At 73.6% G+C, this 55860-nt stretch carries 53 protein-coding genes, 2 tRNA genes and 1 other RNA gene (1 of these 56 only partly in view); 39 read left to right on the top strand and 17 right to left on the bottom strand.

From position 1 onward, the window contains the following. Together MNZ27_RS09845 and MNZ27_RS09840 are read right to left on the bottom strand one after the other, a co-directional pair. Positions 1–488, bottom strand: partial view of a citrate (Si)-synthase gene (locus tag MNZ27_RS09845; protein WP_242393876.1) — the 5' end (the start) only. The gene continues 838 nt to the left of window position 1, outside the view; the window shows 488 of its 1326 coding nt (coding positions 1–488); the start codon lies at positions 486–488; its stop codon lies off the left edge, out of view. A gap of 392 nt (positions 489–880) precedes the next feature. Further along, the gene (locus tag MNZ27_RS09840; RefSeq protein ID WP_242393875.1) at positions 881–1321 is read right to left on the bottom strand and encodes a hypothetical protein; all 441 of its coding nucleotides are present in this window, start codon (positions 1319–1321) and stop codon (positions 881–883) included. 365 nt (positions 1322–1686) lie between these two features. On the opposite strand from MNZ27_RS09840, the gene MNZ27_RS09835 reads away from it, so the two are divergent. Beyond that, on the top strand, positions 1687–2928 hold the full coding sequence (locus MNZ27_RS09835; protein ID WP_242393874.1) for a cation:proton antiporter: 1242 nt from the start codon (positions 1687–1689) through the stop codon (positions 2926–2928). A 207-nt stretch (positions 2929–3135) separates the two neighbouring features. Continuing rightward, positions 3136–5316 carry a hybrid sensor histidine kinase/response regulator gene (locus tag MNZ27_RS09830; protein ID WP_242393873.1) on the top strand — a complete coding sequence of 727 codons (2181 nt, stop codon included), beginning with the start codon at positions 3136–3138 and terminating at the stop codon, positions 5314–5316. Between the two features lie 29 nt (positions 5317–5345). On the opposite strand, the gene MNZ27_RS09825 is transcribed toward MNZ27_RS09830, so the two are convergent. Continuing rightward, complete coding sequence (locus MNZ27_RS09825) at positions 5346–5654, bottom strand: hypothetical protein (protein WP_242393872.1); 309 nt, start codon at positions 5652–5654, stop codon at positions 5346–5348. 72 nt (positions 5655–5726) lie between these two features. Next, a complete protein-coding gene (acnA, locus tag MNZ27_RS09820) occupies positions 5727–8570 on the bottom strand; it encodes an aconitate hydratase (RefSeq protein ID WP_242393871.1) in 2844 nt (947 codons plus the stop codon). A 115-nt stretch (positions 8571–8685) separates the two neighbouring features. On the opposite strand from acnA, the gene MNZ27_RS09815 reads away from it, so the two are divergent. After that, entirely contained in the window at positions 8686–10161 is a 1476-nt protein-coding gene (locus MNZ27_RS09815) for a nicotinate phosphoribosyltransferase (protein WP_242393870.1), read from the top strand. Positions 10162–10168: 7 nt separating this feature from the next. Here the strand turns inward: MNZ27_RS09815 and MNZ27_RS09810 are convergent, their stop codons facing one another. Then, positions 10169–10654, bottom strand: a complete 486-nt coding sequence (locus MNZ27_RS09810) for a GNAT family N-acetyltransferase (protein ID WP_242393869.1) — start codon at positions 10652–10654, stop codon at positions 10169–10171. 183 nt (positions 10655–10837) lie between these two features. Between MNZ27_RS09810 and MNZ27_RS09805 the strand changes: the two genes are divergently transcribed. Both MNZ27_RS09805 and MNZ27_RS09800 read left to right on the top strand, forming a co-directional pair. Then, positions 10838–11473, top strand: a complete 636-nt coding sequence (locus MNZ27_RS09805; protein WP_242393868.1) for a class I SAM-dependent methyltransferase — start codon at positions 10838–10840, stop codon at positions 11471–11473. A 340-nt stretch (positions 11474–11813) separates the two neighbouring features. Next, on the top strand, positions 11814–12143 hold the full coding sequence (locus MNZ27_RS09800; RefSeq protein WP_242393867.1) for a PspC domain-containing protein: 330 nt from the start codon (positions 11814–11816) through the stop codon (positions 12141–12143). A 4-nt stretch (positions 12144–12147) separates the two neighbouring features. Here MNZ27_RS09800 and MNZ27_RS09795 read toward each other — a convergent pair whose 3' ends face one another. The 6 genes from MNZ27_RS09795 to MNZ27_RS09770 are packed head-to-tail and all read right to left on the bottom strand — an operon-like array spanning position 12148 to position 19471. Beyond that, positions 12148–12954 (bottom strand): NADH-quinone oxidoreductase subunit B family protein, encoded by an 807-nt coding sequence (locus MNZ27_RS09795; RefSeq protein WP_242393866.1) that lies wholly within the window; start codon positions 12952–12954, stop codon positions 12148–12150. After that, positions 12951–14471, bottom strand: coding sequence for a hydrogenase large subunit (locus MNZ27_RS23995; RefSeq protein ID WP_242393865.1), 1521 nt, complete (start codon positions 14469–14471; stop codon positions 12951–12953). Before MNZ27_RS23995 ends, MNZ27_RS09795 begins: the two co-directional genes overlap by 4 nt. Next, complete coding sequence (locus tag MNZ27_RS09785; RefSeq protein WP_242393864.1) at positions 14468–15904, bottom strand: complex I subunit 5 family protein; 1437 nt, start codon at positions 15902–15904, stop codon at positions 14468–14470. The genes MNZ27_RS23995 and MNZ27_RS09785 overlap by 4 nt, the downstream gene beginning before the upstream one ends. 3 nt (positions 15905–15907) lie before the next feature. Beyond that, positions 15908–16555: an NADH-quinone oxidoreductase subunit K gene (locus MNZ27_RS09780; protein ID WP_242393863.1), complete on the bottom strand. Its 648-nt coding sequence runs from the start codon at positions 16553–16555 to the stop codon at positions 15908–15910. A 4-nt stretch (positions 16556–16559) separates the two neighbouring features. After that, a complete protein-coding gene (locus MNZ27_RS09775) occupies positions 16560–17468 on the bottom strand; it encodes a respiratory chain complex I subunit 1 family protein (RefSeq protein WP_242393862.1) in 909 nt (302 codons plus the stop codon). Then, entirely contained in the window at positions 17465–19471 is a 2007-nt protein-coding gene (locus tag MNZ27_RS09770) for a proton-conducting transporter transmembrane domain-containing protein (RefSeq protein WP_242393861.1), read from the bottom strand. Before MNZ27_RS09770 ends, MNZ27_RS09775 begins: the two co-directional genes overlap by 4 nt. Before the next feature lie 146 nt (positions 19472–19617). On the opposite strand from MNZ27_RS09770, the gene MNZ27_RS09765 reads away from it, so the two are divergent. From MNZ27_RS09765 to MNZ27_RS09735, 7 genes are all read left to right on the top strand, one after another. After that, positions 19618–21036 (top strand): sigma-54 dependent transcriptional regulator, encoded by a 1419-nt coding sequence (locus tag MNZ27_RS09765; protein ID WP_242393860.1) that lies wholly within the window; start codon positions 19618–19620, stop codon positions 21034–21036. Positions 21037–21323: 287 nt separating this feature from the next. Beyond that, positions 21324–23324 (top strand): proton-conducting transporter transmembrane domain-containing protein, encoded by a 2001-nt coding sequence (locus MNZ27_RS09760; protein WP_242393859.1) that lies wholly within the window; start codon positions 21324–21326, stop codon positions 23322–23324. Beyond that, positions 23321–24250, top strand: coding sequence for a respiratory chain complex I subunit 1 family protein (locus MNZ27_RS09755; RefSeq protein WP_242393858.1), 930 nt, complete (start codon positions 23321–23323; stop codon positions 24248–24250). The genes MNZ27_RS09760 and MNZ27_RS09755 overlap by 4 nt, the downstream gene beginning before the upstream one ends. Beyond that, positions 24247–24870: a hypothetical protein gene (locus MNZ27_RS09750; RefSeq protein WP_242393857.1), complete on the top strand. Its 624-nt coding sequence runs from the start codon at positions 24247–24249 to the stop codon at positions 24868–24870. The genes MNZ27_RS09755 and MNZ27_RS09750 overlap by 4 nt, the downstream gene beginning before the upstream one ends. Further along, positions 24867–26330, top strand: coding sequence for a proton-conducting transporter transmembrane domain-containing protein (locus tag MNZ27_RS09745; RefSeq protein WP_242393856.1), 1464 nt, complete (start codon positions 24867–24869; stop codon positions 26328–26330). The genes MNZ27_RS09750 and MNZ27_RS09745 overlap by 4 nt, the downstream gene beginning before the upstream one ends. Next, positions 26327–27796, top strand: a complete 1470-nt coding sequence (locus MNZ27_RS23990) for a hydrogenase large subunit (protein ID WP_242393855.1) — start codon at positions 26327–26329, stop codon at positions 27794–27796. The genes MNZ27_RS09745 and MNZ27_RS23990 overlap by 4 nt, the downstream gene beginning before the upstream one ends. Before the next feature lie 87 nt (positions 27797–27883). Continuing rightward, on the top strand, positions 27884–28654 hold the full coding sequence (locus MNZ27_RS09735; protein ID WP_242393854.1) for an NADH-quinone oxidoreductase subunit B family protein: 771 nt from the start codon (positions 27884–27886) through the stop codon (positions 28652–28654). A gap of 33 nt (positions 28655–28687) precedes the next feature. Here the strand turns inward: MNZ27_RS09735 and MNZ27_RS09730 are convergent, their stop codons facing one another. After that, positions 28688–28951, bottom strand: coding sequence for a GlsB/YeaQ/YmgE family stress response membrane protein (locus MNZ27_RS09730; protein WP_242393853.1), 264 nt, complete (start codon positions 28949–28951; stop codon positions 28688–28690). A 108-nt stretch (positions 28952–29059) separates the two neighbouring features. On the opposite strand from MNZ27_RS09730, the gene MNZ27_RS09725 reads away from it, so the two are divergent. From MNZ27_RS09725 to MNZ27_RS09715, 3 genes are all read left to right on the top strand, one after another. Next, positions 29060–29443 (top strand): response regulator, encoded by a 384-nt coding sequence (locus MNZ27_RS09725; RefSeq protein ID WP_242393852.1) that lies wholly within the window; start codon positions 29060–29062, stop codon positions 29441–29443. A 172-nt stretch (positions 29444–29615) separates the two neighbouring features. Then, positions 29616–29921, top strand: coding sequence for a DUF4398 domain-containing protein (locus tag MNZ27_RS09720; protein WP_242393851.1), 306 nt, complete (start codon positions 29616–29618; stop codon positions 29919–29921). Further along, positions 29918–31165, top strand: coding sequence for an OmpA family protein (locus MNZ27_RS09715; protein ID WP_242393850.1), 1248 nt, complete (start codon positions 29918–29920; stop codon positions 31163–31165). Before MNZ27_RS09720 ends, MNZ27_RS09715 begins: the two co-directional genes overlap by 4 nt. A gap of 280 nt (positions 31166–31445) precedes the next feature. Here MNZ27_RS09715 and MNZ27_RS09710 read toward each other — a convergent pair whose 3' ends face one another. Next, entirely contained in the window at positions 31446–32879 is a 1434-nt protein-coding gene (locus tag MNZ27_RS09710; RefSeq protein ID WP_242393849.1) for an aminotransferase-like domain-containing protein, read from the bottom strand. Positions 32880–33053: 174 nt separating this feature from the next. On the opposite strand from MNZ27_RS09710, the gene MNZ27_RS09705 reads away from it, so the two are divergent. The 5 genes from MNZ27_RS09705 (at position 33054) to MNZ27_RS23510 (ending at position 35142) form a co-directional block, all read left to right on the top strand. After that, positions 33054–33371 (top strand): DUF2917 domain-containing protein, encoded by a 318-nt coding sequence (locus MNZ27_RS09705; protein ID WP_242393848.1) that lies wholly within the window; start codon positions 33054–33056, stop codon positions 33369–33371. Between the two features lie 36 nt (positions 33372–33407). After that, the gene (locus MNZ27_RS09700) at positions 33408–33602 is read left to right on the top strand and encodes a hypothetical protein (protein ID WP_242393847.1); all 195 of its coding nucleotides are present in this window, start codon (positions 33408–33410) and stop codon (positions 33600–33602) included. Between the two features lie 142 nt (positions 33603–33744). Beyond that, positions 33745–34263, top strand: coding sequence for a superoxide dismutase family protein (locus MNZ27_RS09695; protein WP_242393846.1), 519 nt, complete (start codon positions 33745–33747; stop codon positions 34261–34263). A 217-nt stretch (positions 34264–34480) separates the two neighbouring features. Further along, positions 34481–34807 carry a hypothetical protein gene (locus tag MNZ27_RS09690; RefSeq protein WP_242393845.1) on the top strand — a complete coding sequence of 109 codons (327 nt, stop codon included), beginning with the start codon at positions 34481–34483 and terminating at the stop codon, positions 34805–34807. Positions 34808–35019: 212 nt separating this feature from the next. Further along, complete coding sequence (locus tag MNZ27_RS23510; protein WP_277957778.1) at positions 35020–35142, top strand: hypothetical protein; 123 nt, start codon at positions 35020–35022, stop codon at positions 35140–35142. 147 nt (positions 35143–35289) lie between these two features. On the opposite strand, the gene MNZ27_RS09685 is transcribed toward MNZ27_RS23510, so the two are convergent. After that, positions 35290–36192, bottom strand: coding sequence for a hypothetical protein (locus MNZ27_RS09685; RefSeq protein WP_242393844.1), 903 nt, complete (start codon positions 36190–36192; stop codon positions 35290–35292). A 107-nt stretch (positions 36193–36299) separates the two neighbouring features. Here MNZ27_RS09685 and MNZ27_RS09680 point away from each other — a divergent pair, with 107 nt between their 5' ends. The 7 genes from MNZ27_RS09680 to MNZ27_RS09650 all read left to right on the top strand — a co-directional run bounded on the left by MNZ27_RS09680 (position 36300) and on the right by MNZ27_RS09650 (position 44113). Next, positions 36300–36713, top strand: a complete 414-nt coding sequence (locus MNZ27_RS09680) for a hypothetical protein (RefSeq protein WP_242393843.1) — start codon at positions 36300–36302, stop codon at positions 36711–36713. 89 nt (positions 36714–36802) lie between these two features. Continuing rightward, positions 36803–37243 (top strand): SUKH-3 domain-containing protein, encoded by a 441-nt coding sequence (locus MNZ27_RS09675; RefSeq protein ID WP_242393842.1) that lies wholly within the window; start codon positions 36803–36805, stop codon positions 37241–37243. Positions 37244–37801: 558 nt separating this feature from the next. Then, positions 37802–38518, top strand: coding sequence for a hypothetical protein (locus MNZ27_RS09670; protein ID WP_242393841.1), 717 nt, complete (start codon positions 37802–37804; stop codon positions 38516–38518). 334 nt (positions 38519–38852) lie between these two features. Continuing rightward, positions 38853–40220 carry an NADase-type glycan-binding domain-containing protein gene (locus MNZ27_RS09665; RefSeq protein WP_242393840.1) on the top strand — a complete coding sequence of 456 codons (1368 nt, stop codon included), beginning with the start codon at positions 38853–38855 and terminating at the stop codon, positions 40218–40220. Beyond that, a complete protein-coding gene (locus MNZ27_RS09660; RefSeq protein ID WP_242393839.1) occupies positions 40186–42759 on the top strand; it encodes a CapA family protein in 2574 nt (857 codons plus the stop codon). The genes MNZ27_RS09665 and MNZ27_RS09660 overlap by 35 nt, the downstream gene beginning before the upstream one ends. Before the next feature lie 329 nt (positions 42760–43088). After that, positions 43089–43508, top strand: coding sequence for a hypothetical protein (locus MNZ27_RS09655; protein ID WP_242393838.1), 420 nt, complete (start codon positions 43089–43091; stop codon positions 43506–43508). 68 nt (positions 43509–43576) lie between these two features. Next, a complete protein-coding gene (locus MNZ27_RS09650; RefSeq protein ID WP_242393837.1) occupies positions 43577–44113 on the top strand; it encodes a flavin reductase family protein in 537 nt (178 codons plus the stop codon). 1 nt (position 44114) lies between these two features. Here MNZ27_RS09650 and truD read toward each other — a convergent pair whose 3' ends face one another. The 3 genes from truD to MNZ27_RS09635 are packed head-to-tail and all read right to left on the bottom strand — an operon-like array spanning position 44115 to position 47383. Next, positions 44115–45167, bottom strand: a complete 1053-nt coding sequence (gene truD / locus MNZ27_RS09645; RefSeq protein ID WP_242393836.1) for a tRNA pseudouridine(13) synthase TruD — start codon at positions 45165–45167, stop codon at positions 44115–44117. Then, a complete protein-coding gene (locus MNZ27_RS09640) occupies positions 45164–46444 on the bottom strand; it encodes a DUF4388 domain-containing protein (protein ID WP_242393835.1) in 1281 nt (426 codons plus the stop codon). Before MNZ27_RS09640 ends, truD begins: the two co-directional genes overlap by 4 nt. Before the next feature lie 3 nt (positions 46445–46447). Continuing rightward, on the bottom strand, positions 46448–47383 hold the full coding sequence (locus MNZ27_RS09635; RefSeq protein ID WP_242393834.1) for a DsbA family protein: 936 nt from the start codon (positions 47381–47383) through the stop codon (positions 46448–46450). A gap of 115 nt (positions 47384–47498) precedes the next feature. Here MNZ27_RS09635 and MNZ27_RS09630 point away from each other — a divergent pair, with 115 nt between their 5' ends. The 12 genes from MNZ27_RS09630 to MNZ27_RS09575 all read left to right on the top strand — a co-directional run. After that, positions 47499–49253, top strand: coding sequence for a radical SAM protein (locus MNZ27_RS09630; RefSeq protein WP_242393833.1), 1755 nt, complete (start codon positions 47499–47501; stop codon positions 49251–49253). Positions 49254–49267: 14 nt separating this feature from the next. Beyond that, positions 49268–49756, top strand: coding sequence for a tRNA adenosine(34) deaminase TadA (tadA, locus tag MNZ27_RS09625; RefSeq protein ID WP_242393879.1), 489 nt, complete (start codon positions 49268–49270; stop codon positions 49754–49756). A gap of 66 nt (positions 49757–49822) precedes the next feature. Continuing rightward, a tRNA-Ser gene (locus MNZ27_RS09620) sits at positions 49823–49913 on the top strand. A 127-nt stretch (positions 49914–50040) separates the two neighbouring features. After that, a tRNA-Ser gene (locus MNZ27_RS09615) sits at positions 50041–50130 on the top strand. 65 nt (positions 50131–50195) lie between these two features. Next, positions 50196–50289: signal recognition particle sRNA small type (gene ffs, locus MNZ27_RS09610), an RNA gene on the top strand. A gap of 61 nt (positions 50290–50350) precedes the next feature. Next, positions 50351–52180: a DNA polymerase III subunit gamma/tau gene (dnaX, locus tag MNZ27_RS09605; RefSeq protein WP_242393832.1), complete on the top strand. Its 1830-nt coding sequence runs from the start codon at positions 50351–50353 to the stop codon at positions 52178–52180. A 230-nt stretch (positions 52181–52410) separates the two neighbouring features. Beyond that, positions 52411–52722, top strand: a complete 312-nt coding sequence (locus MNZ27_RS09600) for a YbaB/EbfC family nucleoid-associated protein (RefSeq protein ID WP_242393831.1) — start codon at positions 52411–52413, stop codon at positions 52720–52722. 5 nt (positions 52723–52727) lie between these two features. Next, the gene (gene recR, locus MNZ27_RS09595) at positions 52728–53324 is read left to right on the top strand and encodes a recombination mediator RecR (RefSeq protein WP_242393830.1); all 597 of its coding nucleotides are present in this window, start codon (positions 52728–52730) and stop codon (positions 53322–53324) included. Beyond that, positions 53321–54367 (top strand): hypothetical protein, encoded by a 1047-nt coding sequence (locus tag MNZ27_RS09590; RefSeq protein ID WP_242393829.1) that lies wholly within the window; start codon positions 53321–53323, stop codon positions 54365–54367. Before recR ends, MNZ27_RS09590 begins: the two co-directional genes overlap by 4 nt. A 94-nt stretch (positions 54368–54461) precedes the next feature. Further along, complete coding sequence (locus MNZ27_RS09585) at positions 54462–54941, top strand: roadblock/LC7 domain-containing protein (RefSeq protein ID WP_242393828.1); 480 nt, start codon at positions 54462–54464, stop codon at positions 54939–54941. Positions 54942–54944: 3 nt separating this feature from the next. Further along, positions 54945–55532: a GTP-binding protein gene (locus MNZ27_RS09580; RefSeq protein WP_242393827.1), complete on the top strand. Its 588-nt coding sequence runs from the start codon at positions 54945–54947 to the stop codon at positions 55530–55532. A 144-nt stretch (positions 55533–55676) separates the two neighbouring features. Continuing rightward, positions 55677–55860 (top strand): hypothetical protein (locus tag MNZ27_RS09575; RefSeq protein ID WP_242393826.1); only part of this gene is annotated, 184 nt, incomplete at its 3' end.

The raw sequence follows: 55860 nt of genomic DNA, 5'->3' as shown, positions 1-55860 counted from the left end.
ATCTGGCCGGTCGAGTACCGCTTCGCGAACTTCGACTCGCGCTGCATCGCGAGGAGGGCGGTGGAGAACATCGCCATCGGGTGCGAGTCACGCGGCATCGCGCGGAGCACGTCGAACACGTACTGCGGGACGGCAGCGCGGGCCTTCCAGTCCGCGACCACCTCCATCGTCTGGTCGATGGTCGGGATCTCGCCGGTGAGCAGGAAGTAGAAGAAGCCCTCGACGAAGGGCTGCTCCTTGCCGGGAACCTTCGGGAGCGCCGCGAACGTCTCCGGGATGGTCTTGCCGCGGAAGCGAATGCCTTCCTGGGGATCGAGGTACGAGATGTCCGTGACCAGGCAGCGCACGTCGCGCGCGCCGCCGATGGCCTGGCCGATGTTGACCTTGTCGATCACCACGTCGCCGAATTCCTTGTTCAGCTTCTGGATCCGGGGACGGAAGGCTTCGATCTTCTGCTTCAGCGTCTGCTTGAGAGTGGACTCAGCCATGTGGTCACTCCAGCCTGAGGAAGGTTGTGCTGCCGTGAGTGCGGATGTCTGCGAGGAGCCTGAATCCTACTCGCGCGGCGGCCCCACGCGCAAACGCTAACCTCCCGTATTCTTTAGTAGAGTCTCGCTGTCGATTTTCGCGTGCCGACCGCTCGTTCCTGCGCTCGCTCGCGCACGCGACCGGCCGCCACGCGACGCGGCGACACGAACGCGCGCGGGGGGCGCGGCGAGGCGCCCTGCGCGAGGCAGCGACGCCGCCAGCGGGAGCGTACCGACCCCGGATCAGACGCTGGAGCACGCGCCGGAGGGCAGCCGTCTCGCGCGCCCGGCGCGCGCGGCCGAACAGGGGCGGGGGCGACGCCCCAGCGTCACGCGTCGGCGGGGAATCGGGTTCAGCGCCGGAGGCCGGCTGCGAGCGCCGCCGCGACCTCCGCAGCCACCGCCCCCGAGGCGCGGCGCGGCTCCGCCGGCGCGGGGGCGCCGGTGGCGGAGGCCTCCGTGGCGGAGGCCTCTGCGGCGGCGGACTCCACGATCTCTGCAGGGTCCTTCGCCCCCGGCTTCTCGCCGGCGCCCGAGCGGCAGCTCCGGCACCAGGGCTGGTTCCGGATCGCGCCGTCCGCCATCTTGCGGAGCCCGAACTGCGAGAGCGGCCGCATCTTGTGGCACTTCAGGCACATGAGGGTGATGAACACCTCGTTGCCGTTCGCGTCGTAGACCGACGACTGCCGCCGGCGCGGCTTCGCCGCCCCCGGCCCCTTCTTGCTCTTCACCGGCGCAGGCTTGGCGATCTCGCCCTTCGCGATCGCAGGCGCCACCATGACCTTCACGGCCATCTCTGGAAACCTCCGCGGAGGGACGGCCCTCCGTCACGGCCTCTTCTCACGGCCTCTCTTCTCACGGCCTCTTCCTCGGCGCCGCGCCGAGGCGCGCCCGAGGAGAGCGCAGGCGAGTTGGAACAACGGCGTTGCGACCCTAGTAACTCCCTCTGACAATGGACCGCGGACCGATGGCCGGCGCGCGTCTCGGCGCGTGGGCGGTCCCGATCTCGGCGGATCGCGGCTTGCAATGAGTGAGCCTCGCGCGGCGCATCTCGGGGTTTCCGAGGGATGTCGGAAGCCGGACCGCCGCGGATCGGTGCAACGGCCGGCCAGCGGTGCCTCTTCTCGAGGCACCGGCGCCGGCGAGAGGGAGACGACGGGTGATCACTCAGCTCCTCGTGGATCTCGTGGTGCTGCTCGCGGCCGCGAAGGTGGGCGGGCTCCTCGCGGAGCGGCTCGGACAGCCGGCGGTGCTCGGGGAGCTCGGCGCCGGCATCGCGCTCGGCGCGTTCGGCCTCGCCGGCGTCCACGGGCCGGCGGCGATCGCCCATGATCCGGTGATCGAGGCCCTCGCCGAGCTCGGCGTCGTCCTGCTCCTCTTCGAGGTCGGCCTCTCCACGCGGCTGGCGGATCTGATGAAGGTCGGGGTGTCCGCGTTCCTCGTCGCGTGCATCGGGGTGGTGGTCCCGATGGCCCTCGGGTTCGGGGTCGGCGCCTGGCTCCTCCCCGGGGCGAGCCCCCTCGCGCACCTCTTCCTCGGCGCGGCGCTCTCGGCGACGAGCGTCGGCATCACCGCCCGCGTGCTGCGCGACATGGACCGGATCGCGTCGAGCGAGGGGCAGATCATCCTCGGCGCGGCGGTGATCGACGACGTCCTCGGTCTCCTCGTGCTCGCCGTGATGGTCGGGCTCGCCGGCGGGGGCGCGGGCGGGACCTCGGTCGCGACGCTCGCCGCCGTCGCCGCGAAGGCGGTCGGCTTCGTCGTCGGCGCCCTCGTCCTCGGGCGCCGCGCGGCCCCGCGGCTCTTCCGGCTCGCGGCGCTGCTCGCGGGGAAGGGCGTCCTCTTCACCCTCGCCCTGATCGTCTGCTTCGGGCTGGCCTGGGCGGCCCACGCCGCCGGCCTCGCGCCCATCGTGGGCGCCTTCGCCGCCGGCCTGATCCTCGAGGGCGTCCCGTTCGCGGAGCTCGCCGGGGAGGAGTACAGGCTGGAGGAGCGCCTCACGCCGCTCGCGGCGGTGCTGGTCCCGCTGTTCTTCGTCCGCATGGGGCTGAACGTGGATCTGCGGTCGATGGCGACCGGCTCCGCGGGCCTGGCGCTCGCGCTGGCCGTCGCCGCGATCGTGGGGAAGCAGGCGTGCGCGCTCGCGGTCGTGACGCCCGGCGCGGACCGGCTCGCGGTCGGGCTCGGGATGATCCCGCGCGGCGAGGTGGGGCTCATCTTCGCGAGCATCGGGCGGACGCTCGTCGTGAACGGGCGGCCGCTCCTCGAGGAGGGCGAGTTCGCCGCGATCGTGGCGATGGTGCTCATCACCACGGTCGTCACGCCCCCGCTCCTCCGCTGGCGGCTCGGCCGGCTCCCTGCGGGCGCGGCGTCGGGGGTGGTCCAGCCGGGCGCGCTCTGACTCGCCTTTCGGTGTTTTTCGAGCATGCACCGGAATGAGCGAAGCTCGAGTCCGATGAAGCGGGGGCAGGCTCCTCCCTGCGCTGCCCGGTGAACCCGACCAGGCCGGCGAGCGCCGTCCGGAGGCCCCCCGAGGTAGGAGGGCGATCGATCGCCCGGGCACATGCGGCCGCGCGGGCCAGATCCTACTTTCTGGGAGAGCCCCCGGATGGACGCGCCGATCCCGACTTCCGCGGCCCGTCGCGACAACGGCGCCCTCGTGCGCATGCGCCACGTGGGGAGGGGAGCCGCGCTCTCGGCGGTGGTGATCGGGGCCGCGGTGCTCGCGCGCTGGGCGCTCGGCGCGGAGGGTGCTCGCGTGGGAGGGCCCGCCTTCCAGGTGCAGCCTGCCGCGGCCGCCGGGCTCGTGGTCGCGGGGGTGGCGGCCCTGCTCGCCGGGCGTACCGGGACGGGGGCGGCGAGCGCGGCGCGTACGCTCGCGCTGCTCGCCGCCGGGCTCGGCGTCCTCGCGCTCGTGCTGCACCACGTGGGGTCCGGCCTCCTCGCGCCGGGCGGCCCGGTCGCGTCGGCCGGACCCGCCGGGCTGGGGCGCGTGGCGCCCGGGGTGGCGCTCTCGCTCCTCCTCGTCGGCGGCGCTGTCCTCGCGTTGACCGGCGGCCGCGGCGGGGCGACGGCGGGCCAGGGGCTCGCGCTCGCGGCGGCGGCCCTGCCGCTCCTCGCGCTCGTCGGCCACGCCTATGACGTCCGGCCGCTCCTCGGCCCCCCGGCGCTCTCCGCGATCCCGCTCCCCAGCGCGCTCGCGCTCTTGCTCCTCGACGTGGGCGTGCTCTTCGCGCGCCCCGGCGCAGGCTTCGTCGCGGATCTGGCGTCGCCGGGCGGCGGGGGCGCCATCGCCCGCCGCATGCTCGTCTACGCGGTGGCGTTGCCCTTCGCCGTGGGCTGGGGCGCCCTCGCCGTGGCGCCCGCCGGCCGGGAGGGCGCCAGCGCGGTGGCGGTCGTCGTCGTCGCCCTCACGGTCGTCCTGGTGCTGCTCGCGCTCCGGGACGCGCGGGCCCTCGACCGGATGGAGGCGGCGCGGGATCGCGCCCGCTCGGACCGGGAGGCCTCGCGCCGGGAGCTCGCGCGGGCCCTCGCGCGCGAGCACGAGGCGCGCGCGCACGCGGAGTCCGCGAGCCACGCCCGCGACGAGCTCCTGAACGCCCTCTCGCACGAGCTGCGGACGCCCCTCAACGCGATCCTCGGCTGGACCCGGCTGCTCGGCGACGGGGCCGGCGACGCGGAGCGGCTCGCCCGCGGCCTCGCCGTGATCGACCGCAACGGGCGGCTCCTCGCCCACCTCGTGTCGGACCTGATCGACATGTCCCGGATCTCGCGCGGCGCGATCCGGATCGAGAAGGTGGAGGTCGAGGCGGCCGCGGCCGTCGAGGCCGCCCTCGAGGTGGTGCGCCCGGCCGCCGTCGCGAAGGGGATCGCCCTCCGCTGGACCGTCGCGGGGCCGATCCCGCCGGTGCTCGGGGACGCCGCCCGCGTGCAGCAGATCGCGTGGAACCTCCTCTCCAACGCGGTGAAGTTCACGCCCGCGGGCGGGCGGGTGGACGCGCTGCTCGCGGCGGCGGGGCAGGAGGTGGCGCTCACGGTGGAGGACACCGGCGCGGGGATCCCGTCGGACTTCCTCCCCCACGTGTTCGAGCGCTTCCGCCAGGCGGACGGGTCGGACGCGCGGCGGCACGGCGGGCTCGGCCTCGGCCTCGCCCTCACGCGCGAGCTCGTGGCGCTGCACGGCGGGACGATCGAGGCGGCGAGCGCCGGGGCTGGGCGCGGCGCCACCTTCCGGGTGGTGCTGCCGCAGGCGCCGCGGCCCGCATCGGCGGCGGCGCCGCCGGCGCGGGTGGAGCGGCCGCGGCTCGGCGCCGCGCGGATCCTGGTCGTGGACGACGAGGCGGACTCGCGGGAGCTCCTCCTGCAGCTCCTGCTCTCGTGGGGCGGGCGCCCGGTGGGCGTCGCGTCCGCGCGCGAGGCGCTGGAGGCGCTCGACCTCGCGGGGCCCGAGCGTCCGGAGCTCCTCGTCTCGGACATCGCCATGCCCGGCGAGGACGGCTGCGCCCTCGTCCAGGAGCTGCGGCGGAGGGAGCGCGCCCGCGGGGACCTCCCGGTACCGGCGGTGGCGCTCACCGCCTTCGGACGTCCGGAGGACCGGCACCGCGTGCTGGCGGCGGGCTTCGACGCGCACGTGCCCAAGCCGGTGGAGCCGGACGCGCTGCGGGCGGTCCTCACCGGGCTCCTCGGGCGCGGACCCGCGGCGGCGCCGACGGTCGAGGGGCCGCCGCCGCGCGCGGAGCCGGCCGTGCGTCCGGGCGGGGGCGGCGCGGACGCGGTCGCGGCGGGCTGACGGCGCGCATCGCCCTGCGCCGGCGCTGGTCAGCGCCGGAAGTGCACGCGCTCGAGCACCTGGAGCGCGCCGACGAGCGTCACGATCGCCGCCGCGGTGATGGCCGGCTTGCCGGAGGCGCGGAACCAGGCGAGGAGCCCGGGGACGGCGAGGAGGAGCCCGAGCACGAGCCCGAGGCTCACGCCCGCGACGTTCACGTGGATCCACCCCATCACCAGGACCACCTCGAGCGCGCTCGCGACGAGGGCGAAGGCGGGGAGGGCACGGCCCTGGGCGGTGAAGAAGAGGAGCGCGGAGGCGGCGAGGGCGGCGACCGCGAGGTACACCTGGATCGTCATGCCGGCGCTTGTATGCCGGGCCGGGCGGCGTCCGCAAGCGAGCGGCCGCCGGGCGGCCCGCCGACGGCGGCCCTACTTGCGCCCCAGGATGGCCCGCAGCACGTACGGCATGATCCCGCCGTGCCGGAAGTACTCGGCCTCGATCGGCGTGTCGATCCGGACCGTCACCGGCACGTCGTCGCGCCGCCCGTCCGCGCGGTGCACGACCAGGGTCGCTCGCTGCCGCGGCCGGAGCGCGCCCGCCACGCCCGCCAGGTCGAACGTCTCGGTGCCGTCGAGGGCGAGCGTCCCGGCCGACACGCCGTCCGGGAGCTGGCAGGGGAGCACGCCCATCCCGATGAGGTTCGAGCGGTGGATCCGCTCGAAGGACCGCGCCACGACGAAGCGGACGCCGAGCAGCATCGTGCCCTTCGCCGCCCAGTCGCGCGAGGAGCCGGTGCCGTACTCCAGGCCCGCGACGACGCAGAGCGGGACCTTCTCGCGCGCGTACTCGAGCGCGGCCTCGTAGATCGAGAGCCGACGCCCCGTCGGCTGGTGCACCGTGACGCCGCCCTCCGTCCCGGGGGCCATGAGGTTCCTGATCCGGACGTTCGCGAAGGTGCCCCGCACCATCACGTGGTGGTTGCCGCGGCGCGACCCGTAGCTGTTGAAGTCGCGGACGGCCACGCCCAGCCCCTGCAGATAGGCGCCGGCGGGGGACGTCGCCTTGATGGCGCCGGCCGGGCTGATGTGGTCGGTGGTGACCGAGTCGCCGAAGATCGCCAGCGGCCGCGCGCCGACGACGTCCCGGACCTCGCCCGGCTGGAGGTCGAAGGGCGTGAAGTAGGGCGGCTCCTGGATGTACGTCGAGGCGGGGTCCCACTCGTAGACCTTCCCGCCGCGCACGGGGAGCGCGTTCCAGCGCTCGTTCAGCGAGAGGTCCGCGTAGTTGTCGCGGTACGCGGCGGGATCCGACGCCGCGGCGCGGAGCGCCTCGACCTCCGCCGCCGTGGGCCAGACGTCGCGCAGGTACACCGGCCGACCGTCCTTGCCGACGCCGAGGGGGTCGTGCTCGAGGTCCACGTCCACCCGGCCGGCGATGGCGAAGGCGACCACGAGCGGCGGGCTCATGAGGAAGTTCGCCTTCACCGACTGGTGGACCCGCGCCTCGAAGTTGCGGTTGCCGGACAGCACCGACGCGCCCACCACGTCGTGCGCGGTGACGACCTCCTCGATGCGCTCGTCGAGCGGCCCCGAGTTGCCGATGCAGGTGGTGCAGCCGTACCCGACGACCTGGAAGCCGAGCGCGTCGAGGTCCGCCTGCAGCCCCGTGCGCTCGAGGTAGCGCGAGACGACGCGCGACCCCGGGGCGAGGGACGTCTTCACGGTCGGCTTCACGGTGAGCCCCCGCGCGACCGCCTTCCGCGCGAGGAGCCCGGCCGCGAGCATCACGCTCGGGTTCGAGGTGTTCGTGCACGAGGTGATCGCCGCGATGAGCACGTCGCCGTGCCCGATCTCGACGTCGGCGTCGGCGAGGCGGCGCGCCGCCGGCTGCGCTACGTCGTCGCCCGTCGGCCGGTTGTTCATCATCTCGAACTCCGTGAGGAGGCTCGTGTCCCGTCGGCCGTCGGGCGCGCTCTCGGAGTCCTGGAGCCCCCCGCTCCGGCCGGAGGCGCCGGCCTTGCCGTCGCCGTAGCGGTAGCGGCGGCCGAGCTCCGCGGCGGGCTTGCCGAACCCGGTCGCGTCCCGGCGGGTGAGCAGGTCCGCGAAGGTGCGGCCGAGGGCCGGCAGCTCGATCCGATCCTGCGGGCGCTTCGGCCCGGCCACGGCCGGCCGGATCGAGCCGAGGTCGAGCTCGATCACCTCGCTGTAGTCCACCTCGCCCGGCCGCGGGATCCGCAACAGCCCCTGCGCCTGGTGGTAGGCGCGGAAGGCGTCCACCACCTCGCGCGCGCGGCCGGTCAGCTCGAGGTAGCGCACCGACTGCTCGTCCGGCGGGAAGAAGCCGAGGGTGGCGCCGTACTCCGGCGCCATGTTGGAGAGCGTCGCGCGCTCCGGCACGGGCAGCGTCTCCGCGCCGGCGCCGAAGTACTCGACGAACTTCCCGACGACCTTCGCCTTGCGGAGGAGCTCGGTGACGCGCAGCACGAGGTCCGTCGCGGTGACCCCCTCGCGCAGCGCGCCGGAGAGGTGGACGCCCACCACGTCCGGCGTGAGGAAGTAGGTCGGCTGCCCCAGCATCGCGGCCTCGGCCTCGATCCCGCCGACGCCCCAGCCGACGACCCCGAGCCCGTTCACCATCGGCGTGTGCGAGTCGGTCCCGACGAGGGTGTCGAAGTACGAGAGGCCGTCCTTCTCGAGGACGCCGCGCGCGAGGAACTCGAGGTTCACCTGGTGGCAGATCCCGATGCCGGGCGGGACGATGCGGAGCCGCTCGAACGCCTGCGTCCCCCACTTCAGGAACTCGTACCGCGGGAGGTTCCTGTCGAGCTCGAGGTCCATGTTCCGCTGGAGCGCGTCCGGCACCGCGAACGCGTCCACCTGGACCGAGTGGTCGATCACGAGGTCCACCGGGACGAGCGGCTCGACCGCGAGCGGGTCCTCGCCGAGCCGGGCGACCGCGGCGCGCATGGCCGCCAGGTCGACGAGGAGCGGCACGCCGGTGAAGTCCTGGAGGAGCACGCGCCCGACCACGAACGGGAGCTCGCGGGTGCGCTCCGCCCCCGGCCGCCACTGCGCGAGGGCCCGGACGTCCTCCTCGGTCACGCGCTCGCCGTCCACGTTGCGGGCGAGGGACTCGAGCACGATCCGCAGCGACACCGGCAGCCGGGAGATGGGCCCGAACCCCTTCTCCTCCAGGGCGGGCAGGGAGACGAGCCGGCCGGTCTTGCCCGGTGACGGCTCGTAGGGGGTGACGACGCCGAGCGGATCGTTCATGGTAGGCCTCCGTCCTCCGTCGGAGTTGTATCGGCGGGAGCGGACGCAGCAAGCGGCGCGACGGGTGATCCGGCGAGGGTGCAGGCCCCGCCCGCGGCACGCCAGGAGGTCGTCTTTGTCGGTCCCATCCGAGCTGTACCGGCCGTCGCTCGCGCTCCTCACGGACTTCTACGAGCTGACGATGGCGTACGCCGCCTGGAAGAGCGGCGTTGCGAGCCGCGAGGCCGCGTTCACGCTCACCTTCCGCAACAACCCCTTCCACGGCGGCTTCACGGTGGCCGCGGGGCTCGAGCACGTGGCGGACTTCGTCGAGCACCTCCGCTTCGACGAGGAGGATCTCGCCTTCCTCGCCGCGCGGCGGGGCGTGGACGGGGCGCTGCTCTTCGAGCCGGCCTTCCTCGAGGCGCTCCGGCGGCTCGAGGTGGACGTGGACGTGGACGCGGTGCCGGAGGGGACGGTCGTCTTCCCGCAGGAGCCGCTGGTCCGCGTGAGCGGCCCGGTGATCCCCTGCATGCTCCTCGAGACGGCGCTCCTCGCCGTGGTGAACTTCCAGACGCTCGTCGCCACGAAGGCCGCGCGGGTCTGCCTCGCCGCGCAGGGCGAGCCGGTCCTCGAGTTCGGCCTGCGGCGCGCGCAGGGGATCGACGGCGGCCTCTCGGCGAGCCGGGCGGCGTACATCGGGGGCTGCGCCTCCACCTCGAACACCCTCGCGGCGCGCCTCTACGGCATCCCTCCGAGCGGCACGCACGCGCACTCCTGGGTGATGCTGCACGACAGCGAGGAGGAGGCCTTCGCGGCGTACGCGCGGGCGATGCCGGCGAACGGCGTCTTCCTCGTGGACACCTACGACTCGCTCGAGGGCGTCCGCCACGCCATCCAGGCGGGCCGGTGGCTCCGCGAGAACGGCCACGAGCTGCTCGGGATCCGGCTCGACTCGGGCGACCTCGCCTGGCTCTCCATCGAGGCGCGGCGGCTGCTCGACGAGGCCGGGTTCCCGAAGGCGGTGATCTTCGCCTCGAACGAGCTGGACGAGACCATCATCCAGAGCCTGAAGGACCAGGGGGCGCGCATCGCGGCGTGGGGCGTCGGGACCCGCCTCGTCACCGGCCAGGGCGACGGCGCCCTCGGCGGCGTCTACAAGCTCGGGGCGGCGCGCGCCTCGCGCGACGCGCCGTGGCAGTACAAGGTGAAGGTCTCGGAGCAGGCGTCGAAGACGACCATCCCCGGGCTCCTCCAGGTCCGCCGCTACGCGGGCCAGCGCGGGTTCCTCGCCGACGTGATCTACGACGAGGCGCTCGGGGTGCCCGCTCCCACGGTGATGGTCGATCCGCTGGACCCGACCCGGCGTCGCGAGCTCGACCCGGGCACGCCCGGGGAGGACCTGCTCGTCCCGGTGTTCCGCCGCGGGCGGCGGGTCTACGACCCACCCCCGCTCCAGTCGATCCGGGCGCGCACGCAGGCGCAGCTCGCCGGCTTCCACCCCGGCGTGAAGCGGTTCGTGAACCCGCACCAGTTCCCCGTCGGCGTCGAGCGCGCGCTGTACGAGGTCCGCACCCGGCTCGTCCTCGAGGCGCGGCGGGCCCCGGGGTAGCGCCCGCTCAGAGCGGGCGCACCATCCGGTGCGCGTCCCAGCGCTCTCCGCTGCGGCGCGGGTAGGCGCGGAGGACGAGGCCGCGATCCTCGAAGCCGTGGGCGAGGTAGAGCGCGCGCGCGGCGACGTTGTGCGGGAAGACGTGCAGCACGACCTCCGGGGCCCCGGCCTCGCGGGCCCAGTCGAGCGCGGCGCGCAGCAACGCCGTGCCGACGCCGCGGCGGCGCTGTCCGGCGGCGACCAGCATCCCGAGCTCCGGGCGGGCCCGGCCGACCAGCGCGACGAGCCCCGCGGGCGGCGCGCCGGGCCCCTCCTCCGCGAGGAGCAGCGTCCCGTCGCCCGTCGCGAGGAGCGCCTCCCAGGTCCGGCGCACCTCCGCGCGTTCGATGGGCGCCTCGCTCGCGAGCCAGCGCCCCTCCGCGCACACGGCCTCGAACAGGTCGAGGCTCGCCTCGAGATCGGCCGTGGTGAGCCGGCGGACGCGCACGGTCACGACGGTAGCACCCGGTCCGGAGCGACCCGCAGCTCCCTGGCGGGCACCACGCCCCGGAGCAGCCGTCCGGGCGACGAGCCCGGCACGCTGTCGGTGGATGTGGCGCAGCGGCGTGCATCGGGATCGCCGGCCTCATGGCATCACGCGGACAGGACCGGGGATCTCGGGTAGGGTAGCCGGGACATGAGCACCCCGAACCCGTGGACCGTCGTCCAGGCCGCCGACTACGAGCGGCACATGGGACCGGACGGCCTCGATCAGCTCGCGCCGCTCTCGCAGCTCTTCCAGCAGGCGTACCTCGCGGCGCAGCCGGATCGACTGCTCGTGGTGGGGTGCGGCACCGGGAACGGGCTCGAGCACGTGGACCCGGCGGTCACGCAGCGCGTGGTCGGCGTGGACGTGAACCTGCAGTACCTCGGGATCGCGCGGCAGCGCTTCTTCCAGCTCGGGCCCCGGCTGGAGCTGTTCTGCAGCGAGGCGGCCGCCTGGCGCGCAGCGCCGGGGAGCTTCGACCTCATCCACGCCGCGCTGGTCTTCGAGTACCTGTACCCCGAGGTGCTCGTCCGGAAGATCGCCGAGTGGCTCGCCGGCGGCGGCGCGTGCTCGGTGGTGCTCCAGCTCCCGGGCGGCCAGGGGCCCGAGGCGCCCTCCAAGGCGCTGCGGATCATCGAGAAGGCCATGAAGCTGGTCCCGCCCGACGAGCTGATGCGGCTCTTCGAGACGTACGGGATCCCGCTCCGGCGGCAGGAGACCATTCCGCTCCGGCACGGGAGGAGCTTCTGGGCCGGGACCTTCGGGCGCGACCCGGCGCAGAAGTAGGGGCGCGGCCGGCGGGCGCGCGGCGAGGGACGGGCCGGCGAAGGGCTCGGGGCCCGGGCGCCAGGCTGTGCGAGCGCGCCCGAGCGTGAGCCCCCCGGGGCGCGGAGCGCCTCGGATCGAGGCGAGCCCGCTGTCCGCGACGTAAGCTCAGGGCCTGTGAGGAAATCTTCGGACCGAGCCAGGCGAGCGAGACGCGAGCAGCGCGAGGCGCGACGACCGAGCATAGCCATAGGCTATGTGAGGGAGGAGCAACGACGCGATGCGACGCGTATCGTTCGCCGCGGCGACGGGAGAGGGTTTCTTCACAGGCTCTCAGGGGAGGTCGAGCGCGAGGTCGCAGATGCTCTGTCCGTACTGCCGCACCGAGAACGCCGACGGCGCGATCCGCTGCGCGGCGTGCACGAGCTGGCTGGTCGATCGACCGCCCGTCCGGGAGTGGACGCGCGCCCGCGAGGGGAAGCTCATCGCGGGGGTGTGCCGGGGGCTCGCGAACCGCTTCGGCCTGCCCATCGCGGCGGTGCGGGTCGTCTTCCTGCTGTCCGCCGCGATCGGGCTCTGGGGGCTCCTCGTGTACGTCGCCCTCTGGATCGCGATGCCCCTCGAGCCGCTCCCGTCGCCGGCCGCGACGCCGCCCGACACCCGGGTGACGCGGCCGCCGGAACGAGTTTGAGGATTCAGAGCACCCCCGTGTCGCCGAGCTGCAGGCGGTCCCCCTCGACCCGCCCGAGCAGCCGCAGCAGGCCGTCGAGCAGCGTCACCGGGTGCGGTGGGCAGCCGGGGATGTACAGATCGACCGGCACCCCGGGGAGCCCGCCGTCCACGCCGTCGTGGCACGCGGGGCTCCCGGCGAACGCGCCGCCGGAGATGGCGCAGGCGCCCACCGCGATGACGAGCTTCGGCGCCGGCGTCGCCTCCCAGGTGGTCCGGAGCGCGGCGCGCATGTTCTCCGTGACCGGCCCGGTCACCACGATGCCGTCGGCGTGCCGCGGCGAGGCGACGAACTGGATCCCGAACCGGCCGAGGTCGAACTGGATGTTGCCGGTGGCGTTGAGCTCCGCCTCGCACCCGTTGCACCCGCCCGCGGAGACCTGCCGCAGCCGCAGCGAGCGGCCGAAGAGCCGCTTCATGCGCTCGTCGAGCGCGCGCGCGAGCAGCGGCGCGTCGCCGCGCACCGCGAGCTCCGGGCGCGTGCGCATCGCGAGCCGGTAGTCGCGGGTGAACCGGATCGCGCCGGCCGGGCAGGCCTCCTCGCAGGCGCCGCAGAACACGCAGGCGCCGAGGTCGAGGGCGAGCTCCGAGGTGCCCGGGCGCAGGACGGCGTCGGTCGGGCAGGCGGCGGCGCACGCGGCGCAACCGCCCGCGCAGCGTGCGGGGTCGAGGGCGGGGCGGCCGCGGAAGCGCGCCGGGAACCGCGCCGGGCCGTCCGGGTAGGCGATGGTCTGGTGACCGAGGCGGAGGCGCTCGCGGAGGATGCCGATCACAGGTCGTGCCCGCAGTAGGAGAGGTTGAAGCTCTTGTTGCAGAGCGGGAAGTCGCTGATCTGCTGCCCGCGCAGCGCGAGCTGCAGCCCCATCCAGTCGTGGAACGAGGGGTCCACCAGCTTGTACCGGGCGATCCGGCCGTCCGGCCCGGTCCGGACCGCGTGGCAGAGCTCGCCGCGCCAGCCCTCGACGAGCGAGACGACCAGCGCGTCCGGCCGCGGCGGCGGCACCGGCGCGCGCAGCGGGCCGTCCGGGAGCGCGGCGAGGGTGGCCTGGACGAAGGCCGCGGAGGCCGCCGCCTCGTCGAGCCGGACGCGCGCCCGGGCGGTGACGTCCCCGGCCTCCTGGACGGAGATCGGGATCGGCCGCGCGGCGTACGGGGCGAACGGGTGCGTCGCCCGGACGTCCACGGGGAGGCCGCTCGCGCGCGCGGCCGGGCCGACCAGGCCGAGCTGCCGCGCGAGGGGCGTGGGGACCACGCCGGTGCCGTCGGTCCGGTTCCGCACCGAGGCGGCGCGGAAGAAGACGCGCGCCGCGGCGGCCACCTGATCCCAGGCCGCGGCGAGCCGCGCGGCGAGGCGCGCCGCGGCGTCGGCGGGCAGGTCGAACCGGACGCCCCCCGGCACCACCAGCCCGCGGCCGAAGCGGTTCCCGCACAGCTCGGCGAGGGCGTTCAGGAACTGGGCCCGGAGCGCGCCGCAGGCGCTCGAGGTCGGCAGGAACCCGATGTCGGTCGCGATCCCGCCGAGGTCGCCCACGTGGTTCGCGAGCCGCTCGAGCTCGAGCGCGACGGCGCGCAGCGCGGCGGCCCGCGGCGGCGCCTCGACGCCCCCGAGCGCCTCGAGCGCCCGCGCGTGGGCGAGGGCGTTCCCGACCGCGGTGTCGCCCGCCACGGACTCGATCCGCGCCACCGTGCGCCGGTCCGGGCCGCCCTCGAGCAGCCGCTCGACGCCGCGGTGCTGGTACCCGAGGACGATCTCGAGGTGGAACACGTTCTCGCCGTGGCACTGGAACCGGAAGTGGCCGGGCTCGATGATCCCGGCGTGCACCGGCCCCACCGCCACCTCGTGCACCTCCTCGCCCTCGACCTCGAAGAACGGGTAGGCGCCGGGGATCGTCTCGAGCGGCCCGGCTCGCCCCCACGGATCCGGCCCCGGGCGGCGCGGGCGCTCGAACCGCACCGGCTTCGGCCAGGGGTGGCCCTCCGGGACGACGCCGTACTGCTCGGCGAGCTCCCGCTCGAAGAGCTGGAGCGCGGGGCACTCCGCGGCGAGCGACGGGATCGCGCGGTCCACGACCGTGGAGAGCAGCCCGACCGCGTGCTCGCCGTCGTCCGCCAGGACGGCGGTGAGGCGCACGGCCCCGTCCGGCCCGGCGTCCCCGAAGTACGCCACCACCCGGCTGCCGGCGGTGAGCGCGTCGGCGACGATCCCCTGGAACCCGTCGAGCGGGAGGAGCGGCACGTCCGCGGTCCGGACCGCCTCGCCGCTCCGCGCGCGGAGGACGCGGCCGCTCACGGGGCACCTCCCACGAGCGACGCGGCGGCCTGGAAGAGGTCGAGGAGCCGGCGCGGGACCCACACCCCGAGCAGCAGGACGAGCAGCATCAGCGCGAGCGGCGGCCCCGCCGTGAGGGCGGCGTCGCGGAACTTCGCCGGGACGGGCGCGTCGCCGGGGTCGCCCTGCACCACCCGGAGCACCGCCGCGCCCATGGCGACGAACACCGCGGCGAGGAGCACGAGGAAGAGCGCGGCCACCACGAAGCGGCGGCCGCCGAGGGCGCCGTCGAGGATGGCGAGCTCGCTGTAGAACGGCGAGAAGGGCGGCGAGCCGGTGATCGCGAGGAACCCCGCGAGGAAGGCGGCGCCCGACACCGGCAGCCGGCGCGCGGCGCCGCGGATCTGGTCCACCCGCTTCGAGCCGAAGGCGCGCTGGATGTTCCCGGCGGTGAGGAACAGCACGCTCTTGGCGAGCCCGTTGTTCACCATGTGGAAGAAGGCGCCGGCGCTCGCGGCGCCGCCGAGGCCGACGCCGAGGGCGAGGATGCCCATGTGCTCCACGCTCGAGTAGGCGAGGAGGCGCTTCACGTCGCGCTGCCCGACGATGAAGGTCACCGCCACCATCATGGAGAGCAGGCCGATGCCCACCATGCTCCTCCGGGCGAAGGGGCCCTCGCCGGCGGCGTTGCACACCTGGAGGACGCGGACGAGGGCGAGGAAGGCGATGTTCGTGACGCCGCCGGAGAGCAGCGCGCCGAGCACGCCCGGGGCCTCCCCGTACGCGTCGGGCTTCCAGGCGTGGAACGGGGCGAGCCCCATCTTCGTGCCGTAGCCGGCGAGCAGGAACACGAAGGCGGCGCGCACCCACGGCCGCGAGAGCGCGGGGCCGCCGGCCACGAGCTCGCCGACGAGCAGCGAGCGCGGCCCGCCCGGCCCCGCCGACGCGAGGGCGAGGAAGAAGGTGCCCAGCAGCGCGAGCGCGATCCCGAGCGAGCAGACCATCAGGTACTTCCAGGTGGCCTCGAGCGAGAGCGCGTCGTGCTTGAAGTAGATGAGCGGCGCGGTGGAGAGGGTGGTGAGCTCGATCACCACCCAGAGCAGGCCGAGGTGCTGGGCGAGCGAGACCGCGGTCATCGCGGCGAGGAGCACGAGGAGGCTGCCGACGAAGACCCGGTTGTCGCGCTCCGGGTGCACCGCGAGGTACCCCTGCACGTACACCGCGCAGACGAGGAACACCACGCTCACCGTGGAGAGCGCGAGCAGGCCGGGGGCGTCCACGGCGAGCCACCCGCCGAGGGTCGGGCCCGGGCGGCGGACCCAGAGGACGGTCACCCCGGCGGCGTGGAGGGCGGCGCCGGCGAGGAGCACCCGCGGGCGCAGGCGCGCCGCGGGGAGCGCGAAGGCGACCGCCGCGAGCAGGAGCGGCGCGAGGACGAGGAGGGGGAGGAGCACCGGTCAGTCCCTCAGGCTCGAGAGCCTCCGCGTGTCGAGCGACGAGAACTCGCGGTTGATCTGGAACATCACGATCCCCATCACGAAGACGGCGGCGAACAGGTCGAGCAGCACGCCCGCCTCGACCATCACCGGCATGAAGTCGCTGAGGAGCAGGCCGAAGACGAAGACCCCGTTCTCGAGGACGACGAACCCGAGCACCTGGGCGACGGCCTTGCGCCGCGTGACGACGAGGAGGAGCCCGGTCCAGACGGTGGCGAGCGCGGTCGGGACGAGCAGCGCGTGCCGCTCCGCGATGGGCAGGGGGAGCGCGCCGGAGAGGGTGAAGGCGGCGACGACGCCGATCGCGCCGGCGACCAGCGAGGGCACGAACCCGACGATGGGCTCGAGCTCGCGCGCGATCGACGCCTCGCGCATCGCCCGCAGCATCATCCCCGGGATGACGAGCCCCTTCACCACGAGCGCGCCGAGGGCGAGCGCGATCACGTGGATCGTCTGGTGCGCGCCGGTGGCGAGCAGGACGGGCAGGGGCGAGAGCAGCGCGCCCTGGAGGGCGACCGTCCGGATCGCGCCGCGCAGCCGGCTCGAGGCGAGGACGAGGAGATCCAGCACCACGACGAGGACGAAGAGGAAGCTGGTCAGGGAGGGCATCGCGTCACCGGAGCAGCAGGACGAGGGCGAACGCCGACAGCACCGTGGCCCCGACGAGGAGCTGCGGGATCCGGACGAGGCGCAGCCGGGCCACGGTGGACTCCACCGTGCCGATCGCGACGCCGAACCCGAGCATCCCGCCGAGGAACGCGAGGAGCGAGAGCGCCGGCGAGGCGATCGGGAAGCCGAGCGTGAGCCGCACCACCAGCGCCCCGAAGAGGAAGAGCTTCAGCGCGGCGCCGTACTGGACGAGCGCGAGGTCCGGGCCGGAGTGGTCGAGGACCATCACCTCGTGGATCATCGTCAGCTCGAGGTGCGTGTTCGGGTCGTCCACCGGGATGCGCGCGTTCTCGGCGAGCGCCACCCCGAGCAGCGCCACCGCGGCGAGGAGCAGCGCCGGCCCCTGCACGTGCCACGCCGCGGCGAGCTCGTCGCCGAGCATGCCGGAGAGCGAGAGGGCCCCGGAGGCGCGCGCCATCACCACGAGGCAGAGGAACAGCGCCGGCTCGGCGAAGGACGAGAAGGTGACCTCCCGCGCGGCGCCCATGCCCTCGAACGACGATCCGGTGTCGAGCGCGGCGAGCGCGGTGAAGAAGCGGGCGAGCCCGAGCAGGTAGGCGAAGAGGACGAAGTCGCCCGGGAAGGCGACGAGCGCGGGCGCGCCGCCGAAGGACATGACGAGGCCGGCCGCGATCACCGCCGCGAGCCCGATCACCGGGCCGGCGCGGAAGACCCACGTCGTGGCGACGCCGTAGACCGCCCCCTTCCCGAGGAGGCGGTGGAGGTCGAAGTAGAGCTGGAGCAGCGGCGGGCCGGTGCGGCCCGCGAACAGCGCCTTCACGCGGTTCACCACCCCGAGGAGGAGCGGCGAGAGCGCCAGGAACGCGACGAAGGAGATCGCGGCGCGGATCACGTGGGCGAGCCCCCGAGGGCGAGCCAGAGCAGGAGCGCGACCAGCCCGGAGACGAGGAGGAGCGCCTGGAGCTGGACGGAGCCGAGGAGCGGGCTCCGCGCGCGGGCGGCGAGGCGCGCCAGGAACGACGCCGCCGGGGCGACGCCGACGTCGAGCACGGTGTCGGGCACCGAGGCCTCGAAGGAGGCGCGCCGCGGGAAGATGCCCTGCGGGGGCACCACGCGCGCCCGGGGGAAGAAGGCCCAGCCGAAGCGCACCACCAGCATCTCGGCGAACGAGGACGCCGTGTACTGCATCCGCGCGGTGGGCCGCGCGTAGGCGCACCCCCAGGTCTCGGCGCGCGGCTGGGGCGCGGGGAGGCGGCGGCGCCGGAACGCCGCGAGGGCGACCACGAGCCCGACGAGCGCGGCGGCGACCCCGCTCACCCGCGTCGCGGACGCGCCCGCCTCGGCGGCGGGGCCGGCGAGGGCCTCCGCCGGCAGCCCGGACCAGTGGGCCGCCGCCCGCGCGAGCCAGGGGAGCACCGCCCCCGGCGCGAGGCCGATCACGACGCAGATCGCGGCGAGGACGAGCATGGGCGCGAGCATGGCCCCCGGGGCCTCGTGCGCGTTCGCCGCGAGGGGCGACCGCCCCTGCCCGAGGAAGATCGCGCCGAACACCTTCGCGAAGCAGGCCGCAGCGAGGCCCCCCACGAAGGCCAGCACCGGCGCGCCGAGGACGGCGAAGTGCGGGTGCGGCGCGGCGCCGACGTCGAGGGCCGTGCGCAGGGAGCCGAGGTAGACGAGCCACTCCGACGCGAACCCGTTCAGGGGCGGGAGCCCGCAGATCGCCGCGGCGCCGACCAGGAACAGCGCGGCGGTGCGGGGCATCGCCCGCGCGACGCCGCCCAGGCGATCGATCTCCCGCGTCCCCGTCGCGTGGACGACCGCGCCCGCGCCGAGGAAGAGGAGCGCCTTGAAGGTGGCGTGGTTCACGACGTGGAGGACGGCGCCGCCGATCCCGAGGAGGACCAGGGCGGGATCGCCCCGGGCGCGCCCGAGGAGGGCGAGGCCGATCCCCATCGCGATGATCCCGATGTTCTCCACCGAGTGGTACGCGAGGAGCCGCTTCACGTCGTGCTGCGCGAGCGCGAAGGCGACGCCCAGCACCGCGGACACCGCGCCGCCCGCCAGCATCACCGTCCCCCAGGCGGCGGGCGGGGCCTCGAAGAACCCGGTGACGCGTAGCAGGCCGTAGATGCCGGTCTTGAGAAGCACCCCGGACATGAGCGCGGAGACGTGCGTCGGGGCGGCGGCGTGCGCGCCGGGGAGCCAGAAGTGGAGCGGGAGCATGCCCGCCTTCAGCCCGAAGCCGCCGAGCGCGAGCAGGAAGATCGCCGCCGCCACCCCGCCGTGCGCCGGGAGGCCCGCCATCGCCCCGAAGTCGAGGGAGCCGGCGACCTGGCCGAGGAGCAGGAAGAGGGCGAAGAGGGCGAGGTTCCCGGCGTGGGCGGAGGCGAGGTAGACGAACCCGGCGCGCCGGACCTCCGCGTCCTCGTGCTCCGTCACGACGAGGAAGTAGCCGGAGAGCGCCATGACCTCCCATGCGGCGAGGAACAGGATCGCGTTCGCCGCGGTGACCACGAGCGCCATCGCCCCGGTGACGAGCCCATAGAAGATCTGCAGGCGGATCGCCCGCGCCCCGTGCCGCGCCTGCGGGTAGTAGGCGAGGCCGTAGATCGACCCGAGCGACGGGACGACGAGGACCGGCAGGAGGAAGAGCGCCGAGAGGCCGTCGAGCCGGAGCGAGAAGGTGCCGCCCGGCGCCGCCCAGGGGAGCGCGAGCGCGGGCGGGGTCGGCGCGCGGAGGGCGAGGACCGCGCCGGTCACGCCGACGAGCGCGCCGAGGCAGAGCGCGGCGGAGGAGAGCCGCTGGGCCCGGGCCGGCCACCTCCGCAGCGGCAGCCCGAGCAGGCCGCTCGAGGCGGTGAGGACGACGGCGGCGATGACCAGGGCCGGGATCATGGAGGGGGACCGCTGGACCGGTGAGCGGAACGGGTCGCCCGCGCAGGGTATCCCACCTGACCGTCCGCGTGCACGCCTCCGGCCGCGGCCCCGTTTGAGCAAGTGCCGAAACGGCAGTAAGGTGCCGGCCGGGAGGGCGCATGCCGATGAGGAGCCGAAGCCGCGAGCCGGGGAGGAGGTGCCTGCTGCTCAGGCCTGCGGGCGGCCCGCCGGGCTCGCGCTGGCTCTCCGGCGCCTTCGGGCTCGCGCCGTTGGTGGTGGACGGCGAGGCCGAGGCGCTCGCGGCGATCGATCGGGAGCCGCTCGCGGCGATCCTCGTCGCCCACTCGGCGGGCCCGGCCGCCGTCGCGAGCCTGGTCGCCTGGGCGGGGAAGCAGCAGCCGGACGTGCCCGTGGTCGTGCTCGGCGCCGCCGGGACGGTCCAGGAGGCCGTGGACGCCCTGCACCAGGGGGCGGACGACTACCTGGCGCCGCCCTTCGACGCGGCCACCCTGCTCGCGCGCCTCCGCCGGCTCGCCGCGCGCCCCGCGACCTCGCCGGGCGGTCCGCCCGACGGCACCGCGTTCACGGCGCTCGTCGGCTCCTCCCCGGCGATCCGCCGCGTGCTCACGGCCATCGACAAGATCTCGCGCTACAAGACCAACGTCCTCGTCCTCGGCGAGAGCGGCACCGGCAAGGAGCTCATCGCCCGGGCGCTGCACGCGCGCGGCCTCCGGCGGCAGCAGCTCTTCGTGCCGATCAACTGCGCCACGCTCGGACGCGAGCTCCTCGAGAACGAGCTCTTCGGCCACGAGAAGGGGGCCTTCACCGGCGCGAACGAGCGCAAGAAGGGGCTCTTCGAGCACGCCGACGGCGGGACGCTCTTCCTCGACGAGATCGCCGAGATGGACCCCTCCACGCAGGCGCGGCTCCTGCGCGTGCTCGAGCGGAACCAGTTCCGGCGGGTGGGCGGGACCGTGAAGGTGAAGGTGGACCTGAGCGTGATCGCGGCGACGAACCGCGATCTCGAGGAGGCGATCGCGGCGGGGAAGTTCCGCGAGGACCTGTACTACCGGCTCAAGGTCGTGACGCTCCACGTGCCGCCGCTGCGCGAGCGCAAGGAGGACATCCCGGCGCTCATCGACGCGTTCATCGCGGACTTCAACCAGCGCAACGACGGGAAGATCCGCGGGATCTCGCCGCCGGCCATGAAGCTCGTCATGGAGTACGACTGGCCCGGCAACGTCCGCGAGCTCAAGAACGCGGTGGAGAGCGCCGCGATCCTCGCCTCCGCGGAGACCATCGAGGCCGAGGGGTTCTCCGATCTCGGCCGCCGGCGCGCGGCGGCGGGCGAGGCGGTGCGGGCGGCGCCCCCGCGGCCGCTCGCGGCGGGCGGGCTGGTGTCCGTCCCCGTGGGCACCTCCCTCGCCGACGCGGAGCGCGAGCTCATCGCGGCGACGCTGGAGCGCTACCGGAACCGGCGCGACGCGGCGCGCGTCCTCGGGCTCGGCCTGCGCACGCTCTACACGAAGCTCCGGCTGTACCGGCGCGGGGGGACGGGCGGCGGGAGTGCCGGAACGGCATAGCCGTCGGGCTGAGTGCCGGATCGGCAGTCGAGCCGGACGGCGGCGCATCCTTATTAAAACGCTCGCCGAGCGCCCCGTCCCTCCTGGCCCGTTTCATGCTCAGGCCGCGCCCCCTGACCCGAATCACGCCGTGCCACGCCTCGCTCCACGCCATCCCCCGCGCCCGCGCCGGATCCCGCGCCATGCGCGAGCGGGTCGGGCGTGACCGGGCGCCGTAGACCCGGACCGAGGAGCAGATCGATGACGCAGATCGACATGGACGCCGCGCGCGGCGGCGAGGGGACGCGATGATCCTGCTCGTCGCCGCGGCCGTGGTGCTGCTGGCCGGCGCCGGGCTCGCGCTCGTGCTCCGGGACAACGTCCACCGCGGGTGGTCCTCGATCGCCGCCCAGGCGGTGGCGAGCGTCCTCGTCCTCGCGGCGGTGGTGCCGACGCTGGTCCGCGGCGGCGACCTGCGGTACCGGATCGCCTGGTCCTACCCGGTCGAGAGCATCGCGCTGCACCTCGACCCGCTCGGCGCGTTCTTCCTCGCCTGGTCGCTGCCGATGACGCTGCTCGGCACGGTCTACGCGCTCGGCTACCTGCGCCCGTACTTCCGGACCCGGAACTCCGGGGTGCAGTTCGCGCTCCTCGACGTGATCGCGCTGTCGTTCTTGATGGTCTACACGGTCGAGAGCGCGTTCGCGTTCCTCCTCGGCTGGGAGATCGCGGCGGTCTCGGCGTGGCTCCTCGTCGTCTGGGACTACCGGAACCAGAAGATCCGCTTCGCGGGCTTCAACTACCTCGTCTCGACCCACATCGGGCTCTTCTTCCTGCTCGCGGCGTTCACGCTGCTGTACAGCCAGACGGGGTCGATGGACTTCCAGTCCTTCGCGGCGTTCCTGCAGCGGCCGAGCCGGCTCCGGAGCATCGCCTACGTCCTCCTCGTCACCTCGTTCGGCCTGAAGTCCGCCTTCTTCCCCTTCCACACCTGGCTGCCGCGGGCGCACTCGGCCGCGCCCGCCCACGTCTCGGCGCTCATGTCCGGCGTGATCCACAAGGCGGGGCTCTTCGGGCTGCTCCGCTTCACGCTCCTCCTCGGCGAGCCCGAGGCGTGGATGGGGTGGGCCCTCATCGGCTTCTCCGCGCTCTCCGCGGTCGTGGGCGTGCTCTACACGACGGCGCAGCGCGACCTGAAGCGGCTCCTCGGCTACTCCTCCACCGAGAACGTGGGGATCGCGGGGATGGGGTTCGGGATCGGCACCCTCGGCCTCGCCTGGCACCAGCCGGCGCTGGTCGCGCTCGGGTTCACCGGCGGCATCCTCCACGTCCTGAACCACGCGCTCTTCAAGTGCCTCCTCTTCTACGCGGCCGGCGCCGTGTACCGCTCGACGCACTGCGTGGACCTGGAGCGGCTCGGCGGGCTCGCGCGGCGGCTGCCCTGGACCGCCGGCTTCTTCCTCCTCGGGGCCCTCGCCATCTCGGCGCTGCCGCCGTTCAACGGCTTCGTGAGCGAGCTCCTCGTCTACGCCGGCCTCTTCGACCCGTCGGTGCCGGCGGGGATCCCGCGGGCGGTGCTCGTCGCGGTCGCGGCGGTCCTCGCGTTCGTGGGCGGCGTCTCCGCGCTCGCCATGACGCGGGCCTTCGGCGTGACCTTCCTCGGCTCGCCGCGCGACGCGCGGATCCACTGCGAGGGCGAGGTCTCGCCCCTCCTGCGGATCCCCATGGCGGTGCACGCGGCGGGCGTCGTGCTCCTCGGGCTCGTGCCCGCCGTCGGGCTCGCGATCGTGGACGGCCCGGCGCGCCTCTTCCGGGCGCGCGTCCCCGCCGCCGCGCCGGACGCGGTGCTCGAGCCGGCGCGGGCCCTCGCGCCGATCGGCGGGATCGCGCTCCTCCTGCTCGCGGTCGTGGGCGCGCTCCTCCTCGTGCGCCGCCGGCTCGCCGCCGGCGCGCCGGCCCGGCGCCACGTCACCTGGGGCTGCGGGTACACGGCGCCGACCGCGCGCATCCAGTACACGGGCGCCTCGTTCTCGGCGCAGTTCGCCGACCTCTTCTACGCGGTGCTCACCGCGGACCGGCGCGAGCGGCTGCCCGAGGGGCCCTTCCCCGAGAAGGTCGGTCAACTGAGCGTCCACCACGTGGACGCGGTGGAGAAGCGGATGTTCGAGGTGATGGGGGAGGGCGAGGCGCTGGTGAATCAGCTCGCGGCGCGCCTCCCGAGGGCGCCGGGCGTGTCCATCGGCGCCGGGCTCGTGGCGCTCTCCGTGATGGTGGCGCTGCTCCTCGCCGGGGCGGGAGGGGCGCGGTGACGGCGCTCCTCGTCGCGCTGCACCTCGCGGCGCTCCTCGGCCTGCCCTTCCTGCTCGTCGGGATCGTCAACCGCACCAAGGCCCTGTGGGCGGGGCGGAAGGGGCCGCGGCTGCTGCAGGCCTTCTCCGACTTCCGGCGGCTCCTGCGCAAGCGGCCGGTCTACAGCGAGGTCACCACCGCGATCTTCCGGGTGGGGCCGCTCGTGGTGCTGGCGAGCACGATCGTCTCGGCGCTGCTGGCGCCGGTGCTCGGCCGGTTCGCCCCGATCTCGTTCCACTACGACTTCGTGGCGGTCGCCTACCTCTGGGGGCTCGGACGCATGGCGATGATGCTGGGGGCGCTCGACACCGGCAGCTCCTTCGAGGGGATGGGCGCCAGCCGGGAGGCGACGTACTCCGCGCTCGTCGAGCCGGCGCTGTTCCTCGCGCTCGGCACCCTCGCGGCCGCGACCGGCCACGCGACGTTCGCCGAGCTCGTCGGCGCCGGGGCGCGGGGCGCGGCGCCGGCGATCGTCCCGCTGGCGTGCGCCGTGGCCCTGTTCGTCGTCCTCCAGGTCGAGGCGGCGCGGGTCCCGGTGGACGACCCGACCACCCACCTCGAGCTCACCATGATCCACGAGGTGATGATCCTCGATCACAGCGGCCCGGAGCTCGCCGCGCTCCAGTACGCGAGCGCGCTCAAGATGACGATCTGCGCGGGGATCGTCGCCGCGGTCCTGAACCCGCTGAGCGCCGCCGACGGCCCGCTCCTCGTCGCGGCCGTGAACGTCGCCCTCGTCCTGGGCGTCGCCGTCGCGGTCGGCTTCGTCGAGTCGCTCGTCGCGCGCCTGCGGCTCGCGGCCGTGCCGACCTACGTCTTCGTCGCGGTCGTGTCGGGGCTCGTCGCGCTCCTCGCGACCGCCGGGTGGCAGGGGGGCGCGCGATGACCTACCTGCTCATCGCGTTCCTCGCAGCGGCGGTCGCCCCGCTGCTCATCGCCACCTGGCGGACGAGCCTCCTCGGGCTCGCGGTCCAGGGGCTCGTCATGACCGCGATCCTCGCCGGCCGGGGCCGGCCGGACACGGCGGCCGGCGCGGTGCTCCTCGCCGATCTCCTCCTCGTCCGCACCCTCTTCGTGCCGCGCTTCCTGTACGGGATCCTGCTCCGGCAGAACGCGCCGCGGCGGAGCGACGTCATCCCGGCGAACCTCCTCTCGTGGACCGTCGCGGGCGCGCTGGTGCTCGCCGCGTTCCGGTTCGCGGATCGGGCCTGCCCGGAGGGCGGCGAGCTCGAGATGCACGTCGCGGTCGCCGCCGCGGCGCTGCTGCTCTCGTTCCTGGTGCTCGCGACGCAGCGCCGCGCCTTCGGCCTGGCGGTGGGCGCGCTGCGGCTCGAGAACGCCGTGGCGCTGTTCGAGCTCGCCGGCGGCCACGAGCTGCCGCTCCCCGTGCAGCTCGGGGTGACCGGCGTGCTGATCCTCACCGTCCTCACCTTCGGCGCCTTCGTCCGCCGGCTGGGGGCGGCGCCCGTGGACGGGAGCGCGCCGGCTCCGGGGAGGGCGCCATGACGACGCCCCTCGCCGCGCCCGCCCCGGCCCCGACGCCGGCCCCCGCCCCCGGCGCGCCCGCCGCCGCGGCGAAGACCGCCCGGCCGCGGAGCGTGAAGCTGCTCCTCGCGGTCGCCGGGCTCGACGCGGTCCTCGCCTTCGTCGCGGCGTTCGCCACCCCGGCGAGCGCCGTCTTCCGGGCCGCCGGCGGGTACCTCGTCCTCGACGCCACCTCGCGCCTGTTCCTGCTCGTGGTGGGGCTCGTCTTCCTCGGCGTCGCGACCTACCTCTGGACGCGGGTCGGCCAGACGCCCGAGCTCAGCGAGCGCGTGGACCGGCTCGTCGGCTACTCCCTCGCCTTCGTCGTCGCGGCGAACCTCGCCCTCCTCTCGAACCACCTCGTCGCGACCTGGGCGCTCGTCGAGCTCACCACGCTCGCCGCGGTGCCGCTCATCCAGCACCGCGGGACGCGCGTCCGGCTCCGCGCCTCGTGGACGTACTTCCTCTTCTCCTCGATCGGCCTCGCCCTGACGCTCCTCGGGTTCGCGTGCCTGGCGCGCGGCATGGAGGCGTCCGGCGCCCCCGAGGTGACGTTCTTCCTCGACGGGCTCGCGCGCGCCGCGCGGCAGCCGAGCGAGCTGTGGCGCCGGCTGGGGCTCGTCCTGATCTTCCTCGGGCTCGGGACGAAGCTCGGGCTCGCGCCCATGTACGCCTGGCTCCCGGAGACGTACCACCGGGCGCCGCCGGCGGTGACCGCGCTCCTCGCCGCGATCCAGTTCAACGTCGCGCTCGCGCTGGTCTTCCGCGTGGTGCAGATCTACCGGGCGAGCGACCAGGGCGTGATCGGCCCCGAGCTCGTCGCGCTCGGCCTCGCCACGATGGCGGTGTCGGCGGTGGGCATCATCTCGACCCGCAACTACACGCGCCTCATCGCGTTCGCCTCGCTGAACCACGGCGGCGTGATCGCGATCGGGCTCGGCATCGGGCGGATCGCCGCGTACGGCGTGGTGCTGTACGCGGTGAGCAACGCCTTCATCAAGGCGATCCTGTTCCTCACCGCGGGCAAGATCGAGGCGCACTACGGGACCGAGGACGTCCGCGAGGTCTCGGGCCTCCTCGAGGACATGCCCTACAGCGGCCTGTTCTTCATGGTCGGGACGTTCGCGCTCCTCGGCTTCCCGCCGTTCGGGAGCTTCCTCGGCGAGCTCATCGTCATGAGCGGGCTCCTCCGCGGCGGTCACCACGGCGTGTTCGCCGCCTTCTGCGCCATCCTCACCGCGACCTTCATCGCCACCGGCCGAGCGATCTTCCCGATGATCTGGGGCGAGCCGCGCAAGCCGGTCCGGTGGGCGAGCCAGCCGCTCGCCACGATCGCCCCGAAGCTCTTCCTCCTCGCGTGCCTCGTCGCCATGGGCCTCTACCTCCCCGCCCCCGTGAACGCGCTCTTCCGGCAGGTCGCCGCCGGGCTGGGGGCCGAGTGACCACCGCCTCCACGCTCCTCGCCCCGGTGCGGGACCTCGCCGCCGGGCCGCGCGAGTTCTTCGATCGGGCCGCCGCGCGCCTCGCCGCCGGCGCCCGGCCGGTCACCTTCTACGGCCAGCCCGCGGACGATCCCGCCTCCCTCACGCTCACCCTCGTGCTCGAGGAGGAGGGGCGGCTCTCCGCCACGCGCACCGCGGTGTCGCGTGAGAAGGGCTTCCACGCCCTGACCCGGAAGTTCCCGGCGCTGCACGCCTTCGAGCGGGAGATCTTCGAGGCGCACGGGGTGAAGCCGCACGATCACCCCTGGCTCAAGCCGGTGCGGTTCTCCGGCCCGGAGCCCCGGCAGATGGACCGGTACCCCTTCTACGTCGTGGAGGGGGCGCAGGTGCACGAGGTCGCGGTCGGCCCGATCCACGCCGGCGTGATCGAGCCGGGCCACTTCCGGTTCATGTGCCTCGGCGAGGTCGTCCACCACCTCGAGATCCAGCTCGGGTACCAGCACCGCGGCGTCGAGCGCCTCCTCCTCCAGCGCGAGCCGCGGGCGCTCGCGCCGCTCGTCGAGACCATCGCCGGCGACTCGAGCGTCGCCCACGCGTGGGCGTACTGCGACGCCCTCGAGGCGCTCGCCGGGCTCCAGGCGGGCCCGGACGTCGAGGCCTCCCGGGCGCTCGGCCTCGAGCTCGAGCGGATCGCGATGCACCTCGGCGGCCTGTCCGGGATCGCGGGCGACCTCGCGTTCCTCCAGGGCGCCGCGACCTACGGCCGGCTGCGGACGACCGCCATCAACACCTCGATGCTCGTGTGCGGCAGCCGCTTCGGGCGCGGCTGGGCGCGGCCGGGCGCGCTCCGGCCGGGCGTGGACGCGGAGAAGGCCGCCGCGATCCGGGCGGCCCTCGCGCTGCTCGCGCGGGACGTCGCCATCGTGAACGAGCACCTCCTCTCGGCGCGCTCCGTCCAGCACCGCCTCCACGGCGTCGGCGTCGTGAGGCGGGAGCAGGCGCTCGAGATCGGGCTCGTGGGGCTGGCGGCGCGGGCGAGCGGCGTCGCGTGCGACGCGCGCGCGAGCCTGCCCGGGGACCTGCACGCCGCCCACCCCGTCCGCGCGCTCACGGAGCGGAGCGGCGACTGCTGGGCGCGGACGGTGCTCCGCATCCGCGAGATCGACGCGTCGATCCGGTGGCTCGGCGGGCTGCTCGACGCGCACCCCGCGCTGGCGCCGTCGGCGGCGCCGCTCGGCGCGCTCGCCCCCGACACGCTCGCGGTGGCGCTCCGCGAGGGCTGGCGCGGCGAGGTGGTCCACTGCCTGGAGACGGACGGGCAGGGCCGGCTCCGCCACTACGCGGTCCAGGATCCGTCGCTGCGGAACTGGCTGGGGCTCGCCCTCGCGGTGCGCGGCAACGAGATCTCCGACTTCCCGATCTGCAACAAGAGCTTCGACCTGTCGTACTGCGGCAACGATCTGTGATGTCGATGGCGACCCCACGCGCGCCTCGAGCTGCCGCGGCGCACGCTCGACGCGAGCGGGTGGCGCCATGAGAGGACACGGCTCCGAATGTTCGGCGCGCTGAAGGTGAGGATCTCGCAGGGCCGGCAGTACATCCCGGACCTGCGCCGCGTGACGCTGAAGGGCTTCCGGGGGCTGCCGGCGTTCCAGCCGGTCCCCTGCCCGGAGGCGTGCCACGCCTGCGTGGACGCGTGCCCGGCCGCCGCGATCTCCGTCGCGGAGCCGCCGGTCCGGCTCGACCTCGGCCGGTGCATGCTGTGCGGCGAGTGCGCGGTGGCCTGCCCCGAGGCGAAGCTCTCGTTCTCGACCGGGCACCGGCTCGCCTCGAGCCGTCGCGACGGGCTCGTCGTCGGCCCAGGGGTCGCCGCCCCGCCCGCGGTGGAAGTTTCGGCGGCGCTCGCCCGCGCCTTCGGCCGCTCGCTCCGGCTCCGCCAGGTCTCGGCGGGCGGCTGCGCCGGCTGCGAGCTCGAGCTGAACGCCACGTCGAACGTGAACTTCGACGTGGGGCGGTACGGCATCGAGTTCGTGGCCTCGCCGCGCCACGCCGACGCCCTCGTGCTGACCGGGCCGCTCACCCGCAACATGGCCGCCGCCGTCGAGCTCGCCTACGAGGCGATGCCCGAGCCGAAGTTCGTGATCGCCTGCGGCGCCTGCGCGATCTCGGGCGGGCCGTACGCCGCGTCGTCCACCCTCGACCGGACGTTCCTCCGGCGGTTCGCGCCGAGCCTCTACGTCCCGGGCTGTCCCCCGCACCCGCTCACGATCGTGAACGGGATCCTGGACCTGCTCGGGATCGACCTCCGCGGCCCAGCCCGGTAGCCTCGCGCGGGGCGGGCCCGCTAGACCGTCCCGCTAGACCGTCCGGCGGCGCGGGGTCGCGAACCCGGCGATGACGAGGAGCGCGACGGCGCCGAGGAGGCTGCCGATGAAGCCCGCCCCGTGGAAGCCGCCGGGCGGGGCGCCGGTCACCGCGCCCGCGACGAGGCCGCCGACCAGCGAGCCGGCGATGCCGAGGAGCGTCGTGAACACCAGCCCCAGGTGCTGCCTCCCGGGCACCAGCGCGCGCGCGATGAGGCCGATCACGAAGCCGAAGACGATCCACGCAACGATTCCCATGGCCTGTCCTCCGAGTCGAACGTTGGAGCGCGATCGGCTTCGGGGCCTGACCGTCCGTGTAAAGACCGACTGGCCGTGCGGGCGCGGTTCCGGCAGAATGATCAGGGAATGACCAGCCCGCGATCGCCCTTCCGCGTCCTCCTCGTAGACGACGAGCCGGTGATCCGCGCGCTCGTCCCGGCGATGCTCGAGGGCGAGGGCGTGGAGGTCCGCTGCGTCGTGAACGGCGCGCAGGCGCTCGCCGAGGCCCGTCGCTTCCGGCCCGACCTGATCCTGCTCGACATCGTGCTCCCGGGGCTCGACGGGATCTCCGCCTGCCGGCTCCTCAAGAGCGACCCCGAGCTCGGCGAGGTGCCGGTCCACATGCTCTCCTCCCGCGCGCGGAACGCCGAACACGTCGCCGCCCGGAAGGCAGGGGCGAACGGCTTCATCGAGAAGCCGTTCAAGGCCCAGCACCTCCAGGCGCTGGTGGCGTCCCTGCGCGCCCCGTGATCGGGAGATCCTGGCCGGGCCGGCCGGGCCGGCCGGGCCGGTCGCGACGGCGCGGGCGCCGAGCGCCAGCCCGCACGGCCGGCAAGGGCCCGATCTGGCTGGCCCTTCCTTGACGTCTCGTCCCCCGGTCGGGTAGCGTCCGAACCCGGCACGACGAAAGGAGTTCTCCTCCGTGCGGCTCCTGAAGGCACTCCCCGTCACCGCGCTCGCGCTCCTCGCCGGGTGTGGGCCCATCCGGTCCACCGGCGCGATCGTGGACGCCGACGTCGCGCTCGAAGCGGCGCGCGCGGCCGGCGCCGAGACCACGGCCGCGTACGAGTACTCCGCCGCCGAGGTGTACCTGCACCAGGCCCGCGAGCTGCAAGGCCGCTCGGAGTACGAGGCCAGCGCCCGGTACGCGCAGAAGGCCGGCGGGCTCGCGAAGACCGCCCGCCAGAAGTCGCTCGACGGGACGAACAAGGTCGAGGAGTCCCCGTGAACCGCGCCCGTGCCCTCCGGCTGGCCCTCGGGGTCGGCCTCACGCTCGCCTGCGCGACGGGCGGCAAGCTCCGGGAGACCGCCCACGTCATCCGGGCCGACGTCGAGAAGGCGAAGCGCTCCGGCGCGATGCGGTGCGCGCCGAAGGATCTCGCCCTCGCGGAGTCGCACGTAGACGTCGCCGAGGAGGAGATCTCGACCGGGCACGGGAGCCAGGCGAAGGAGCACCTCGCGATCGCCGAGGGCAGCGCCCGGCGCGCCCTCGAGCTCTCGAAGACCTGCGGCCCGGCCCAGGTGACCATCGCCAAGCCCGTGGTGAAGAAGGCGATCGTCATCGAGAAGACCGATCGCGACGGCGACGGCGTACCCGATCTCGACGATCGCTGCCCCGACGTGCCCGGCAAGCCCGAGTTCCAGGGCTGCCCGGACACGGACGGCGACGGCACCCCGGACGCCGACGACGCCTGCCCGAAGGACCCCGGGCCCAAGGAGACTCAGGGGTGCCCGGTGGTGAAGGACTCGGACGGCGACGGCATCCCGGACGACATCGACCGGTGCCCGCGCGACCCCGAGGACAAGGACGGCTTCCAGGACGAGGACGGGTGCCCGGACGCGGACAATGATGGGGACGGCATCGTCGATCGGCTCGACGCCTGCCCGAACGAGCCGGGGCCGCTCGAGAACCGGGGCTGCCCGATCCTCGACAGCGACGGCGACGGCGTCCCCGACGCCCAGGACCGCTGCCCGACGGTCGCGGGCTCGAAGGAGAACGGCGGCTGCCCGGACGCGGACCGCGACGGCGACGGGATCCCCGACCGCCTCGACAAGTGCCCGGATCAAGCCGGGCCGGCGCCGGACGGCTGCCCGAAGAAGTACTCGCTGGTCGTGGTGAAGAAGGAGAAGATCGAGATCAAGCAGCAGATCCACTTCGCGTACGCGAAGGCGAGGGTGCTGCCGGACTCGTTCCCGCTCCTCAACCAGGTGGCGCAGGTCATGAAGGACCTCCCGGACATGCGGGTGTCCATCGAGGGGCACACCGACGCCATCGGCCCCGAGGCGAGCAACATGCGCCTCAGCCAGCGCCGCGCGGACGCCGTGCGCGACTACCTCGTGTCGAGGGGCATCTCGGCCGACCGGCTCGAGACCGTCGGCTTCGGGCCGACCCAGCCCATCGCCTCGAACAAGACCGAGAAGGGCCGCGCGAAGAACCGGCGGACCGAGTTCCGGATCGTCGGGGCGGAGTAGTCCGTCGGTCGGGGGTTTCGGGGCCGGGAAGGTTTCGGGGGTCGAGAGGGCCGAACCCGAACCCGAACCCGTACCCGTACCCGTGAACCCGTCATCCGAACCCCGCGACCCGTCGCGGTCCCCCTGTCCCGCCCCCCGGACTCCGCCATCCGACGGAGCTCGGGGCAGGGGCCGGGGGCACGGGAAGCGGGTGAGGGGGATGGAGAGGCCGGGTTCGCGTTCGCATTCGGGGCACGAAGTTCGACCTCGAGCCCCCCGATAGCCGAAGCTTGCCTTCGCCTCACACGAGGTCGCGCGCGATCGCGCCGACGCGGGCGAGCGCCGCGTCCACCTCGTCGCTCCACTCGAGCGCGGTGCTCAGCCGCACGAAGCGCTCGTAGCGGCCGCGCGGGGAGAAGATCGGGCCGGGGGCGAGGCTGATGCCCTCGGCGAGCGCGCGTTCGTAGAGCGTGAGCGCGTTGGCCCGGCCCGGCAGCTCGAGCCAGAGCACGGTGCCGCCGGTGGGCTGCGTCATGCGCGTGCCCGGCGGGAAGTGACGCTCGACCCCGGCGGCGACCGCGTTCATGGCGCCGGCGAGGCGCCGGCGCAGCGTCCGCAGGTGCCGGTCGTAGCCGCCCGCCTCGAGGAACGCCGCGAGGGCGCGCTGCTGGAGCGTGGTCGTCGCGATGTTCTGCGAGAACTTGAGGAGCTGGACCCGCTCCTGGAACTTCCCCGCGGCGACCCAGCCCACGCGGTAGCCGGGGGCGAGCGTCTTCGAGAACGACCCGCAGAGGAGCACGAGCCCGCGCCGGTCGAACGCCTTCGCCACCTTGGGCCGGGTCGGGCCGTGGTGCAGGTCGCCGAAGGTGTCGTCCTCGATGAGCGGGACGTCCCGGCGCGCGAGCAGCTCGACCAGCTTCTCCTTGCTCGCGTCCGACATGACGCTGCCGAGCGGGTTCGAGAAGTTGGGCACCGCGATGACCGCCGCGATCCGGTGGCGCTTCAGCCCCGCCTCGAGCGCGTCGAGCCGCATCCCCTCCCGCGCGTCGCACGGGATCTCCAGCGCGCGGAGCCCGTGGGCCTCGAGCATCTGGAGGATCCCGAAGAAGGTCGGCGACTCGATCGCCACGGTGTCGCCGCGGCGCGCCACCGCGAGGAGGCAGAGGTTCAGCGCCTCCGTCGCGCCGCAGGTGACGATGAAGTCCTCGGGCGCCAGCGCGCAGCCCCACTCCACCGAGCGGCGCGCGACCTGGCGCCGGAGGGCGGGGTTCCCGGGGGGCAGGTCGTACTCGGCGCCGGCGTGCTCGGAGTCGCGCGCGGCCGCCGCGAGGAGGCGGCCGAGGCGTCGGGTCGGCAGGAACGAGAACGGCGTGTAGGCGGCGCCGAACTGGACCGCCGCGTCCTGGTGGGCGTCGGAGTAGAGTCCGGCCACGAGCGAGGACACCGACACGGGCGACGCCTCGCGCGGCGTCCGGCTCGGGCGGATCTCGGGGAGCGACGGCCGGCCCCGGACGTAATGCCCCGACTGCGGCCGCGCCCGCAGGAGCCCCTCCGCCTCGAGGTGCGCGTACGCCTGGAGCACGGTCGAGACGCTCACACCGTGCTGCACGCTCAGCTTGCGGACCGACGGGGCGCGGTCGCCGGCGCGCAGCGCGCCGGAGTCGATGGCGGCGGCGATCTGCGCCGCGAGCTGCTGGTAGAGCAGCGGACGCGACGGCCCAGGCTCGAGCGACATGGCTCCATCCGTTCTGCGACGAGTCACCGGGCGCGGCAAGGCACACCTCCGAGGCGCTTCGACCAGCACAGTACTCCGTTCGGAGAGCGACTGTGCTGGTCGCCTCCGCGCGCGGGTGGCTCTACCGCGGGTCGCGCCGGAGGGGAATCCTCATGCGCGAGGAGGTCGAGCGCGATGATCGCGACGTTGCGGAGCTGGGCGGGGCTCGGGGTGGCGGAGCGCGGTGCGCGGACGGAGCGGCGCGAGGGCGAGATCGCGCTCGGCCGCGACCAGACGCACGGCGCGCCCGTGCGCCGGGGCGGCGCCGCCGTCGAGTGCCTCGCCGGCCTGGTCTGGGTGACCTTCGAGGGCGACCCCGCCGATCACGTGCTCGCCGCCGGCGACGCGCTCGTCGTCGGGCGGAAGGGTCGGCTCGCGATGCAGGCCCTCGAGCCGTCGCGCGTCCGCGTCGTCGGGCGCGGCCAGGGGCTGGCGGCGTCGCGGCAGCGGTGACCGCGCCTCGAGGCGCGCGCCTCCCGATCCGACGAGATGTTCGAACGGACCGACACCCCGGTCGCGCGCAGGAAACTGGTCCCGGGCGATCACGAGTGGCACGCGCGGCTGCGGGTGCTCGAGATCGTCACCGGGAGCCTGGCGCGGAACGCGGAGTGGATGCAGGCGAGGGCGGAGGAGGCCACCGAGGCGCGGGAGCTCCGGCGGTCGCTCGAGAGGCTCTCGCGATAGGGGCGGCACGCCTCCGGGCCGGTTACCACGAGGGAACAGACCCTTCAGGATTGGCGCCGACGACCGCCGGACGCTGTAGGCATCGCGTGTGGTCAGCACCTCGTATCGCCGTCCCGACCCAGGCCCTCACGCCGGAGCCACCATGACGATCTCGTCTTTCGTCTATTCGCTGGCCATCGCCATCCCGCTGGCGGCCACCGCTGCGGCCGCTCAATCCGGGATGGCGACGCTGAAGAACGCCGACGGCAAGGACGTCGGCACGGCCACGTTCACGCCGGCCAAGGATGGCGTGAAGGTTCGTGTCCAGGTGGCGAGTCTTCCGCCGGGAAAGCACGGCATCCACATCCACGCCGCCGGGAAGTGTGAGCCGCCGGAGTTCACGTCAGCTGGCTCTCACTTCAACCCGTTCGGCAAGAAGCACGGCCTCCACAGCCCGGAGGGGGCGCACGCTGGCGACCTGCCGAACCTCGTGGTGGGGAAGGACGGCAAGGGCAAGGGGACGTTCGTCGCGAAGGGCGCGACCCTGGGCGAGGGGGCGGGTGCGCTGTTCGGGGCTGACGGCACCGCCCTCGTCATCCACGCGGACCCGGACGACGAGAAGACCGATCCCGTCGGCAACGCGGGCAAGCGCATCGCCTGCGGCGTCATCGAAAGGAAGTAGCGGCGATACCGCCGCCGCAGCCTCCCCTCGCCCCTGGACGAGCGGCGAGGGCCCAGCTCGCGAACGGTCGGCATGGATCGACGCCTCGACCGGCTCGTGGTCACCGGCGAGCGCGCGATCGACGCAACGGCGGAGTGGCGCAGCAGGTCGTCGGGTGCGGGTGCCAACCGTTCGCCTTGCAGCTAGACTCCGGGTCATTCCCGATCCGGAGCCGCGCATGCGCCGAGCCCACCTCCTGTTCACCCTCGGCGCGTGCCTCGCCGTGGTCGGAGCGGTTCTCCTCGTTGCGCCGGGCGAGGCCGGGGCGGAGGCGCCAACGCCGGCGTGGCGGCTCCCGACCAACGCGACCATCGGCGCGCTCGCGCGCGGCGTGTGCGAGGGCTGCGAGAACGACCGCGACGTGAAGTATTGTCGCGACTTCTCGCTCACCCGGAAGCAAGTCCGGGTCCTGCTCTCGAAGGCGCAGCCGATCACGGAGCAGCAGTTCGGGCAGGATCCGAGCTATCTGTGGGCTCCGTGCGTCGTTCGAGGAACGGCACGCTGAGAGGGGACGGAGATCCGGTTCGAGATCTCGGCGGTCCTGATCGCGACCGTCTGGCTCGAGGACGGATCGACGCAACGGCTCGCGTGCGACGACGCGTGCGAGGAAGCGGTATATCCCGGGACGAGGGTGCACCCGCGCGTCCGGTGACCGCTCACGGACCAAGGGCCGCTGCTCGGTCGTAGGCTGGTGAACCCCGATCCCCCGTCGAGGTCATGAACAAGACACGTCTCCCGCTCTCGCAGGTCTACCGCCTCCTCGAGCCGGGCCCGGTGGTGCGGGTCAGCACCGCCGGCCCGCGCGGGCCGGACGTGATGGCGATGTCCTGGTACGCCTGACGGAGTTCGAGCCGCCGCTCGTCGGGTGCGTGATCGGCGGAGCCCGTTGTCCGCGCGGCGGACGGGTGGTTCGCGAAAACTTCCTTCGGGTGGGGCGCTCGCCGTGGTGTGCGGCGGTTGCGGGGTGGCAGTACGCCCCCCTCGCCCCTACGACCATCCACGATAGCGCCTGCTGAAGCGTTGCTCGACGTATCTCGCGCCGCGTTCCGTCTCCCAGAACCGAGGTTCGCCGACATCCCATCCCATCGCGCTTAGATAGTGAAGAAGGAGTTGACGGTCGAGACGTTCACGTTTGAGCCGCCTCTGGTAGCGGGCGACGTCCTCGAACTCGAGGGGAAGGCCCTTCTCGTAGAACGTCCACTTCGGATCCTGGTTGACGAGGACCGCTCGGATTTCCTCCCTACCCGACCAGACGTTGAGGTGGTGGAGTTGCTCGCCGTCCGAGACGCTCCGGACCATGACGTGGCGGCCGGGCGTGCCGGTGGCGAGTACGTGAACGAGCGTGTACCAGCCGTCCACACTGGAGGTAAGCATCACGGTCGTGTCGGGCGCGGAGCGGGGCGCGTACAGCACGCAGATGGAGGGGATAGCGCCGCTACGCTGCACGTCCCCGAAGCGGATGCGACCGAGATCGAGCGGGCCGTCCTCCGACACGATCCCGCCGGCCTCGAGCTCGCGCTGCAGGCCCGGCGCTGCACCCGCCCAGAGCGCATCGAGCGGCGCCGAGAAGCACGACAGGAACAAGCCTCTTTCGGTCTCGTGCATGGGCGATCCCTTGTGCGGAGGACGACATGATGTGCGACTTTCGCAGGCCTGGCCAGCGAGACGCGCATGAGGTCCCGGCCGTCCGATCCGGCCGGCGCCACCGGGGCGCGATTCGCCGGCGGCGCTCTCGGCGACGATGACGTTCGCTCGGCGGTGGGAGCCGTCGCCGACCCGGCCCAGCGCCGCGTCGCGGTCGAACAGCTCGTCCGCACCCGCATCCTCGCGCTCGACGCCGAGGGGGCTGGGCTGCACCGGAGCCCGGAGTTCCGCGGCAAGCTTCGCCAACCGAGCCCTCCGGGATCTCGCTGCTGCGCAAGTTGCCAAACTCGGTGGTACGTTCACCGGTAGCGGTGGTGTTGCGACCGGACATTCAAACTCGGGTGGGGTGCGTAATGGCGTTCCCGGTGCGGGCCGTTGTCAGACGGCATATGGCGAGAACTGGTAGATTCTATGACGGCGCGCCAGCTGACCTGCCGTTGAAGGTGCTGCCGTGGAAGCAGGAGAATGTCATCGGTTGGTACCGTAATCCGTCACCGTGGGAACCGTGCGTCGTCGTCTTCACTGAGTCGGCGATCTATTCGATCGAGGACAAGGATGTCGTCCGAATTGAAGTGAACGATATACTTGGTTATGAATTTCCGAAATCGAAACAGAATGTTTCGGGTGTCCGGGTCCAGACGTCCAAGGGAGATGTGTTCGTTCGGATTGCGGGAACCAGAGGACCGGATGGCGGGATCAAGGATGCGTTCGATTTCATCATGGTGATCAAGAAGATTGCCGGTAACAATCTGCGCAGTGCGAGGTGAGCCGAACGTGGCGCGGCGGTCCGGGTCGTCCGAACTGCCAGGTTACGCCGGCTGGAGCGGAGGTCACGAGCGAGTGAGGAGAGGCATCGATGAAGCCCAACACGCAAGCGGCCTTGACGTCTGCCGGATGGCTTCCGGGGAGGGCCGTCGAGACGCGGTCGTACGAGCGCGCGCTCTTATCGGAGGGATACGCCGTTCCTGACTCGGTACGCACGTTTCTCAGGGAGTTCGGGGGACTGACGGTTCGGTTCCCGACCCCGAGGATGCCCCATGTGCAGACCGACTTCGTTCTGGACCCTGTGGCCGGTGTGAGCGCCATCTACAGGGAGCGAGTGGAAACTTATGAGGATCGGGTTGGTGCGGAGTTGACGGTGATCGGCCGGGCGGATCGAGGGCACCTGACGCTGATGATGGATCCTGCCGGGAGAGTCTTCGCAGCGTCCGACGATTATCTCGTGTCTCTCGGCTCGACCGGCGCGGAAGCTCTTGACTCGCTTCTTGGTGATGAGCCATTTCGCCTGGTGCCATGACAAAAGACCGCCCGAATAGTCGACCGAGAGTAATTACGGACTGAAGTGAAGGGACCGAGAAACGACTGGGCAACGACGGGCGCCGAGGCGGTCACGAACGTACTGATCGGAAGCCATGGGAACCGATGCACGACATTCGAGACGTCTTTGCTCGGGCAAGTCGAGTGGCGTGGACGAAGGTGGCCTTCGAGCAGGTGTTGGCGCGGCTTGCCGTTGCGGTTGGTGGCGTCGTGGACTGGGACTCTGGAGCCGGAGAAGGGTGGGGTCGGATATTGCAGGGCCGAGCAGTGGTGGCTCTGCTCTGGACAAGAGCGCCCGTCGCGGTCGTTGTACGAAAAGTGGAACCTGCTGCGAGAACGGCGCTGCCTGATACCGCTGCTGTCGTGGTCGTTCCGGAAATGGCTGACCGGTGCCTGCTTGCCGATCGCGCGGCTCTCGATGCGCTTGCGCAGCGTGCAACCTCACCAGTGGTCGATCCGGCTGGTTTTTCGGCGGATGAGCTGTGGTGGGCGACAAACTGAACCATCCATCCGTGGATATCGAATAGGCTCCGGGAAAATGTCGACTCGATCGCTTCGCGTGGTAGTCGTGGCAGTCCTGACGGCTTGCGCGACCGCAGCGGAGGCGCGCGATGGCAAGGTGGAGGCGCGCATGCCCGTACGCTGGGACGCTCACCTCCTCGAGGGACTTTCGAGCGGCCACCCGTCCGCGCCGGGGGATTTCGCTGCGGTGCTGAACGGTCCGTGGGATAGTCCGCTGGAGCTGATCGTCGACACGGCGGGGGTGCTCCAGGACGTCACCGTGCGTGACTGCGCCAGTCTGCTGGCGATCTCGAAGGAACGCGTGTGGAGCACCAGGACCGAGCCGATCGGCACGGAGCGGGCCTGGCGAGTAACGTGCGGGGCGCTTTCGAGGATGCCTCGTGCTCGTCCCTCACGCGTGAGCTACGTCTCGTTGGATGTGGAGGCGCTACTGCCTGCGCTCGCGCACCTCGACGTGACGAAGCGGCCGTCGTCCGACACCGGGTATTTCCGTGAGCTCCGTGATCGATTGGAAATCCGATGCTTCGGTGAGGACCGCTGCATCATTCGGACCCCAGGGGAACAGTTCGCAATCGACCTGCTCGCCGTCGGAGACTTCAACGGTGACGGCGTGGAAGACGTCATGGGGCAGAGCAGTGCCGGGCCCGTCGAGGGGACGGCGGTCGCCGCCCGCGGGTTCATCGTGACACGTAAGCGGCCCGGCGGGGCACTGACGCTGCTCGAGTGGTGGTGACGGCGGTTCTCTCGGCGCCGATGACGTTCGTCCCTCGCCGCGTCAGGCGTACGCCAGGAGGGACGACGCGATGCAACGGTAGTGACGTCGTCCGAAGCGCTCGCGTGTACGCGAGGAGGCGGTCCTGCACCTGGCGTCACGCCTGATGTGGCCGCAGATGAGCGGATGCGAGTGTTGGCTCGCGTGGTGTCGGACGGTCGCGCGTCCGCGTCGTCGGACGCGGCGAGAGCGCGAAGCCGTCCCGCGCTACGGCCCGCGTCGGGCCGCGTGAGCGCGCCCAGGGCTCGGCCATGAGCTAGACTCCGGGTAACCGCTCGAGACCCGGAGCCGCGCGATGTGCCGAGCCCACCTCCTCCTGTTCACCCTCGGCGCGTGCCTCGCCGGGGACGCCGCGCTCGCCAACGGCGGCGGGTACGCCTTCGGCGTCACCTTCACCGGCGCCGTGTCGCCATTCCAGGCGTCCGGGACGGAGCACGTCCGGATCGTGGACGAGAAGCTCGACGTCACGCTCCGTCGCGACGCCGCCACGGTGGTCGTGCGGTACGCGATGCAGAACGCGGCGAACGCGCCGGTGCGGGTTCGCTTCGGGTTCCCGGTCGAGGCCGTCGTCGGCGACGAGTGGGGCGGCGACGGGGGCGACGAGATCACCGATCCGGCGCAGCGTGGCGAGGCCCTGAGGGCGGCCATCCAGCAGCTCGAAGGGTACGCCGTCACCCTGGAGGGCAAACCGGTCGCGGCCCGGTTCGAGATCGAGCCGTTCGCCGGAGGGAAGATCCCCTCGTTCCCCGGCTCCGACGCCCTGAAGGGCGTGGCGGGCTGGATGGTGTCGGAGGTGACGTTCCCGGTGGGCGCGCCGGTCGCGCTCGAGATCCGCTACACGGCGCGCTACCACGGCCAGGGCACGTTCGTGAGCGACGACGTGAGCGCGAGCGCGCTCTCGTTCAGGTACCGCCTCTCGACGGGCGCCGTGTGGCACGGCTCCATCGCGAAGGGCACCGTGACCATCCGGGCCGACGGCATCGCCGCCGACGAGGTGGAGATCGAGTCACCTCGCGAGCGGTTCCGGCGCGACGGCGATCGCTGGAGGTGGACCTTCCAGGACCTCGAGCCGACCCTGGCGGACGACCTCACCATCCACGCGGTACAGGGGTACGACAGCCAATACGTCTACGATCCCGAGGCGCGGGCGCGAGGGATCAGGGGCTATCTCAGGCGGCGAGGCACGTGGGGAGAGGGGCACCAGCGGTTCGAGGCGAGGGCGAGCTCGACGCTCGCGCCGAACAGGAAGCACGGCTTCGGGGCCGAGCACCTCGCCGAGGAGGCCTCGGAGGTGCCCTGGGCGGAGGGTGCTCCGGGCGACGGCCTCGGCGAGTGGGTGGAGCTCCGGCCCACGCGCCCGGCTCCGCTGCTCGCGCTGGAGATCACCCCGGGCTTCGCGTCGGTCCCGGGGCTGTTCAAGGCGAACGGGCGCCCCTCGCGGATCGAGATCCTGCTCAACGGGGAGCACCGGTTCGTCGCGACGCTCGGCGACTCCCCGACGCCGCAGCTCGTCCCGGTCGTCGGGTACGCGAAGGCCGTCTCGAGCGTGAAGATCACGATCCTCGAGGCCCGCCCGGGCGCCCGCTACCCGGACACCTGCATCTCTCGCGTGGTGCTCTATGACAGGCTTGCGCACGAGCCCGCGCACCACGGCGCTCGCTAGCCTCGCGGCCCTGCTCTGCGCCGGGCCGGTCGAGGCGCGGGGAGCCCACGGGCCGTTGCCGATCTATTTCGAGGACGACCACGCCGGGGCGCTCGAGCTCCTCGCCGCCAGGCTCGACCTCGACCGGCCGCACGCGCTGGTGCTCGTGGACGCGCACCCCGACTCGTCCACGCCGCGAGGGCTCGAGGCGCTTCGCCAGGGGCTCCGGCGCGTGGCATCGCCGGAGGAGCGCGAGGCACGGATCCAGGGCTGGCGTCGCGAGGGGGCGGTGCAGTCGTTCGACTGGATCCACCCGCTCGTGCCGCGCCCGATCTCGCAGGTGCTCTGGGTGTGCCCCGCGCCCGCCTGCGCGGGCGACGGTTCCGACGCACCGGGGGCGCCGCTCCTTCCGCCGATGTTCACCCGGGTTCGCCTCGACGACCTGGCGACCCGGCTCCCGCCCGACCTGCCGGTCGCGGTGAGCATCGACCTCGACGCCTTCACGGGCCTCTCCGTCGCCGAACAGGCGTCGCGCTTCGCCGACGTCTGGAGCCGGGTGGTGCGGCTGCCGCGCCTGGCCGCGATCACCTTCGCCATCTCCCGCCCGTGGCTCGCGGACGACGACGAGGCGTCGCGCCTCGTCCTCCTGGCGCTTCGCGCCGGGCTCTCCCTGGCCCACGCCGGGATTCGGTTCGAGCCCTGGGGCATCGAAGGACCGGACCGATCCGAGCGTGCGAAGCTGTTCTACCGCGAGGGTCGCGAGCCGCCGCGCTTCGATCCCGGCGCCGCCTCCGCCGAGCTGCGGAGCCTGCTGCTCGCGAGCGCGGATCGACTCGACGTGCGGCTCGATCCCGCGCGCTGGCGCGAGCTGCTCGACAGGTGGCGCGCCGAGTCCGGCGCGTGGAGCGTGACGGTGTCCGGCGTCGAGGCGGACTCGGATCACGTCTTCCGGCCGCCCGCCGGCGCGCGCCCCGAGCTCCGCGTGGAGGGCGGGCCGCCGGGCAGGGTGCGCGGGGTCACCTGGCTCAGGTGGACCCCGCGTGTCTGGGCGTACAGCGTCCTCCCCGACCTGCCGAAGGGGAAGGTCTTCGCCGGGGCGGCGCCGCCGGTCGTCGAGTACGAGGCGACGGTGCTCGCCCGGACGACCTCGCCGATCCTCGGCGCGGAGATCTGGATGGCCGCGCTCCCGCGCCCGGACCGATCCGGCGTGCTGCGGGTCTCCGCCGACATCGAGACCGACGACGGCCTTGCGCACACCGCCCGCATCGAGCTCCGCCGGGGCATCGGGTCGGGGTTCCGCGCCGGGCTCTCCGAGCAGTTCGGGCTGCCGTACGTGTTCGGGGCCGGCTTCCTCCGGAGCGGTGGGCTGGGCGGGCCCGACACCGGGGTGGGGAACGACTGCGCCAACTTCCTGGTGGCCGCGTGGCGCCGGAGCGGCCTCCGGATGCCGTGGAGCAACCCCGCGCAGCTCAGGCGGCACCTCACGCGCGTCGCCGAGGGGGTGCGCGCGTCGGACCACATCGCGATCCCCGGTGACGCCGACGATCGGGGGCTCGTGGTGCACCTCGGGTCGCACGTGGCCGCGCTCTGGGAGGACCGCGCGCCTTTCGGTGTGCTCGGAGAGGAGGACCTCGTGGTCCACCACCTCGGGGACGCGCCCGACGTGATCTCGCTCGGCGCGCTCCTCCGGGGACGCGACCGGAGCACGTTCGACGTGTACCTCGGCCCATCCCGCGAGGTGGACGGGTGGATCGCCGTCGGGGGCGACCTGATGCCCGGTGCCGAGGGGCCGTCGCCCGCGGGGCTGCGCGAGCGGCTGCGGAGCGCGGACCTCGCGGTGGCCAATCTGGAGACGACCGCGGGAGACGCGGGGCGTCCGGTCGCGAAGCGCTACGTGTTCCGGATCACCTCCGCGCGCCTGAAGGACGTGCGCGACCTCGGCGTGCGCGCCGTCTCGCTCGCCAACAATCACGCGGGCGACTTCGGGCCCGAGGGCCTCCGGGGGACGGTGGCGGCGCTCGACGCGGAGGGCCTCGGGCACTTCGGCGCGGGGGCGGACGTACCGCCTGCCGTGTCCGCCTGGTACGGGCGGGTCGGCGGGGTGGACGTCGCCTTTCTCGCGGTCTCGCTCACGGACGCCGACGCGTTCCAGGCCGGGCCCGGACGAACGGGGGTCGCCGCGCTGCCGGGACACGAGCGCGAGCTCGCCGATGCCATCGCCGCCGCGAGGGCGAGAGCCCGGACCGTGATCGTCTTGCCGCACTGGGGCGTCGAAGGGTCGCCCACCGTCACGGAGGAGCAGCGCCGCCGGGCGCGCTGGCTCGTGGACCGCGGCGTCGACGCAGTGGTGGGGAGCGGGCCGCACGTGGTGCAGGGGCACGAGATGATCGCCGGCGTGCCGGTCTACTATTCGGTCGGAAACCTGTGGTTCGATGGCCCGTGGTCGCCCGCGGCGCGGATCGCCGGCATCGCCTGGCTCGGGGTGAACCGCGGCGGGCGGATCGTCGAGTCGCGGCTGGAACGCGGCGACGCGACCGCGGGAGGCGAGGCATCCCCATGAAGTCCGAAAGTCGTGCGAGCGGGGCGTCAGCGGGAGGTGCGCGTGACAATACCGATGGCGACACCCACACGCCTTGAGCTGCTGCGGCGCACGCTGCCTGCCTGCGCGGGGCAGACTACTCCCTGCGCTGCTCGCCCTTCGACTCCGGCGCGCAGCGCGCGCCTACGCTCAGGGCGAACGGAGCTTCGAATCGCCTGTGCTGCGCGGTCGTCGTGTGCCCCCCCTCGGCGACGGCATTGTGTGCCTCGCGACGTTCAACGCAAGCGGGTGGCGCCATGAGATGGAAACGATGCGATCGTCGCGCCGCCGCATGCATCGCAGTCGTCGGCGTGATTCTGCTGGCCGCGCCGGGCGGGGTCGCCGCGGAGGGGCCGATGCCGGCCTGGCGGTTCCCGGAGAACGCGACCATCGGCGCGCTCGCGCGTGGCGTGTGCAAGGGCTGCGAGAACGATCGCGACGTGAAGTATTGCCGCGACTTCTCCCTGACTCGGAGCCAGGTCCGTATCCTGCTCTCGAAGGCGCGGCCGATCACCGAGCAGCAGTTCGGGCAGGATCCGAACTACCTTTGGGCCCCGTGCGTCGTTCGAGGGGAGGCACGCTGGGACGAAACGAAGGTCCGGTTCGAGATCTCGGCGGTCCTGATCGCTACCGTCTGGTTCGATGACGCATCGACTCAACGGCTCGCGTGCGACGGTGCGTGCGAGGAAGCGGTATATCCCGGGACCAGGGTGCACCCGCGCGTCCGGTGATCGTTCACGGACCAAGGGTCGCTGCTCGGTCGTAGGCTGGTGAACCCGGAGCCCCCGTCGAGGTCGCCATGAACAAGACCCGTCTCCCGCTCTCGCAGGTCTACCGCCTCCTCGAGCCGGGCCCGGTGGTGCTGGTCAGCACCGCCGGCCCGCGCCGGCCGGACGTGATGGCGATGTCCTGGCACACCATGATGGAGTTCGAGCCGCCGCTCGTCGGGTGCGTGATCAGCGGGCGGAATCACACCTTCGACCTGCTCGTCGCGAGCGGCGAGTGCGTTCTCAACGTGCCGACGGTGGAGCTGGCGCGCCAGGTGGTCGGGTGCGGGAACGTCTCCGGGCGCCGGGTGGACAAGTTCGAGCGGTTCGGCCTGACCGCCGCGCCCGCCTCGAAGGTGGGCGCGCCGCTGGTGGCCGAGTGCTACGCGAATCTGGAGTGCCGGATCGCGGACCGGCGGCTGGCGGACGACTACAACTTCTTCGTGCTCGAGGTGGTCCAGGCCTGGATCGACCGCTCGAGGAAGCACCCGCGGATCATCCACCACCAGGGGAAGGGCGTCTTCGCGGTGGACGGCCGGATCCTGAAGCTCCCGTCCCGCAAGAAGTGACCTACTCCTCCTCCGGCAGCGCGCTCTCGGACTTCATCAGCTCGCGCATCACCACCGTCGCGTACGAGCCCTTGGGCAGCTCGAACCGGGCGAGGTAGCCGTCGCCGCCCTCGAGCGGCTCGACGGCGACCTCGACGTGGAGCCGCGCCGCGCGGCGGGTCCCCTCGGCCTCGCCGCCGCCGCGCGCGAAGTCCGCGAGCGCGATCCCCTCCTCGGCGAGGAGCCGCTCCTCGCGGGCGAGCGCCTCGCCCGCCGCGGGGCGGAGCTTGTGCCCGAACATCGGCCCGGCCGGCGAGATCTCGAAGCGCGCCACCCGCGCCGTGTCGGCGGCCGGGTCCTCGCAGGTGAAGAGCCCGCCGGTGTCGAGCTTCTTCAGGACGTCGCCCTGGAGGGCGGTGGCGAACAGCCCGTCGGCGAGCCGCGCCGCGAGCCAGCGGTTGAAGAGCTCCGACTGGTAGGCGGAGATCGAGAGCCGGCGGAGGAACCGATCGCGGACCGCGCGGCCGGTCTCCGCGGTGCGCTCGCCGCGGAGCAGCGCCCGGCCCACCGCCGCGTTGCGCCCTTCCGCGCCGAACCGCTGCGGACCGAAGAAGTTCGGCAGGCCGCGGGCGGCGAGGGCGGCGGCGCAGGCGCGGGCCGGATCGATCGCGCCCCCGCGCACCGCGAGCGCGAACCGGTTGGCGCGGACGTGGCCGGGGCGGAGCTTGTTGGCGTGGCGCGAGACCTCGAGCACGGCGAGCCCCGGGCCGGCGAGCGCGGCCGGGTCGGGATCGCGGGCGCTCGGGAAGGAGAGCCACTGGGTCGTGACGGCGTCCTTGTCCTTGAGCCCGGCGTAGCCCGCGTCGCGCTCCGGCACGCCGAGCGCGGCGGCGAGCGCGCGGACCACGTCGCGGGTGGTGCGGCCGCGCTTCTCGACGCGCAGGTAGAGGTGCGGCCCGGCGCCGGAGGGCAGGTAGGCGGGGACCTCGTCCACCCGGAAGTCCTCCGGGGAGGCGCGGAGCGCGCCGCCGGAGCCGGGCAGGTCGGCGGTGACGAGGGGGAGCGGGGTCGTCATGGGTGGGCCTCCACGAGCTGCTCGACAGCGAGGAGCCGCTCCTTCACCGCGAGGCCGAGCGCCTCGTCGTCCTGGCGGCCGAGCCGCTCGCCGGCCAGGAACAGCTCGAAGAAGAGCAGCTCACGGAGCGCCTCGAACAGGAGCCGCGCCGGATCGCCGGACGGCTCGAGGCGGGCGAGGGTCGCGTCCGGCAGGGTGGTCACGTTGGCGAGGAGGGCCCCCTCGTCGAGGGCGCCGTCGGCCGCCTTCGTCACGCGGATCCAGACCGGCGCGAGGTCCTGCCGGCCGTCGGCGAGGAGGGCGCGGACGGCGGCGAGGAAGGCGGGCCGGTCCGGGACCGGGATCGCCGCCGTGACGAGCCGCAGGAGGCCGTTCAGCTCGGCCGCGATGGTGGCGAGCCGCGCGCGCGGGTCCGCGGCGGGCGACGCGATCGCGGCCACGTGCCCGGCCTCGGCCAGGTGGTAGAGGACCTTCGTCGCGTCGAACGTGCCGAGGTGCGCGGCCGTCGCGATCTCGGCGACCGTGCGGCGCCCGTCCACGAGCGCGAGCAGCGTCTGCTCGGGCGGCTTCAGGGGCGCGGGCCGCCGCGCCTCGACGCGGCGCAGGCACGCCTGCGGCGACGGGATCCGCGCCCGGAACAGGCTCAGCTCGTCGATGCGGCGGATCCCCTCGAGGAGGAGCGCCTGGGTCGAGACCGGGAGCGGCGCGCCCGCGCGGTCGGCCGGGTCCTCGTCCATGAGGTGGAAGGTGCCCTCGGTCGAGAGGAGGATCGCGTGGAACACCGCGGTCACCTGCTCCTGGATGCACTTCCAGAGATCGCTCTCCGAGAGGACCCCCCGCTCGACGAGGAGCCGCCCCACCGGCCGCGACGCCGGCAGGCACCCGGCGACCTGGGCCTCGGTCGCGAAGCCGAGCCGCACCGCGGCCTCGCCGACCCGCTCGCCCAGCGCGCTGGAGCGAGCGGCGCGGACCTCGCCGTCCTTGAAGGCGATCGAACGCTCCACGCCCGCCGAGGCGACGGTGAGCGTGCCGGAGAGGCGCGACTGGTGCACGAAGCCGATGAAGTCGGCGATGGGGAAGCCGGCGAGGTCGCCGGCGAGGAGGCAGCGCGGCCGCGGTGCCGCGCCCCCCGCGGCCGGCGTGCGGCGGGCGACGACGAGATCGGGCGCGGAGGGCAGGAGCGCGAACCGCCCGGCGCGATCGGCGAGCGCGCGCCGGACCGCGTCCGACTGCGGCACGAGCCGGCCGTGCGCGTCGATGTCGAGGACGAGTGTCAAAGGCTAGTCGCGCTCCCAGCCGTGGTGCTGCTGCCACTCCTCCTCGTCCTCGAGCGACCGCTCGAGGGCCTCCGGCGAGAAGTCGAGCAGGTGGTGCCGCCCCTCGAAGTAGAGCGTGGGCGTGCCGCGCAGCCCGGCCGCGCGCGCCTCCGCCTGCGAGCCGCGCACCTTCGCGAGGTACTTCTGCGTGGCGAGGGCGTCGCGGAGGTCCGCCTCGTCGCCGCCCGCCTGGCGCGCCGCCTCGGCGAGGCCGTCGAGGCCGTGGTCCGTCGTCATGAAGAGCGCGTCGTGCATCGGCCAGAAGACGCCCGCGTCGCGCGCCCACTCGCCGGCCTGGGCCGCCTCGAGCGCGCCCGGGTGGCTCTCGATCGGGAACGGCTTGTAGAAGAGCTTCACGCGGTCGGCCCGCTCCCGGACGAACGCCTCGAGGGCGGGGCGGAGCTGCCGGCAGAAGGGGCAGGTGAAGTCCGAGAGCTCGACGATCGTGATCCGGGCGTCGGCGTTCCCGAGGGGCGGGCCGAAGCCGGTCGTGTCGAGCCGGGCGCGGGTGTCGAAGGAGGCGTAGTAGTCGCCGAGCACCTTCTTCAGCTCGGCGAGCCCGACGCCCGCCGCGGCCACCTGCGCCCCGAGCCGGGCCTGACGCGCGGCGTGCTTGCACGCGTGGTGGGTCCGCAGGCACTGCGAGATCGTGTGCGGGCAGCCGCAGTGGCAGAACTCGGTCCGGGCGTACTCGGCGACCACCGTCTTCTGCGCCGGGGTGAGCCCCTCGAGCGAGACGCCCGGGACGACCTCCTCGGGCGACGCGCCGGCCGGCAGCGGCGCCTCGGACGCCGGGGCGGCGGGCGGCGCGCCGGGCGCCGCGGCCGAGGACGCCGACCGGCAGGCGAGGAGCCCGCCGGCGGCGAGGGCGGCGAGGAGGGTGGAGGAGGCGATCTTCATGGCGCGCGATCCGGGGAGGGTGGGCGGACGCGGCGGATTCTAGTACGAGAGCCCGGGCGGCCTCGCCTTTTGATGGTGGCGGGCGCTGCGTGGTCTCCTTACAAGGGTGCCGGGCGTGGAGCACGTCGAGACAGCGAGGGAGCGGGGCGCGGTCCGCAAGGATCCCGGCGGGAAGCTGCGCGTCGCGCTCGTGTACCCGAACTCCTACCGGCTCGGGATGGCGAACCTCGGCCTGCACGCCGTCTACCGCCTCCTCAACGCCGACCCGCACACCGCCTGCGAGCGGGTCTTCCTGCCCGACGACGAGGGCGCGCCGCGGTCGGTCGAGTCCGGCCAGCCGCTCGGCGGGTTCGATGTCATCGCGTTCTCGCTCTCGTTCGAGGAGGACGCGCTCCACGTCCTGGAGCTCCTCGACCGCGCCGGCCTCCCGCTCCGGGCCGCGGACCGGGACGGGCGGCACCCGCTCGTCGTCGGCGGCGGCATCGCCGTGCAGATCAACCCCGAGCCGGTCGCCCCGTTCTTCGACGCGTTCCTGGTCGGGGAGGGCGAGGTGCTGGTCCCGCCGCTCCTCGCGCTCCTGCACGAGGCGGCGGCCGCCGGGACGCCCCGCCCCGCGCTCCTCCGCGCCCTCGCCGCGCTCCCGGGCGGCTACGTCCCGGGGCTGTACGACGTCGCGTACTCCGACACGCGCGATCCGCGCGGCGCGTGGGTGACCCGGTTCGAGCCCCGGGACGGCGCGCCCGCCCGCGTCCGCCGCCGCTACCTCGAGGACCTCCGGCAGGTCCCGACCTCGCGGGTGGTGGACTCGCCCGACGCGCAGTTCGGCGACCTCTTCCTCACCGAGGTCGCGCGCGGCTGCCTGTGGGGGTGCCGGTTCTGCGCGGCGGGGTTCGTCCAGCGGCCGTACCGCGAGGTGGACCTCGAGGTGCTGCGCGCCCAGGTGAAGGAGGGGCTCGCCCGCGGGCAGCGGATCGGCCTGGTCGGGCCGGACACCAGCGACTACACCGGGCTCGACCCGCTCACCTGCTTCATCGGCGAGGCGGGCGGCACGTTCAGCCCGTCCTCGCTCCGGGTGGACGCGATCACGGAGACCCTCTCGGCGCGGATGGCGGCGGGCGGAGAGCGCTCGATCACCATCGCCCCCGAGGCCGGCACCGAGCGGATGCGCCGGGTCATCAACAAGGACTTCACCGACGACCAGATCGTGCAGGCGGCGGAGCACGCGCTCTCGGCGGGGATGCACCACGTGAAGCTGTACTTCATGTGCGGCCTGCCCACCGAGACCGAGGACGACGTGCTCGGCATGGCCCGCATCGCCGTGCGGATCCGCGAGGAGGTGATGCTCCCCTGGGCCCGGAGGCGCGGGCGGATGGGGCGCATCGTGCTCTCGGTGAACCCGTTCGTCCCCAAGGCGTGGACGCCGTTCCAGTGGGTCCCCATGGCGGAGCGCGGCTGCCTCGAGGCGAAGCGGCGGGTGCTCGAGCGGGAGCTGCGGCCGCTGGGCATCGACGTGGACTTCTTCAGCCCGCGCGAGGCGTACCTCCAGGCGCTCCTCTCGCGCGGCGATCGGCGGTGCGCCGATCTGCTCGAGCTGGCCCACCGCGAGGCCGGCGGCGATCTCCGCAAGGCGCTCCGCCGCTGGGACGCCGACCCGGACTTCTTCGTGCTGCGCGAGGCCGGCGTGGACGAGGTGCTCCCCTGGGACTTCCTCGATCAGGGGCTCACGAAGCGGTTCCTCGCCCGGGAGTGGCGGCGCGGGGTGGACGCGAGGATCACGCCGAAGTGCGCGGTGGACGCCTGCCGGGCCTGCGGGCTCGCCTGCGCCGACCACCCGGAGCTCCGGCCCGCCGTGGTACGACTCGGGCCGTGACGGTCGAGGAGGCGATGGACGAGGCGCTCGCGCTCGCGCGCAGCGCCGCCGCCGCGGGCGAGGTCCCGGTCGGCGCGGTGGCGCTGTACGAGGGGCGGATCGTCGGCCGTGGCGCGAACGCCCGGGAGGCGGCGCGCGACCCGACGGCGCACGCGGAGCTGCTCGCGATCCAGGAGGCCGCCCGGACGCTCGGGCGTTGGCGGCTCTCCGGCGTGACGCTGGTCGTGACGCTCGAGCCGTGCGCCATGTGCGCCGGGGCGATGGTGCTCGCCCGCCTCGACCGGCTGGTCTACGGCGCGTCGGATCCCAAGGCCGGGTGCGTCGGCTCCCTCCAGGATCTCTCCGCCGACCCCCGCCTCAACCACCGGTTCACGGTCGAGCGGGGGCTCAAGGCCGACGAGGCCGGCGAGCTGCTCCGCGCCTTCTTCCGCGCCCGGCGCGGGGCCGGGAACGGCAACGGGGCCGGGAACGGCGATGCGACCGGGAACGGGGCGGACACTTGATGATGACGGCCGGCCCCTGTCCTTCCCACTTGGCACGCGGGGGGGAGATCGGTTAAACCCGCCCGCGGAGAGCTGGCCGAGCTGGTCGAAGGCGCCTGACTCGAAATCAGGTGTACCGGCAACGGTACCGGGGGTTCGAATCCCTCGCTCTCCGCCACTTACGAAGGACCCCGACGGCGAGCAAGGTCACGCGTCACGTGGCCGGAGCGAGCAGGGGGTGTGGGGGAGCGCAGGTTCCCCCGCGCGCAGCGAATCGGGGGAACCGAGCACTCCCCCACTTAGATGGAGAGGTGACCGAGCGGCTGAAGGTGCACGACTGGAAATCGTGTGTACCGGGAACGGTACCGTGGGTTCAAATCCCACCCTCTCCGCCAGCACTGCGCCCCCTCCACCGTTAAACAGGTGGGAGCGCACCGGCGGAATGCCGGAAGAGCCGGCCTAGAATCCTCGGGCGACGTGGGGGCCTTCGAACCCCGCCAGGCCCGGAAGGGAGCAACGGTAGATGGTCCTCCGTGCGCCCGGGGATTGTGGGCCGGCTCGTTTTCTTGCTACCTGAGCAGCCGCCCGCGCTCGCGCCGGGTCGCCCTCGCCGCCATGGCCTACCTCGTCCTCGCCCGCAAGTACCGGCCTCAGCGCTTCGCCGAGATGTCCGGCCAGGAGCACGTGGTCCGGACGCTCTCGAACGCGCTCCGGACGGGCCAGCTCGCGCACGCCTTCCTCTTCACCGGGCCCCGCGGCGTCGGGAAGACCACCACCGCGCGGCTGGTCGCGAAGGCCCTCAACTGCGAGAAGGGGCCGACCGCCGAGCCCTGCGGCGTCTGCACGCCGTGCGTCGAGATCGCCGAGGGGCGCTCCGTGGACGTGGTCGAGATCGACGCCGCCTCGAACAACGGCGTGGACAACGTCCGCGACATCATCGAGGCGGTGAAGTACCGGCCCGCCCGCGACCGCTTCAAGATCTTCGTGGTGGACGAGGTCCACATGCTCTCGCAGGGCGCCTTCAACGCCCTGCTGAAGACGCTCGAGGAGCCCCCCGCGCACGTGAAGTTCGTGCTCGCGACGACCGACGTCCACAAGGTGCCCGAGACGATCCTCTCGCGGTGCCAGCGCTTCGACTTCCGCCGCCTCACCCTCCAGCAGATCGCCGACCAGCTCGGCAAGGTCGCGCGGGAGGAGGGGATGACGCTCTCGCCGGCCGCGCTCGCCCTCGTCGCGCGCCAGGCCGAGGGCGGCATGCGCGACGCGCTCTCGCTCCTCGACCAGGTCCGCGCCGCGTGCGGCGACGCCCCCGGCGACGACCAGGTCGCGGAGGCGCTCGGGGCGGTGGACGCCGCCGCCATCTCGCGGATCGCCGGGGCGCTCGTCGGGCGCGACGGCGGCGCCGTCCTCGCGGAGATCGAGGCGCTCCACTCGAAGGGGCTGGAGGTGAAGCGGATCGCGGAGGAGCTGGTCCGGCACCTCCGGAACGTCGTCGTCGCCCGGCTCGTGCCGGACGCGCGCCTCGACCTGCCCGACGCCGAGCTCGCCGAGGTCCGCGCGCAGGCGGGGGCGGCGGATCCGGCCCAGCTCACGCGCCTCTTCGATCTCGCGCAGCGGGCCGTCGTGGACGTGAAGCTCTCCGAGCAGCCGCGCTACGCCCTCGAGGTGGCGCTGCTCGAGGCGGTGTTCCTCGCGCCGGGGGCGCAGGTGGCGGACCTCGTCGGTCGCCTCGAGGCCCTGGCCCGCGGGGCGCCGCCGGCCGGACCCGGACGGTCGTCGTCCGGGGGCAGCGGCGGCGGCGGCGCCACGCGCGCCGTCCCGCCCGTCGCGGCGCCGGCGACCCCGGCCATCCCGGCCACCCCGGCGGTGCCGGGCGGGAGCGGGTGGCGCGAGCTCTCGAGCCTCGGCGGGGCGCCGGGGGGCGCGGCGGGATCGAGCGCGAACGGGACCGCCGGCGCGAACGGCGCCGCTCACGCCCCGGCCGCCACGGCGGCCGAGCCGAGCCACCAGGATGCCGAGGGGGGGCCGGCGGGGGACCGCTGGCGCGCGGCCGTGGACGAGGTGGAGAGGTCGAGCCCCGCCGCCGGACCGGCGCTCAAGCAGGCGGTGCTGCTCTCGATGACCGACGGCGAGATCGCGATCCAGCTGCCGGAGGGGCTCTACGCCGCGACGGCCGAGCGCAAGCGCGGCGACATCGAGGCGGTCTTCGCGCGGTTCTTCGGGCGGCCGACCCGGCTCGTGGTGAAGCGCGGCGCCGCCGCGGCGCTCCCCGCGGCGGACGGCGCGCCCGAGGCGCCCGCGCCCTCGATCGCCTCCGTCGAGGCGGCGGAGCGGCTCGCCCGCACGCGGCGCGTCAAGGAGGCGGCCCGGCACCACCCGAACATCGCCGAGGCCGCCAGGATCCTCGAGGGCGAGATCGACGACATCGAGGAGCTGAAGTCGTGATGCCTCGACCGCGGACCGTCACCGTGCCCGTGACCGTTCCCGTATCCGTGCCCGCCTCCCGCGTCCCGCCTCCCGTGGCCCGTGTCTCCGTCGGATCACGGGATCGGGCCACGGGCCACGCGACCCGGTTCACGGGTCACGGAGAAGCCGGTGACGGTGACGGGCACGGATCCACGGGCGGCCGCCCACCGCTCAGCCGGGGCGCAGCCCTCGCATCCAAGGAGATCTAAATGGACATCCAGTACCTCATGCGGCAGGCCCGCAAGCTCGAGAAGGCGATGGCGGACGCGAAGGAGAAGCTCGCCGAGATCGCCGTGGACGGCGAGAGCGGCGGCGGGCTCGTGAAGGTCGCCATGAACGGTCGGTGCGAGGTGACGAAGCTCACCATCGACCCGAAGGCGGTGGACCCGAACGACAAGGCGCTCCTCGAGGACCTCGTCACGGCGGCGATCAACGCCGCGGTCGAGAAGGCGCGCGCCGCCGCCGACGACTCGATGGCGAAGGCGACCGGCGGCATCAAGCTGCCCGGGATCACCGGCTAGCGCCCGTGGCCGTCGCGGATCCCATCGCGCGGCTCGTGAAGGAGCTCGCGCGCCTGCCGGGCATCGGCGAGAAGACCGCCCAGCGGCTCGCGTTCCACATCCTCAAGGCCGGCCCCGGGTACGCCGGCGACCTCGCGAGCGCCATCGCCGGGGTGGTGCGCGACGTCCGGCTCTGCTCCACCTGCCAGACCCTCACCGACCGCGACCCGTGCGCGATCTGCGCGGATCCCGAGCGCGACGGGCGGCTCGTCTGCGTGGTCGAGAGCGTCCCGGACCTGCTCGCGGTGGAGCGGACGCACGAGTTCCGCGGCCGCTACCACGTGCTGCACGGCGCGCTCTCGCCGCTCGACGGCGTCGGGCCGTCGGAGCTCAAGATCCGCGAGCTGCTCGTCCGCCTCGAGAAGGCGCCCGCGGAGGAGATCATCATCGCGACGAACCCCGACGTCGAGGGCGAGGCGACCGCGCTCTACCTGACGAAGCTCCTCAAGCCCCTCGGCCTCAAGGTCACGCGGATCGCCCAGGGAGTACCCATGGGCGGAGATCTCGAATACGCTGATCAGGTGACGCTGGCCCGCGCCCTCGCCGGCCGCCGAGAGCTATGAACCCACCCCGATCCCCACAGCGCGTCGCGCGATCGCGGGCCGCGCGGAGTCGAGCGCCCTGGGCCATCGCCGCCGCGGCCGCGCTCCTCCTGTCCGCGGCGTGCGTCACCGGGCCGCGCCGCGGGGTCACGAGGAAGCTCGCGCCACCGCGGGACCGCGTCGCGCTGGGGCTCGAGTTCGGCCAGCCGCGCGCCGAGATCGAGCGCGCCCTCGACGCGCGCGGGATCCCGCACCACGCGGCCGGCGAGGATCCGGACGTGGTCGTCGCCGAGCGCTGCGAGGGCGCGCCGTCCCCTTCGCCGTGCCGCCTCCTCTTCGGCCCGGAGGGGCTCTACGCCGCGCAGCTCGAGGTCCCCGCCGCGGAGGAGGGCGCGCTCGTCCGCGCCGTCGCCGACGCGCTCGGGCCACCGGCACGCGGCGTCGGGGCGTCGCAGGGCGACGCGTCGGCCACGGCCGCCGCGTGGGAGCGGACGCCCTGGTCGGCCGCCGTCTCGCGCCACGCCCGCCAGGACGGGGCCACGCTGGCCGTGCTGCACCTCGAGTACGAGCCCGCGGCGCCGCCGACGGCGGCGGGCGTGCCGCTCGGGCGGCAGCGCGCGGACGTCGAGCAGCTCCTGGAGCGGCAGGGCGCGACGCTGGTCCAGCGCGACGCGGGCTCCAGCACGTACCTCGGCTGCCCCGGCGGCTCCGCGGACGCGCTGTCGTGCGTGATCCAGTTCCGGGGTAGCCGGGCCGCGGCAGTGACCGAGGTGCACCCGACGCCCTCCGACGACGACGACGCGCTCGCGTCATGGCGCGAGCTCGCAGGCCGCCTCGAGGCGGAGATCGGCCGCCCGCCGGCGCGCACCTGCCCCGACGGCGGCCCCGACCGGATCGCCGGCGATTGCACGGCGACCTGGGCAACCGCGCGGCTCGTGGTCGTCGTCGGCGCGCACCGGAACGCCGGCTCCAGGCACCGCGGTGTGATATCGGTGTACACGGGGTTCACCTATCCGCCGCTCGCGACGAGCGAGGGCGGCGACGGCGCACCCGCATCGCCTTGATCGCGCCGGTTGATCCGCCGGGCGAACCCGGGATTGAATGCCGTGCGGTTCCCTGGTATTCGGCGATGACTCGAATCGCGGAGAGCCCGAGTTCATGAATTCCGGCTTGGTGATGTACGAGGAGGAGTTCCGGCTGATCGCCGGGATCTGCGACCGGCTCACGCGCGACGCGAACGCCAAGGTCGTCTTCCTCGTCGACAAGAACGGGCAGCTCATCGCCTCCAGCGGTCAGGCCCAGAACCTCGACACGACCTCGCTCGCCTCGCTCACCGCCGGCAACGTCGCGGCGATGGGCGGGCTGGCCAAGCTCATCGGCGAGAAGGAGTTCCCGAACCAGTTCCACGAGGGCGAGAGGGAGTCGCTCCACATGAGCATCGTGGGCGGCCGCGTCGTCCTGGTCGTCATCTTCGACGCGAAGAGCTCGCTGGGGCTCGTGCGCCTGAGGGTGAAGAAGGCGGGAGAGGAGCTCGCGAAGGTGTTCGAGTCGCTCGCGCGGAAGCAGGCGGCCCCGGGCGCCGCGAGCCCCTTCGCCGAGATCACCGATGACGACATCGACAACCTCTTCAGCGAGTGAGCGATGAGCTTCATCAACTACAGCTCGCGCGAGATCAACTGCAAGATCGTCTACTACGGTCCCGGACTCTGCGGGAAGACGACGAACCTTCAGTACATCTACGCGAAGACCAACCCGGACGCGAAGGGCAAGATGATCTCCCTCGCGACCGAGACCGAGCGGACCCTCTTCTTCGACTTCCTCCCGCTCTCGCTCGGCGAGATCCGCGGGTTCAAGACCCGCTTCCACCTCTATACGGTCCCGGGGCAGGTCTTCTATGACGCCTCGCGCAAGCTCATCCTCAAGGGCGTGGACGGGGTGGTGTTCGTCGCGGACTCGCAGATCGAGCGCATGGAGGCGAACCTCGAGTCCGTCGAGAACCTGCGCGTGAACCTCTCCGAGCAGGGCTACGACCTCGCGAAGATCCCGTACGTCGTGCAGTACAACAAGCGCGATCTCCCCAACATCGCGACGGTCGAGGAGCTGCACCGCCTCATCAACCCGCGCGGCGTCCCGGAGTTCCAGGCCGTCGCGCCGACCGGCGTCGGCGTGTTCGACACGCTGAAGGCCGTCGCGAAGCTCGTCCTGAACGATCTCAGGAAGGGCGGGTAGATCGCGCTCTGGCGCGCACCCCGAGATAATGCGTCACAGGGAACGGAGCTTCAGGACCCGTCCGTTGCCCATGGTATAAGGAGCTTCCTTTTACCCGCTCAGGCCTGGGGAAATTCCGCTCCCCTGGAAGCGAGGGTGAACGTGGTGCGCTACCTCAGGCTGGCCGCTCTGGCGTCGGTCCTTCTACCTGTAGTCACGCTCGCGCAAGCCCCCGATCCGGCTCCCCTGGACGCGACGTCCGCGGCGTCCGCGCCGGCCGCCGCGGTCGCCCCCGCGCCGCCGGTCGCCGCGCCCGCCCCTGCCGGCGCCGACACCCCCGCGCCGCCCG

The organism is Anaeromyxobacter oryzisoli (assembly GCF_022690765.1).
In the GTDB taxonomy this organism is placed as follows: domain Bacteria; phylum Myxococcota; class Myxococcia; order Myxococcales; family Anaeromyxobacteraceae; genus Anaeromyxobacter; species Anaeromyxobacter oryzisoli.
Note: the sequence above shows the minus strand (reverse complement) of the source record. Positions and strands in the feature narration are given on the sequence as shown.

Bases quoted from the DNA above. Each gene is read 5' to 3' on its own strand.
- MNZ27_RS09840 (WP_242393875.1), bottom strand. From the start codon at position 1,321: ATGGCCGTGAAGGTCATGGTGGCGCCTGCGATCGCGAAGGGCGAGATC.
- MNZ27_RS09830 (WP_242393873.1), top strand. From the start codon at position 3,136: ATGGACGCGCCGATCCCGACTTCCGCGGCCCGTCGCGACAACGGCGCC.
- MNZ27_RS09825 (WP_242393872.1), bottom strand. From the start codon at position 5,654: ATGACGATCCAGGTGTACCTCGCGGTCGCCGCCCTCGCCGCCTCCGCG.
- acnA (WP_242393871.1), bottom strand. From the start codon at position 8,570: ATGAACGATCCGCTCGGCGTCGTCACCCCCTACGAGCCGTCACCGGGC.
- MNZ27_RS09805 (WP_242393868.1), top strand. From the start codon at position 10,838: ATGAGCACCCCGAACCCGTGGACCGTCGTCCAGGCCGCCGACTACGAG.
- MNZ27_RS09800 (WP_242393867.1), top strand. From the start codon at position 11,814: ATGCTCTGTCCGTACTGCCGCACCGAGAACGCCGACGGCGCGATCCGC.
- MNZ27_RS09780 (WP_242393863.1), bottom strand. From the start codon at position 16,555: ATGCCCTCCCTGACCAGCTTCCTCTTCGTCCTCGTCGTGGTGCTGGAT.
- MNZ27_RS09770 (WP_242393861.1), bottom strand. From the start codon at position 19,471: ATGATCCCGGCCCTGGTCATCGCCGCCGTCGTCCTCACCGCCTCGAGC.
- MNZ27_RS09765 (WP_242393860.1), top strand. From the start codon at position 19,618: ATGAGGAGCCGAAGCCGCGAGCCGGGGAGGAGGTGCCTGCTGCTCAGG.
- MNZ27_RS09760 (WP_242393859.1), top strand. From the start codon at position 21,324: ATGATCCTGCTCGTCGCCGCGGCCGTGGTGCTGCTGGCCGGCGCCGGG.
- MNZ27_RS09750 (WP_242393857.1), top strand. From the start codon at position 24,247: ATGACCTACCTGCTCATCGCGTTCCTCGCAGCGGCGGTCGCCCCGCTG.
- MNZ27_RS09745 (WP_242393856.1), top strand. From the start codon at position 24,867: ATGACGACGCCCCTCGCCGCGCCCGCCCCGGCCCCGACGCCGGCCCCC.
- MNZ27_RS09735 (WP_242393854.1), top strand. From the start codon at position 27,884: ATGTTCGGCGCGCTGAAGGTGAGGATCTCGCAGGGCCGGCAGTACATC.
- MNZ27_RS09730 (WP_242393853.1), bottom strand. From the start codon at position 28,951: ATGGGAATCGTTGCGTGGATCGTCTTCGGCTTCGTGATCGGCCTCATC.
- MNZ27_RS09725 (WP_242393852.1), top strand. From the start codon at position 29,060: ATGACCAGCCCGCGATCGCCCTTCCGCGTCCTCCTCGTAGACGACGAG.
- MNZ27_RS09710 (WP_242393849.1), bottom strand. From the start codon at position 32,879: ATGTCGCTCGAGCCTGGGCCGTCGCGTCCGCTGCTCTACCAGCAGCTC.
- MNZ27_RS09705 (WP_242393848.1), top strand. From the start codon at position 33,054: ATGATCGCGACGTTGCGGAGCTGGGCGGGGCTCGGGGTGGCGGAGCGC.
- MNZ27_RS09700 (WP_242393847.1), top strand. From the start codon at position 33,408: ATGTTCGAACGGACCGACACCCCGGTCGCGCGCAGGAAACTGGTCCCG.
- MNZ27_RS09695 (WP_242393846.1), top strand. From the start codon at position 33,745: ATGACGATCTCGTCTTTCGTCTATTCGCTGGCCATCGCCATCCCGCTG.
- MNZ27_RS09690 (WP_242393845.1), top strand. From the start codon at position 34,481: ATGCGCCGAGCCCACCTCCTGTTCACCCTCGGCGCGTGCCTCGCCGTG.
- MNZ27_RS23510 (WP_277957778.1), top strand. From the start codon at position 35,020: ATGAACAAGACACGTCTCCCGCTCTCGCAGGTCTACCGCCTCCTCGAG.
- MNZ27_RS09680 (WP_242393843.1), top strand. From the start codon at position 36,300: ATGGCGTTCCCGGTGCGGGCCGTTGTCAGACGGCATATGGCGAGAACT.
- MNZ27_RS09675 (WP_242393842.1), top strand. From the start codon at position 36,803: ATGAAGCCCAACACGCAAGCGGCCTTGACGTCTGCCGGATGGCTTCCG.
- MNZ27_RS09670 (WP_242393841.1), top strand. From the start codon at position 37,802: ATGTCGACTCGATCGCTTCGCGTGGTAGTCGTGGCAGTCCTGACGGCT.
- MNZ27_RS09665 (WP_242393840.1), top strand. From the start codon at position 38,853: ATGTGCCGAGCCCACCTCCTCCTGTTCACCCTCGGCGCGTGCCTCGCC.
- MNZ27_RS09650 (WP_242393837.1), top strand. From the start codon at position 43,577: ATGAACAAGACCCGTCTCCCGCTCTCGCAGGTCTACCGCCTCCTCGAG.
- truD (WP_242393836.1), bottom strand. From the start codon at position 45,167: ATGACGACCCCGCTCCCCCTCGTCACCGCCGACCTGCCCGGCTCCGGC.
- MNZ27_RS09635 (WP_242393834.1), bottom strand. From the start codon at position 47,383: ATGAAGATCGCCTCCTCCACCCTCCTCGCCGCCCTCGCCGCCGGCGGG.
- tadA (WP_242393879.1), top strand. From the start codon at position 49,268: ATGGACGAGGCGCTCGCGCTCGCGCGCAGCGCCGCCGCCGCGGGCGAG.
- dnaX (WP_242393832.1), top strand. From the start codon at position 50,351: ATGGCCTACCTCGTCCTCGCCCGCAAGTACCGGCCTCAGCGCTTCGCC.
- MNZ27_RS09600 (WP_242393831.1), top strand. From the start codon at position 52,411: ATGGACATCCAGTACCTCATGCGGCAGGCCCGCAAGCTCGAGAAGGCG.
- MNZ27_RS09590 (WP_242393829.1), top strand. From the start codon at position 53,321: ATGAACCCACCCCGATCCCCACAGCGCGTCGCGCGATCGCGGGCCGCG.
- MNZ27_RS09585 (WP_242393828.1), top strand. From the start codon at position 54,462: ATGAATTCCGGCTTGGTGATGTACGAGGAGGAGTTCCGGCTGATCGCC.
- MNZ27_RS09580 (WP_242393827.1), top strand. From the start codon at position 54,945: ATGAGCTTCATCAACTACAGCTCGCGCGAGATCAACTGCAAGATCGTC.